This is a genomic window from Nocardiopsis halophila DSM 44494, assembly GCF_000341245.1.
Classification (GTDB): Bacteria; Actinomycetota; Actinomycetes; order Streptosporangiales; family Streptosporangiaceae; genus Nocardiopsis_A; species Nocardiopsis_A halophila.
Window position 1 is genome coordinate 1 of record NZ_ANAD01000069.1, and the last position, 54,691, is coordinate 54,691.

A 54,691-nucleotide genomic window follows, 5' to 3' on the forward strand; every position below is an offset into this window, starting at 1 on the left:
TTTCCGCTAGAGGCGGCTTTCCGCTTTGTTGTGCTCCCACTTTATCAGGGCCGCTCATTTCCGCCAAATCGGCGGGTTTCGCATTTCCCTGGGACTCTCCGCTTCTCCCGCGGACCGTTCCCCCGTCCGCGCACACGGCGCCGACACCGGATCGGATTCGGAAGACGCCCGCTCAGCGGGCAGAGTGTCCTCGGTGAGATGCGGCCCCGATCGCCCACCCGCTCTCGCGGGTGTTCGGACCTCGGTGGGCCGCTCGTCCTCCAGGATACACATCCGAGGCGGTGCCTCGAACGCCTTTCCAGAGGACGTGTCGCCTGAGCCTCCGGGAGTCTCCAGGCGCCTCTTGCGAAGCTGCCCCGAAGCCCTTCGGCGCGGCGACCCGCACAACGTTACCGGACCCCCGGGGCCTTCCCGTCCAAGACGCGCCGTGCGCCGCATCACAGCCTCCGTCCCCCGCGGGTTACGCTCCCGGAACGGGCACCCCCCTGGCCGTCCCCTTTCCCGACCCGGCTTCCCGCTGCTCACGGCACCGTTCAGGAGGCACCGATGAAGCATCTCGGCATCCTCGCCCACAGCGCCGAAGGCGCGTCCCTCTGTTTCCGGGAGTTCTGCCACGGCGCCGACGGCCGGGCCGACATGCATCCGGACGTCTCCTTGGACTGCATCGCGTTCGGCCGCACCATGCCCGCCTGGAACAGCGGCGACCACGCCGCGGTGAAGGAGGTCCTGGCGGTGAGCGTCGAGCGGCTCGCCGCCGCCGGGGCCGACTTCTTCGTCTGCCCCGACAACACCGCCCACCTCGCGCTGGAGTCCCCCGGGCCGGCGCTCCCCCTGCCCGGCCTGCACATCGCCGACGCCGTCGCCGACCGCGCCGCCCGGCAGGGCCACCGCAAGGTGGGCGTCCTCGGGACCGCGTTCACGATGGAAGGGCCGGTCTACCCGCGCGCGCTCAAGGCCAAGGGGATCGACGCCGGCATCCCGGACTCGGACGACCGGGCGTTCGTTCACGAGGCCGTCTTCGGTGAACTCGTCCACGGCGTCTTCAAGGACTCCACCCGCACCGCCTTCGGGGAGATCGTCGCGCGCCTGGCCCGGGACGGCTGTGATGCGGTCGCCCTCGTGTGCACCGAGATCCCGATCCTCCTGCCGCCGGAGGCGTCCCCGCTGCCGGTGCTGGACTCCACCCGCCTGCTGGCCCGCGCCGCACGGGAGGTGGCGGACGAAGGCCGCCCCATGCCGGTGTGGCGGGGCGGCCCTGTCTGAAGCGTCTTCCGGGTCGTCTCTCTGGAGAGCCGTCGCTCAGGAGATCCTGCGGATCTCCTCGGCCAAGGCGCGGAAGGCCTTGCCCCGGTGGCTGATGGCGTTCTTCTCCTCGGCCGCCATCTCCGCGGTGGTGCGGTCCCCGCCCTCGGGGACGAACACGGGGTCGTAGCCGAACCCGTTGGCGCCCCGCGGCTCGCGGATGATGCTCCCGCGCATGACGCCCTCGACCGCGGTCTCCTCTCCCCCGGGCACGACGAGCGCGGCGGCGGCGACGAACTCGGCCCCGCGGCGCTCGTCCGGGGTGTCGGCGAGCTGGTCGAGCACCAGGTGCAGGTTGGCCAGGTCCTTGTCTCCGGAGGCGTCGCCGAACCGGCCGGACCAGCGCGCCGAGAGCACGCCCGGCATGCCGCCCAGGGCGTCCACGCGCAGCCCGGAGTCGTCGGCGACCGCCGGCAGCCCGGTGGAGGCGGCCACCGCCCGCGCCTTGAGCAGGGCGTTGCCGGTGAACGTCGGCTCGGTCTCGGCGACCTCGGGGGCCCCGGGGTGCTCGTCGAGCCCGACGACGTGGGCGTCCACCCCGGCCTCGGCCAGGATGGCCGCCATCTCGGGGACCTTCTTGGTATTCCTGGTGGCCAGCACCAGTCGGAGCCGCCCGCTCATCCGGCCAGGGCCTTCTTCTGCAGCTCGGTCAGCTCGGCGCAGCCCCCCACCGCCAGGTCCAGCAGGCCGTCGAGCTCGGCGCGGTCGAACGGCGCCCCCTCGGCGGTGCCCTGCACCTCGACGAAGCTGCCGTCGCCGGTGACGACGACGTTCATGTCGGTCTGGGCGACCGAGTCCTCCAGGTAGTTCAGGTCCAGGCGGGGCTGGCCCTGGATCATGCCGACGCTGACCGCGGCCACCGAGCCGGACAGCGGGTTGTTCTTGAGGTTGCGCCGCTTGCGCAGGTGCTTGACGGCGTCGGCCAGGGCGACGTAGGCGCCGGTGATGGCCGCGGTGCGGGTGCCCCCGTCGGCCTGGAGCACGTCGCAGTCGAGGGTGATGGTGTTCTCGCCCATGGCCTTGAAGTCGACGACCGCGCGCAGCGACCGGCCGACCAGGCGGGAGATCTCGTGGGTGCGGCCGCCGATCTTGCCCTTGACCGACTCGCGGGCGCCGCGGGTGTCGGTGGAGCGGGGCAGCATCGCGTACTCGGCGGTCACCCAGCCCTCGCCGGTGCCGCGGCGCCAGCGCGGCACCCCCTCCTCGACGGTGGCGGCGCACAGGACGCGGGTGTCACCGAACTCGATGAGCGCGGAGCCCTCCGCGTGGCGGAGCCAGTTGCGGGTGATGTTCACGGGGCGGAGTTGGTTCGGAGCGCGTCCGTCGGGTCGAGCCATGCTCCGAAGACTATCTTCTGGCCCGGGTCCGGTCGCGCGGATCTCTGGCACCATTGGGGCCATGATCGAGCTTCCCAGGGCACTGGCCGCCGGGGCGCTGGCGCTCGCCGCTTCCGGCTGCGCGGCCGGGGAGGCGGACCCCCCGCCGGGGCCGGCCTCCGACTCGCCGGCGCGGTCCGCGGACGCGGCCCCGGCCTGGGAGGCGTTCGGCGGGGAGCCGGTGGCGCCGGAGGGCACCGCGGACGAGGCCGGGCCCCCGGCCGGGGCCGAGCCGGTGGAGGTGCCCGGCACCTGCGAGGAGGCCGGGCTGCCGGAGGACACCGAGGCGTTCGCCGAGCTGGCCCCCGAGGACGCCCAGTTCACCCAGGTGCGCGGGGAGAGCGCCCTGGAGTGCTCGTGGGCGGGGTTCGACCGCGGCGACGGCAGCGCGGTGGTGCTCGTGTCGCTGTCCCCGGAGGGCAGCCGGGTCGAGCACGCCGGCGAGGTCCCCGCGGCCGTGCAGGAGGCCGCCGCGGAGGGCTCGCAGGCCTACTTCACCACCGAGCGGCTGACCGCGCTGGGCGGGTTCGCCGAGTGGCGGCCGGGCGAGCGGTTCTCCCGGGTCCGCCTGCACCTGCCGGGCCTGCTGGTGACCGTGCAGGCGAACAGCGACACCTTGGAGCGCGACGGGGGCGCGGCCATGGAGGCCGCGGCCGCCACCGCGGAGGGCCTGCTGGACTAGGGCGCGGCCGCGGACCGGAGACGGCCCGCAGAACACCCCGTCCTCAGGTCATCCGACCGCGTCCAGCGCTCCGGCCTCCACGCCGATCCGGTAGACGGCGCCGGGCCGGGCCAGCTCCACGGGCCCCTCGTAGGCGCTGCGCGCCTCGCGGAGGGTGAGCTCGTCGTCGTTCCAGGGCACCAGGTGGGTCAGCACGAGGCGGTGGGCCCCCGACCGGTCGGCGTGCGCACCGGCCTCGGCCCCGGTCAGGTGCACCCCGTGCGGGTTGTCGTGGTGGTCGTGGAACGAGGCCTCGCACAGGAACAGGTCGGTGTCCAGGGCCAGGCCGGTGAGCTCCTCGCAGGTGGCGGTGTCACCGCTGTAGGTCAGGGTGGACCCGGCGTGCTCCAGGCGGATCCCGTAGGCGTCGACGGGGTGGTTGACGCGGGCGACGGTCGCGGAGAACGGCCCGATGTTCAGCTCCCCGGGGGCGAGTTCGACGAAGTCGAAGGTCTCGCGCATGCCGGGTTCGGGGTCCAGCCCGTAGGCCTCGGCCATCCGGTCGGCGACGCCGGGCGGGCCGTAGACGGGGATGCGGGGCTTGCGCCCGCCGTGCGGGTAGGTGCGCGCGACCCAGTAGGAGCAGAGGTCGAAGCAGTGGTCGGCATGCAGGTGGCTGAGGTAGACGGCGTCGATGCCGTAGATGTCGGTGTACTTCTGGAGCGCTCCGAGGGCGCCGTTGCCGAGGTCGAGGAGCAGGCGGTATCCGTCCGCCTCCACGAGGTAGCACGAGGCGGGGCTGGCCGGGCCGGGGAAGCTCCCCGAGGATCCGATGATGGTGAGTCGCACGTCGCTTTTGCCTTTTCGGGTGGAATGCCTCCGCGGAGACCAGCGCGGCGGCGCCGAGCCGGGCGTCTCCATGTTCTCCGTGTTACGGGTCTACCCCAATGACCGCTGCGGTGGTACCGAATGTGGCCCGCGTCTCACGCGGCCTGGATCACATGTGACCTGTTCCCAGAGCCGAACACTCCACGTTTTTCCTGCTCAAAGGCGATAAACGGGGGTCAGCGCCCGTTTCGGGCGAGTTGCCGCCCCTGCGCCACGAGCCGCCCCTTCACATCCCACAACTCCACGCTCTCGTCGAACCAGCCCCCGGCGGCGAGCCGGCTGCGGGCACGGAAGGCCAGGGGACCCGGTTCGGGGGCGGCGCGCATGTGCCAGGTGAGCTCCACGGTGGGGGCCCACCTCCAGGAGTCGAGCACGGTGACCACCGGCGGGGTGGCGTCCACCGCCACAGGCAGGAAGTCGGCCGGGTCGGCGGGCGCGCCCTCGGCCGGGGCGGGCGCCAGGTGGCCGCTGAGCTCGGGGACCGGGTCCTCGACCTTGCCGGTCAGGGCCTTCCAGGAGTCCTCGGTGTAGTACTGCTCCAGCCGGCCGATGAACCCCTCCTCGCCGGTGACGCTGCGCCGGGGGTCGAACCGGCGGCACCGCTCGGGCGGGGGCACGGCCGGGGCGGGCCCGGCGTAGTCGGGTTCGGCGCCGGGGTCCAGGCGCGCGGCGGCGATGGTGCCGGTGACCAGGTCGCGCCCGCCCTGGCGCAGGGTGGTGCGCAGCGAGGTGACGGTGCGCCCGGTCTTGAGCGCCTCGGTGACCACCTCGGCCGGCCCCGGGGAGGCGGGGTGCAGGAAGTGGTAGGAGGAGGCGACCGGGTGCGGGTGGCCGGGCGCCCGCTGCAGGGCGGCGCGCTGCATGACGGCCATCAGGTAGCCGCCGTTGAGCGCGGTGCCGATGAGGAAGCCGGGGTCGAGGTCGGCGCGGTGGCGCCCGTCGTCGCCGGCGGCGACCCGGGTGGCGCGGTCCAAGCGTGACATGCGCCCCATTGAACCGAACGATGTTCGGAACGCGCCACCCGGGTGCGGGCTCAGGCCCAGAGCTGGCCCTCCAGCCGCTCCTCGGCCTCGGCCAGGGTGCCCTCGTAGGCGCCGGTGGACAGGTACTTCCACCCGCCGTCGGCGATGACCAGGGCGATGTCGGCCCGCTCGCCGGCCTTGGCCGCCTTGTCGGCCATGGCCAGCGCGGCGTGCAGTGCCCCACCGGTGGAGATCCCGGCGAAGACGCCCTCGCGCTCCAGCAGCTGCCGGGTGCGGCGCAGGGCCGCGTCGGAGGGCACCGAGAAGCGGGTGGTGAGCACCTCGGCGTCGTAGAGCTCGGGGACGAACCCCTCGTCCAGGTTGCGCAGCCCGTAGACGAGCTCGCCGTAGCGCGGCTCGGCGGCGACGATCTTCACGTCGGGCCGGTGCTCGCGCAGGTAGCGCCCCACCCCCATGAGGGTGCCGGTGGTGCCCAGCCCCGCCACGAAGTGCGTGATCTCCGGCAGGTCCGCGAGCAGCTCGGGGCCGGTGGTCTCGTAGTGCGCGCGGGCGTTGGCGGGGTTGCCGTACTGGTAGAGCATGACCCAGTCGGGGTGGTCGGCGGCCATCCGCTTGGCCACCCGCACCGCCTCGTTGGATCCCCCCTCGGCCGGAGAGGAGTGCACCTCGGCGCCCCACATCCGCAGCAGCTGGCGCCGCTCGGCCGAGGTGTTCTCCGGCATCACGCAGACCATGCGGTAGCCGCGCAGGCGGGCGACCATGGCCAGGGAGATGCCGGTGTTGCCCGAGGTGGGCTCGAGGATGGTGCAGCCGGGCGTGAGCAGCCCGTCCTTCTCGGCCTGCTCGACCATGAAGAGGGCCGCCCGGTCCTTGACGGAGCCGGTGGGGTTGCGGTCCTCCAGCTTGGCCCACAGCCGCACGTCGGGGGCGGGCGAGAGGGCGGGCAGGCCGACCAGCGGCGTGCCGCCCAGGGAGTCCAGGAGCGAGTCGTGGCGCATGGCGGCTAGCGCATGCCGCCGGCGACCGCCGGAAGCACGGTGACGGTGTCGCCGTCGGCGACCTGCGCCTCGATCCCGCCGAGGAAGCGCACGTCCTCGTCGTTGAGGTAGATGTTGACGAACCGCCGCAGCTTGCCGTCCTGGACGAGCTTGTCGCCCAGCCCGGGGTGGCGGCGGTCCAGGTCGTCGATGAGCTCGGCGAGGGTGGCTCCGCTGCCCTCGACGGCCTTGGCGCCGTCGGTCAGGTTGCGCATGATCGTGGGGATGCGGACCTCGGTGGCCATGGTGTCTCCGTTCTCTGGTGTGGTCCCGGTCGTCGTCACCGGCGTCAACGGCGCTAGGCCCCGGCGGATTCCCCGCCCCCGGCCCGCCCTTCGACGATCTCCACGGGCTCCTCGGCGACCTCGCCGCCGGTGATCCGGAAGGAGCGGAACTCGGCGGTGTGCGGGTCGCGGGTGGAGACCAGCACGTAGTGCGCGCCGGGCTCGGAGGCGTAGGAGACGTCGGTCCGGGAGGGGTAGGCCTCGGTCGCGGTGTGCGAGTGGTAGATGACCACGGGCTCCTCGTCGCGGTCGTCCATCTCCCGCCAGACCTTCAGCTGCTCTTTGGAGTCGAAGCGGTAGAAGGTGGGCGAGCGCTCCGCGTTGGCCATCTCGACCATGCGCTCGGGCCGGTCGGACCCGAGGGGGCCGGCCACGATGCCGCACGCCTCGTCGGGGTGGTCGCGGCGGGCGTGCGCGACGATCCTGTCGCGGATCTCCCGGTTGATCCTCAGCATGGCCCTCAGGGTAGCCGAGAAATTATCCCTACCCACTCACTGGGTATGACTTTTTCGGCGGGCCGTGCCGCCGGCCGCCCCAGTCGCCCCCCCNCCCCGTCAGGGCCTGGACCAGGGTCTCCTGCAGCCCGCCGAGCCACTCGTAGACGCCGAGCGCGGCCCGGTCGGAGGCGGCCTCGGCGCGCACCCGGGTGGCGCCGCCGTCCTCCTCCACGCCCAGCCGGGTGCCCAGCGCCAGCCGGACGTCGTTGAGCGCCTTGAGCCAGGCGTGCGCGTCGCCGGTGTCCAGCACCAGCTCGCCGCCGCCGGGGCCCAGGCCCTCCAGCCCCGCCATCACCGCCTCGGCGTTCTCCCGCTTGTGCCGGCGCAGGTCGCCCTCGGTGTAGCGGCGGAAGTCCCCGGCGGCCTCGCGGTCGCCGGTGTAGGCGTCCGGCAGCAGCCGGGCCAGCACCGGGTCCTCAGGCGTGCGGGAGGCGCCCCCGATGCCCACCAGGGCCTCCAGCGGGTCGCCCCCGTCCTCGGGGGGATCCACCAGCTCCAGCACGAGCGCGGCCATCGAGCGCAGCACCGCGGCCTCGTCGCGGTCCAGGCGGATGCGCACGCCGCCGCGCACGGCACGGAATCCGTCGGTCATCCGGCCACCCTATTCGTCGTGCTGCAGTGTCGCCCACAGGCCGTACTCGTGCAGCACCGACACGTCCCGCTCCATCTCCTCGCGGGAGCCGCTGGAGACGACGGCGCGCCCCTTGTGGTGCACGTCCAGCATCAGCTTGTGCGCCTTGGCCCTGGGGTAGCCGAAGACGGTCTGGAAGACGTAGGTGACATAGGACATGAGGTTCACCGGGTCGTTCCAGACGATCGTCACCCACGGCGTGTCGGGTCGCACGTCCTCGTCGGCCTCCGGCCGTTCCTGCTCGACCGGTGCCGGGGCGGTCCCCATGGGTCGCTCACCTCTCACGCTCTACCGGCGGTACCGGCTCCATTGTCCCACTGCGCGGCCCCACCGCACGGCACCGCTATTTTGGTACCGAGAGACACAAACTAGTCTGGATGCCCATGACCGACCACGCGAGCAGCGCCCTGCTCACCGACCGGTACGAGCTGACCATGCTGCAGGGGGCCCTGCGCAGCGGCGCGGCGCACCGGCGGGCCGTCTTCGAGATGTTCGNCCGCTACGGCGTGGTCGCCGGCACCGGCCGGTTCCTGGAGGCGCTGCGCGACTTCCGCTTCGGCACCGCCGAGCTGGACTACCTCTCCGACGCCGGGGTGGTGGACGAGGCCACCCTGCAGTGGCTGGCCGACTACCGCTTCACCGGCGACGTGTGGGGCTACGGCGAGGGCGAGTGCTACTTCCCCGGCTCCCCCGTCATGGTCGTCGAGGGCACCTTCGCCGAGGCGGTGCTGCTGGAGACCCTGGCGCTGTCGGTGTTCAACCACGACACCGCGATCGCCTCGGCGGCCTCCCGGATGGCCGTGGCCGCCCAGGGGCGGCCGATGATCGAGATGGGGTCGCGGCGCACCCACGAGGGCGCCGCCGTGGCCTCGGCCCGGGCCGCCTACATCTCGGGCTTCGCCAGCACCTCCAACCTGGAGGCGGGCCGCCGCTGGGGCGTCCCGACCGCCGGGACCAGCGCGCACGCCTTCACCCTGCTGCACGACAGCGAGCGGCACGCCTTCCAGGCGCAGCTGGACGCACTGGGCCCGGGCACCACCCTGCTGGTGGACACCTACGACGTCGCCCGCGGCGTGGGCACCGCGGTGGAGCTGGCCGGGACCGGCCTGGGCGGGGTGCGGGTGGACTCGGGCGACCTGGCCGCCGAGGCGGCGCGGGTCCGCCGCCAGCTGGACGGGCTGGGCGCCTCCGACGCCCGGATCGTGGTCACCGGGGACCTGGACGAGTACGCCATCCAGGCGCTGGCGATCGCGCCGGTGGACGGCTACGGGGTGGGCACCGCGCTGGTGACCGGCTCCGGGGCGCCCACCGCCTCGCTGGTGTACAAGCTGGTGGCCCGGGCCCGCGGGACCGGGGACGGGGTGCCGCTGGAGCCGGTCGCCAAGCGGTCGGTCGGCAAGCCGAGCAAGGGCGGGCGCAAATGGGCCTCGCGCGCGGTCGGCGACGACGGCACCGCCACCGCCGAGATGGTGCACGACCACGACCCCGAGCCGCGCCCCGGGCTGCGGCCGCTGCTGCGCCGGCTGGTCGAGGGCGGCGAGGTCGTGGGCGCCGAGCCGCTGGAGGCGGCCCGCGAGCGGCACGCCCGGTCGCTGGCCGAGCTGCCGGCCGCGGCGCGCCGGATGTCGCGCGGGGAGCCCGCGCTGCCCACCGAGTTCCTGGGGAGGCCGTGATGAGCGCACCGGACGCACAGAGCACAGAGAGAACACAGCGGGCACTGATCGTCGTGGACGTGCAGAACGACTTCTGCGAGGGCGGCAGCATGGGGGTGGCCGGCGGCGCCGCCGTGGCCGGGGAGGTCTCGGCCCACATCGCCGCGCACCGGGACTCCTACGCCCACGTGGTGGCCACCCGCGACCACCACGTGGACCCGGGCGGCCACTTCTCCGCCGAGCCGGACTTCGTGGACAGCTGGCCGCCGCACTGCGTGGTGGGCACCGAGGGCGCCGAGTTCCACCGGGCCTTCGACACCGCGCCGGTGGAGGAGGTGTTCAGCAAGGGCGCCTACACCGCCGCCTACAGCGGCTTCGAGGGCACGGCCGAGGACGGCCGGCCCCTGGAGGAGTGGCTGCGCGCGCACGGGGTCACGGAGGTGGACGTCGTGGGCATCGCCACCGACCACTGCGTGCGGGCCACGGCGGCCGACGCGGCCGCGGCCGGGTTCTCCACCCGGGTGCTGCTGAACCTGACGGCGGGGGTGTCCCGCGCGACCACCGACGCCGCCCTGCGGGAGCTGTCCGCCGGGGGCGTCGTCCTGCAGGGCGAGCCGGTGGTCGCCGCCTGAGGGCGCCTCAGTCGATGCCGATGGCGGCGCGGACCTTGGCCAGGGTGGCCCGGGCGCGCCGCCGCGCGCGCTCGGCCCCGGCGGCCAGGATCGCGTCGAGGTCGCTGTCGGGCTCCATCAGCGCGTCGTAGCGCTCGCGCATGGGGCCGAAGGTGGTGTTGAGGACCTCGAACAGCTCGTTCTTGAGCTCGCCCCAGCCCATGCCGCCCTCTTCCAGGCGCTTGCGGACGGCCGCGGTGCGCTCGGCGTCGGCGAAGTGCTCCAACAGCTGGAACACGGCCGAGGTGTCGGGGTCCTTGGGGTCCTCCACCGGCGTGGAGTCGGTGGGGATGCGCCGCACCAGCTTCTTGAGCCTGTTCTCCGGCAGGAACAGCGGGATGTGGTTGTCGTAGGACTTGCTCATCTTCCGGCCGTCGATGCCGGGGAGCAGGCTGGACTCCCCCTCGGGGTAGGCGCCCTCCGGGATCGGGAAGGCGTACCCGGCACCGTAGAGGTGGTTGAAGGAGCCGGCGATGTCGGCGGTGTACTCGATGTGCTGGCGCTGGTCCCGGCCGACCGGGACCACGTCGGCCTCCATCACCAGGATGTCGGCGGCCATCAGGACGGGGTAGTTGAACAGGCCCATGTTGACGCCGGCGTCCAGGTCCTCGGCGCCGGACTCGGCGTTGCGGTCCCGGGCGGCCTTGTAGGCGTGGGCGCGGTTCATCAGGCCCTTGGCGGTCACCGCGCCGAGCACGGTGGTCAGCTCGAAGACCTCGGGCACGTCGGACTGCCGGTAGAGCACGGTGCGCTCGGGGTCCAGACCGCAGGCGAGCCACGTGGCGGCGACCGACCGGACGTCGTGGCGGAGCCTCTCGGGGTCCCGGACCGAGTTGAGCGCGTGGTAGTCGGCGAGGAAGTACATGCTGTCGTGCTCGCGCGCCGCGTCCAGGGCGGGCTTGATGGCCCCGATGTAGTTGCCGAGGTGCGGCATCCCCGACGTCTGGATGCCGGTCAGGTAGGTCTTGGTCGCTGCCATGGCCCCGAGTCTAGGACACCCCCTGAGCGCCGTGCCCGGCGCGGAAGGCGTACCAGTGGGCGGCCATCCGCTCGGCCTGGCCGTCGGTGAACTCGCTCATGCAGGCGTCGTCGCTGTAGTTCATGAAGTTGCGCACGGGGTCGGAGCCGGGACGGGCGGGGCAGGTGTCGCGGCCGTCCGGGCAGCCGGAGGCCTGCTCGCGCTCGTAGGGGGTGTCTCCGACGTAGTCCCCGGGCCAGGAGCAGCCGTTCTGGAAGGTGTGGAAGAGCCCGAGCCAGTGCCCGGCCTCGTGGGTGGCGGTGTGGCCGCGGTCGAAGTGCTCGCGGGCGCCGCCGGGGACGGTGCGGTGGTCCACGACGACGCCGTCGCCGCCTGGGTCCTCGGCGTAGTCCTGGGGGAAGGTCGAGCGGCCGAGCACCCCGCGCCCCAGGTCGGCGGTGAACAGGTTGAGCGTCTCGGGCCCGCCCCGGCGCATCTCGGCCCGCTCCCGGGCGCCCTGCCCTGCGATGGTGGAGAACAGCCGGTCGTCGACGGTGCGGACGGTCTCCTCCAGCTCGAAGTCGAAGCCGGTGTCGGCGCCGCCGTAGCCGCCCCCGAAGGCCCGGTCCAGCACCCGGACCTGCTCGCGGACGGTGTCGGCGGACAGGTCCCCGGTCCCGTCGGAGGCGCTGACCACGTGCACCACCACGGGCACGGTGCGGCGCTCCCGGTGGGCCGACTGCGGCACCCGGGCCTCGCGGAGCTCACGCTCGTACTCGGCGGCCTGCTCGGGGGTGACGTGGCCGTCGCGGCCGCCGTACCCCCCGCCGGTGCGGCAGTCCTCGGCGGCCTCCGGTGCGTCCTGGCCAGCGCTCCCCTGCCCTGTGCCCCCCTGCCCGGCGGCACCCAGCAGGGCGGCCAGGGCCGCGGCGCAGGCCGCCAGCCCGGCACCGGTGCGGCCGATCCTCTTCACACATTGCCCCATGGCGCGGAACGTATCCGTTCGACCACTTTGGGTGGTTGTGGCGCGCGGGCCCGGTTCGCCGCCCTTGCCGGGTGTTTACCGGCCGATGGGCTCAGGTGCCCCCGGTGGCCCAGGTGCGGATCTTGGCGATGCGCTGCTCGATCTGCTCGGGCGAGGCCTGGGCGATGGGCGGCCCGCCGCAGGCGCGGCGCAGCTCGTTGTGGATCATCCCGTGCGGCCGGCCGGTGCGGTGGTGCCAGGCGCCCACCAGCCCGTTGAGCTCCTTGCGCAGCGCGGCCACCCGCTCGTGCTCGGGGGCGCCGTCCGGCTGCTCCTGCTCCTGCCGGGGCGGCCTGCGCTCGCCGGCCCGCTGGTCGGCCTTGCGCTTGCGCAGCAGCTGGGCCACCTGCTCGGGCTCCAGCAGCCCGGGCAGCCCCAGGAAGTCCTCCTCCTCGGGCGAGTCGGGGGTGCCGCCGCCGAACTCCGAGCCGTCGTAGAGCACCCGGTCGAACTCGGCGGAGGCCTCCATCGTCTCGAAGGGCAGCTCCTCCCCCGCGTCGGGGGTGTCCCGCTTCTTGCGGGCCTCGTCCAGCTCCCGCCCCTCGGGGTCGAACTCCTCGCCCTCCTTCGGCGGCCGGTCCAGGGCGTGGTCGCGCTCGCGCTCCATCTCCCCGGCCAGCTCCAGCAGGGTGGGCACCGAGGGCAGGAAGACCGAGGCCACCTCTCCGCGCCGCCGGGACCGCACGAAGCGCCCCACCGCCTGGGCGAAGAACAGCGCGGTGCTGGTGGAGGTGGCGTAGACCCCCACCATCAGCCGCGGCACGTCCACGCCCTCGGAGACCATGCGCACCGCGACCATCCAGCGCTCGTCGGACTCGGCGAAGCGGGAGATCTTCTTGCTCGCGGTGGGGTCGTCGGAGAGCACGACCGTGGCGCCCTGGCCGGTGATCTTGCGCAGGATGCGCGCGTAGGCGCGGGCGTTCTCGTGGTCGGTGGCGATGACCAGGCCCCCGGCGTCGGGGCTGGAGTGGCGCACCTCGGTCAGCCGCCGGTCGGCGGCGGCCAGGACCTTCTTGATCCAGTCGCCCTTGGGGTCCAGCGCGGCCTTCCAGGCCTGGGACAGGGCGTCCTGGGTGAGCGGCTCGCCCAGGCGGGCGGCGAGCTCGTCGCCGGCCCGGGTGCGCCAGCGCATCTCCCCGGAGTAGGCCATGAACAGCACCGGCCGCACGACGCCGTCGGTCAGCGCCGGGGTGTAGCCGTAGTTGTAGTCCCAGGAGCAGCGGCGGATCCCCTGGCCGTCCTGGACGTAGTCCACGAACGGGATGGGGTTGACGTCGGACCGGAAGGGGGTGCCGGTCAGCGCCAGGCGCCGGGCGGCCGGGTCGAAGGCCTCGCGCACCGCCTCGCCCCAGGACAGGGCGTCGCCGGCGTGGTGCACCTCGTCGAAGACGACCAGCGTGCGGCGCGCCTCGGTGCGGTTGCGGTGCAGCATCGGGTGCGCCGCCACCTGGGCGTAGGTCACCGCCGCCCCGGTGTACTGCCGGCCCAGCGCCCCCTGGCCGTTCTTGAAGTCGGGGTCGATGGCGATCCCGAACCGCGCGGCGGCCTCGGCCCACTGCTTCTTCAGGTGCTCGGTCGGGCACACGATCGTCACCGAGCGCACCGCGTGCCGCGCCAGCAGCTCCGCGGCGAGCGTCAGCGCGAAGGTCGTCTTGCCCGCGCCCGGCGTGGCCACCGCCAGGAAGTCCCTGGGGTCTCTGCGGAAGTACTCCTCGAACGCCTCCCGCTGCCACTGGCGCAGCCCGGCGAGGCGCTCCCCCGTGCTCGTCTGCAGAACCGTCATTCGGCCGTTCCCCTGTTGCTCACCCGGACGAGGGTATCCGAGGCAGGGAGGTCAGCCGCCTGCCCCCGCGCCGGTGTCGACGGCACCGTCGTTGAACGGCATGTAGGGGTCGGCCCAGGGGAAGACGACGTACCAGAGCAGCCAGGCGGCTCCGGCCAGCAGCGCGAGCGCCAGGACGAGCTTGACCGGGACCGGGCCCGGGAGCAGCCGCCAGATCAGTCCGTACACCGGGTCACTCCCCCTCTTCGGCGTCGTCCGGCGCCATGTGCTCGATGGACTCGGGCATGCCCTCGTCCTTGGGCCGGGTGTCGGTCAGCTCGGCGTGCACGATCAGCCGGTGGGTGTTGTTGAGCTTGGGCGCGCAGGTGGTCAGGGTGAGCAGCGCGCGCTGGGGGTCGTCGTTGTTCTCCGGGTCGAAGGGGTCGGGGTCGACCACGTCGACCTGGTCGGGTGTGACGACCTCCTCCTCGATGACCTCGTAGGTGTAGAAGTTCTCCGCGTCCTCCAGGACGAGCGGGTCGCCGTCGGAGAGCTGGTCGAGGTCCCAGAAGATGCCCGAGGTGCGGTGCCCGGCCACGGCGTAGTTGCCCAGCTCACCGGCGGAGGCGGCGTCGCCCCCCGCGACGTCGTCGTCGGTGTAGCGGCCGGGGCTGTAGCGGATGTCCTCGGGCTGGACCCCGTTGACCACGACCCACTCCAGGTCCAGTCCGGGGATGTACAGCCGGCTGTCGGCCGAGCCGGGCAGCGGCTCGGAGTCGGGGCCCTTGGGCTCCTCCCAGGCCTGCTGCAGGTCGTTGTCGAGCCCCTGCTGCTCCCGGTCGGTCTCCATCTGCTTGCCGTAGATCTGGTACACGGCGAAGAAGAGCATGACGACCCCGGCGGTGAACAGCAGCTCGCCGAAGCCGCGCAGGATCCCCCGGGCGACATCGCCCGCGCTCACCCCGCGGCGCCTGCGGCGGCGTCCGCGCCCGCCCGAGCCGTGCGCCCCGGACCTCCGGCGGGCCCCCCGCTCACGCTCGCTCGTGGAAACCATGCGACCTACCTGACCTACCCGTCGTCACCGTCCCTGGGAGCGTATCCTGCCCCACCCGCCCCCGGGGGCGCAGATCCCCTCAGCGGCGGGCGGTCCGGGCGGCGGCGGCCGGATGCGGCCAGGTCAGGAGGTCATCTCCTCGTAGATCTCCTTGCACTCGGGGCAGACCGGGAACCTCTTGGGGTCGCGGTTGGGGACCCAGACCTTGCCGCACAGGGCGATCACCGGTGCGCCGGTCACCGCACTCTCGGTGATCTTCTCCTTCTGCACGTAGTGCGCGAAGCGCTCGCGGTCCCCGTCGTCGTGCGAGATGTCGGGCCGGGTCTCGCTCTCGGGGACGACCTTGTTCAGCACATCCGTGGCCATGGTTGCCTCACACCTCCTGCGTCTGACGTCCACCGTATCGCCGCGCGGGGGGTGTCAGTTCATTCCGGGGTCGTCGGGCAGCGTCGCGACCAGCGCCAGGTCGCCGCCCTGGCGGCGCAGCACCCGGGGCCACAGCGTGGCCGGGTCGGCCGAGAACACGTCCTCGGCCAGGGCGGGCAGCACGTACCAGGCGCCCTCGTCGATCTCGCCGGCCAGCTGGCCCCGGTCCCACCCGGCGTAGCCGGCGAAGACCCGCAGGCGGCCCAGGGCGCCGCCGAGGATCTGCGGGGGCGCGTCCAGGTCGACCACGCCCAGCCCCTCGGGGACCGGCGGCCCCTCGCCGGGGGCCTCGAGCCGGCGCCAGCCGGGCGGCTCCTCGGCCCCGCCGGGCACCCCCAGGGCCAGCCCGGCGCCCTCGCCGACCGGGCCGCCGGCGAACATCACCGGCGGGTCGGTGGCGAAGGCGCCCCAGTCGTGCAGCACCTCGGCCACCGGCAGCCGGGAGGGCCGGTTGACGACGACGCCGAGCGTGCCCTCGGCGTCGTCGTCGACGACCAGGACGACCGTGCGGCGGAAGTGGGGGTCCTCCAGCGCGGGCGCGGCCACCAGCAGCCGCCCGGTCAGGTGGTCAGGGTCCATACCCGACTGTCTACCCGGTGCCCGGCGCGCCCGCACGGGCCCGCCCCGCCCGGTCCGCTCAGTCCTCGGCCCGGCCGTGGCCGGAGCGCACCGCCACCTCGCGCACCGCGGCGGCCACGTCCTTGGACAGGTCGGTGTGGAAGACGCTGGGGATGATGTAGTGCGGGCCCAGCTCGTCGTCGGTGACGGCGTCGGCGATGGCGTCGGCCGCGGCGACCATCATGTCGGAGTCGACGTGGTGGCTCTGGGCGTCCAGCAGGCCGCGGAAGAAGCCGGGGAAGACGAGCACGTTGTTGATCTGGTTGGGGTAGTCGCTGCGGCCGGTGGCCACCACCGCGGCGTGCAGCCGGGCCACGTCCGGGTCGACCTCGGGGTCGGGGTTGGCCAGCGCGAAGATGATCGCGTCCTCGTTCATCTCGGCGACGTCCGCGCCGCCGAGCACGTTGGGCGCCGAGACCCCGATGAACACGTCGGCGCCGGACACCGCGCCCTTGAGGTCGCCCTCGTACCCCTCGGGGTTGGTGTTGGCGGCGATCCACCCCAGGTTGGCGTCGAGGTCGTCGCGGCCCTGGTGGATCGCGCCGTGCACGTCGCAGACCACCACGTGCTTGGCGCCGGCGTGCATGAGCAGCTTGAGGATGGCGGTGCCGGCGGCACCGGCGCCCGACATCGCCACCCGCACCTCGGCCAGGTCCTTGCCGACCACCCGCAGCGCGTTCTTCAGCGCCGCCAGCACCACGATGGCGGTGCCGTGCTGGTCGTCGTGGAAGACCGGGATGTCGAGCAGCTCGCGCAGGCGCGCCTCGACCTCGAAGCAGCGGGGCGCGGAGATGTCCTCCAGGTTGACGCCGCCGAAGCCGGGGGAGATGACCTGGACGGTGCGCACGATCTCGTCCACGTCCTGGGTGCCCAGGGCGATGGGCCAGGCGTCGATGTCGGCGAAGCGTTTGAACAGCGCCGCCTTGCCCTCCATCACCGGCATCGAGGCCTCGGGGCCGATGTTGCCCAGGCCGAGCACGGCCGAGCCGTCGGTGACCACCGCGACGCTGTTGCGCTTGACGGTCAGCCGGCGGGCGTCGGCGGGGTTGGCCGCGATGGCCTGGGAGACCCGGGCGACGCCGGGGGTGTAGGCCATGGACAGCTCGTCGCGGTTGCGCAGCGGCACCTTCGACTTCATCTCGATCTTGCCGCCGAGGTGCATCAGGAAGGTGCGGTCGCTGACCTTGTGGACGACGACGCCCTCCACCGCGCCGAGGGCGTCCACGATGGACTGGGCGTGGTCGGTGTCGCGGGCCGCGCACGTGACGTCGATGCGGATCCGCTCGTGGCCGGCCTGGGCCACGTCCAGCGCCGTGATGACGCCTCCCACGTGCTCGACCGCGCTGGTCAGGCCGCCGACCGCACTGCCGTGCCCGTCGACCTCCAGGCGGACGGTTATGGAATAGGAGACGCTGGGAAGGGTGGCCACGTACAACTCCTCTGTGTCACAAGTGGTCTGCGCCACGGCCCGCCGGGGCTCATCCGGCGCGCCGGCGGCACCGCCGGGCGGCCTGGCTGGGTGGACCACCCGGTGGCTCCCGGTGCCCGGGCGCACCCTTCATGGTGCCACCGCCGCAGATCAAACGGTGCACCGCACTACATTTGCGGTGCCCGCTCCCGGGCCAGGCGGTCGATCACCTCGACGCAGGCGGGCAGCGGCAGCGCCGTGGCGTCCAGCACGAGGTGGTACAGGGCGGCGTCGGCCGGGTCGACCCGGTAGAAGCGGCGCACGTAGGCGCTGCGCGCGCGGTCGTTGGCCTCCAGGTCGCGCATCCGCGGCGGCCCCCCGCCCTCCTCGCGGCCCTCGCCGGAGGCGCGGGCCTGGGCGAGGCGCCGGTCCTTGGGGCCGTCCAGGCGCACGTGCAGGGCGCCGGGCCGGTCGGCGAGCACCACCGCGCCGGCGCGCCCCAGGACCACTCCCCCGGTGTCGGCGACCCGGCCCAGGACCTCCTCGGTGCGGTCGACGAACTCCTGGTCGTAGAGGATGCGCCCCTCGGCGTCGGAGGGCGTGACGTAGGCCGGGTCGACGCTGCCCAGGGTGACGGTGGGCAGCCGCGCGGCGCTGGCCAGCAGCCGTTCGAAGCCGGTGGGGGCGCGGTCGTCGTGGCGCAGCGCGTCCTCCAGGGAGCAGCCGATCTCCTCGGCGACCGCGCCCGGGACGGCCCGGTCCACGAAGGGCACGCCGAGGCGCTCGGCGACGGCCGGTCCCACCGTGCCGCCGCCGGCGCCGAAGGTCGCCGAGATCGTCACCAGATACGGCATGACCTGGTTCTACCCGCGCCGGGGCGGGCCGGAACGGCTCAGAACAGCGCCGCGGTGAGCTGCCGCCGCGCCTTGGAGACCACCGGGTCGGCGGCCGGCAGCACCTCGAACAGCGACAGCAGGTGCTTGCGCACCCGGTCGCGGTCCTCGTCGCGGGTGTTCTTGACCAGGGTGATGAGCCGGTTGAAGGCGTCCTCCACCTTCTGGCCGTACATGTCGATGTCGGCGACCCGGATCTGGGCGTCGACGTCGCCGGGGTCGTCGGCGGCGGCCTTGCGGGCCGCGGCGGCGTCCACCCCGCGCAGCCGGCGGATCAGCCGCACCTGGGCCAGCCGCTGCCGGGCGTGCTCGTTCTTGGGGTCGGACTCCAGCGCCTTGGCGTAGACCTGCTCGGCGGCGTCGAAGTCGTCGCGCTGCAGCGCCTCCTGGGCCTCGGCGTCGACCGGGTCGACCTGCTCGGCCCCGGCGGCCTCCTCGCCGGGCTCGCCCTCCGGGCCGAGCCCGGTGTACTCGGGGGGCAGCACGTTCTGGTTGCGCAGCTCCTCGAAGACCTGGGAGAGCCAGTCGCGCAGCTGGGCCTCGGTGGCCGGCCCCGTCGGACCGGGCACCACCTGGCCGCCGATGACCAGGGCGACCATCGGGGCGGCGGGCACCCGCAGGGCCTGGGCGAGCTGCGGGCTGGCCTGCACGTCGACCTTGGCCACGGCCCACTGGCCGCCCGCGGCCACGGCCAGCCGGTCGACGGCCGACTCGACCTGGGCGGACTGCTCGGAGGAGGACTGCAGCACGGCCAGCACGACCGGCGCGCTCATCGAGCGCTGCAGGACCTCATCCTGGAAGTTGTTCTCGTCGACGTCGATCGCGTACGGGTTGGCGGTTCCCGAGGAGCGCTCGGCCTCCCGCTTGGCCTCGCGTTCCATGGCGGCCTTGCGCGCCCCGAGGTCGACCGCGCCCTGCATGGAGTAGTCCGATGGCTGCATGCCTCCATCCTGCCCCATCTAGAAGCGCGGATCCTCCACATAGGTGCCGAACTCCCGGCCCATCGTGCCGCAGATCTCCCCGAGAGTGGCCTCGGCCCGGGCGGCGTCCAGGATGAGCGGGACGAGGTTGGGGGCGTCCGGGTCGCGCACCGCCTCCAGCAGCCGGTCCAGGGCGGCCCGGACGGCGTCGCCGTCCCGGCGCTCCCGGCGCTCGGTGAGCGCGCGCACCTGGTCGCGCTCGACCTCGTGGCTGATCCGCAGGATGTCGACCTCGCCCGAGACGGTGGAGGTGGCGGTGTTCACGCCCACGATGCGCTTGTCGCCCTTCTCCAGGGCCTGCTGGTAGCGGAACGCGGACTCGGCGATCTCGGCGCTGAACCAGCCGCTGTGGATCCCGGCCAGGATGCCGGAGGTGACCGGCCCGACGGCGTGCTCGGCGTCCTCGCCGCCGCCCATCTCGATGATCTTGGCGAAGACCCGCTCGGCCTCGGCCTCCATCCGGTCGGTGAGGGCCTCGACGTAGTAGGAGCCGCCGAGCGGGTCGGCGACGTTGGCCACGCCGGTCTCCTCCATGAGCACCTGCTGGGTGCGCAGGGCGATCTCGGCGGACTGCTCGGTGGGCAGGGCCAGGGTCTCGTCCAGGGCGTTGGTGTGCAGCGAGTTGGTGCCGCCCAGCACGGCCGAGAGCGCCTCGGTGGCGGTGCGCACCACGTTGTTGTAGGGCTGCTGCGCGGTGAGCGAGACCCCGGCGGTCTGGGTGTGGAACCGCAGCCACTGCGCCTTGGGCGAGGCGGCGCCGAAGCGGTCGCGCATCCAGCGCGCCCAGATGCGGCGGGCGGCGCGGAACTTGGCGACCTCCTCGAAGAAGTCGATGTGGGCGTCGAAGAAGAAGGACAGCCCGGGGGCGAAGACGTCCACGTCCAGGCCGCGGGACAGGCCCAGCTCGACGTAGCCGAACCCGTCGGCCAGGGTGAAGGCCAGCTCCTGGGCGGCCGTGGCCCCGGCCTCGCGGATGTGGTAGCCCGAGACCGACAGGGGCTTGAAGGCGGGGATGTTCTCCGCGCAGTACTCCATCAGGTCGCCGATGAGGCGCAGGTGGGGCTCGGGCGGGTACAGCCACTCCTTCTGGGCGATGTACTCCTTGAAGATGTCGGTCTGCAGGGTGCCGTTGAGCGCGGACAGGTCGGCGCCCTGGCGCTCGGCCGCGGCCAGGTACATGCAGAAGGCGGGCACGGCGGGGCCGCTGATGGTCATCGAGGTGGTGATGTCCTGCAGCGGGATGCCGTCGAACAGCGCGTCCATGTCACAGGTGGAGTCCACGGCGACGCCGCAGTGGCCCACCTCGCCCAGGGCGAAGGGGGCGTCGGAGTCGTACCCCATCAGGGTGGGCATGTCGAAGGCCACCGAGAGCCCGCCGCCGCCGGCGTCCAGGATCATCTTGTAGCGCTCGTTGGTCTGGCGCGCGTTGCCGAACCCGGCGAACTGGCGGATGGTCCAGGAGCGGCCGCGGTAGCCGGTGGGGTGCAGCCCGCGGGTGTAGGGGAACTCCCCGGGCCAGCCGATCCGCTCGAAGCCGGGCACGCTCGCCCCTTCGGGCGGGCCGTAGACCGGCTCGACCTCCTGCCCGGACAGGGTGGTGAAGTCGGCGTCGCGCTTGCGGGCGGAGTCGTAGCGGCGCTGCCAGCGCTCCCGCCCGGCCTCGATCTGGTCACTGGTCGCCATACCGACGATAGTAGGACTTCCAACTAATTTTCGATAGGGGTGCGCCGGGAACGGGCGCGCCGGGGCCGCCCGGGCGTCACTCCCCGGGGTCGGGGAAGTCGCCGAAGCCCACCCGCAGCTTGACGAAGGAGCGGTGCATCTCCTCCAGCTCCTCGCCGGTGTAGCCCTCCAGCCCGAAGTCCATGTCCAGCAGGTCGCGGGTGGCGTGCTCGACGACCTCGCGCCCGGCGGCGGTGATCTCGGCCAGGGTGCCGCGCCCGTCGCTGGGGTTGGGCAGGCGGCGGACCAGCCCCTGGCGCTCCAGCCGGTCGATGGTGTTGGTGACGCTGGTCGGGTGCACCATGAGGCGCTCGCCGATCTTGCCCAGGGGCAGGGCGCCGGTGTGGCTGAAGGTCAGCAGCACCAGGGCCTCGTAGCGGGCGAAGGTGAGCTCGTAGGGCTTGAGCGCGGCGTCCAGGCGCCCGATGAGGATCTGCTGGGCGCGCATGACCGAGGTGACCGCGGCCATGGCGGGCGAGGCGCCCCAGCGGCGCGTCCAGTTCTCGTGCGCGCGCTCGATCGGGTCGAACGGCAGATTAAGCGGGTTTCCCACCCGGCCACTGTAGCGACCCGCCCCTGGGAGCACGCCCGGACGGCCTTGTCCAGGGGGGCTGTGCGGCCGGATCCGGCCCACGGGGGCCGGTCCAGTACACAGGCGCCCGCGGGCCGGGACCGCAAGCGGCCCGGTCCACCCGTGAACCGCCCCACCGCCCCCCGCGGCGCGAATTTCCCGGCGCGGACTCCTTGTCCCGGCGAAAACTAATAGTTAACTTTCCTAAAAATTAGCCCCGACAGTGAGGACACCCCCATGTCCGCGAGACCCCCCGCACGGGGGCGGATCCGGCCCCGCGGCTGGATCGCGGCGGCCGCCGCCGCGCTGACCGCCCTTCCGCTCGCCCTGTCGACCGCCCCCGCCTCGGCCGACGCTCCCGCGGCCGCCCCCGAGGGCGTCACGGTCGTCTACACCGAGGGCTCCTCCTGGGAGACCGGCTACAGCGGCCAGTTCACCATCGACAACGCCTCCTCCACCGACCTGTCCGACTGGACGATCGATGTCACGCTGCCCGACGGCGCCGAGATCACCAGCCTGTGGAACGCCGAGATGAGCAGGTCCGGCGCCGACTACACGCTCACCCCGCCGAGCTGGGGGGCGACCGTCCCGGCCGGCGGCACCTACCAGATCGGCTTCAACGGCTCCCTGTCCGCCGGCGCCACCGAGACCGCGCCGGTCTCCTGCACCGTCAACGGCTCGCCGTGCGCGGGCGGGCCCGGCGAGGACGACACCGAGGCGCCGACCGCGCCCGAGGGGCTGTCGGTCTCCGGGACCACCTCCAGCAGCGTCGGGCTGTCCTGGGACGCCTCCTCCGACAACGTGGGCGTGGCCGGGTACGAGGTGGTCTCCGGCGGCGAGGTCGTGCGCACCGTCATCGGTGACACCCCCTCGGCCACGGTCTCGGGCCTGGACGCCGACACCGAGTACACGTTCGCCGTGCGCGCCTTCGACGCCGCGGGCAACACCTCGGCCGAGAGCGCCGCGGTGACCGCCCGCACCGACACCGGCGGCGACCCCGGCGGCCCGGGCGGCGGCAAGCGGGTCGGCTACTTCACCCAGTGGGGCATCTACGACCGCGGCTACCTGGTGAAGGACGTCGACACCAGCGGCACGGCCGAGCGCCTGACCCACATCAACTACGCCTTCGCCAACATCAACGCCAACGGCCAGTGCTTCCAGGCCAACCAGCTGGGCGAGGGCGACGCCTGGGCCGACTACGGCCGCTCCTTCCGCGCCGACGAGAGCGTGGACGGGGTGGGCGACACCTGGGACCAGGACCTGCGCGGCAACTTCAACCAGCTGCGCGAGCTCAAGGAGAAGCACCCGCACCTGAAGGTGAACCTGTCGATCGGCGGGTGGACCTGGTCCAAGAACATCTCGGACGCGGCGAGCACGCCGGAGTCGCGGGAGCGGATGGCCTCCTCGTGCATCGACATGTTCCTGCGCGGCAACCTGCCGGCGTTCGACGGCGCGGGCGGCCCCGGGTCGGCCTACGGCGTGTTCGACGGCATCGACCTGGACTGGGAGTGGCCGGCCTCGGAGGGCCACCCGGACAACGTGTGGAAGCCCGAGGACAAGCAGAACTTCACCGCGCTGGTCGGCGAGTTCCGCTCCCAGCTCGACGCCCTGGAGACCGAGACCGGGCGCTCCTTCGAGCTGACCTCCTTCATGCCGGCCGACCCGGCGAAGGTGGAGGCCGGGTTCGAGGTCGACAAGATCATGCCGGACTTCGACTTCATCACCCTGCAGGGGTACGACTACCACGGGGCCTGGGAGGAGACCACCGCCCACCAGTCGAACCTGGTGGTCTCCCCTGACGACCCGAGCGAGCCGGAGCGGCTGTTCAGCGGGGAGGTGGCGCTGGACGCCTGGACCTCGCGCGGGGCGGCCCCCGAGGACATCGTGATGGGCGTGCCCTTCTACAGCCGCGGATGGACCGGTGTGGAGCCGGGCCCGAACGGCGACGGGATGTTCCAGTCCTCGACCGGCGCGGCCCCCGGGACCTATGAGGACGGCATCGAGGACTGGAAGCGGCTGAAGGACCTGCCGGGCCAGGGGTACACCCTGCACCGCGACGAGCAGGCCGGCGCCGCCTGGATCTACGACGGCACCACCCTGTGGACCTTCGACGACGAGACCGAGATGCGCCGCAAGGCCGACTGGATCAACGGCCAGGGCCTGGGCGGGGCCATGGTGTGGTCGCTCGACGGCGACGACTCCCAGGGAACGCTGATGCGGTCGCTGGACGGCTCGCTGGCCTGAGCGGTTGTGCAGGGCGGAACCTCCGTTGACCGGCGCCGAATCAAATAGTTAAGTTTCCTAAAAATTCGGCACGAGAAGTGGAGAACCCCCCGCATGCGCTCTGCTCGACTCGCCCCGGCGGCAGGGGCGGCCGCGGCCGCCCTGCTGCTGGTGCCCCTGTCCCCCGGGACGGCGCACGCCGCCCCGGGGGAGGGGGCCTCCCCCACCGCCGTGCACACCGAGAACGCCCGGTGGCCCGGCGGTTACCAGGCCCAGATCACCATCACCAACCCCGGCGCCGAACCGCTGGAGGACTGGAGCCTGGAGTTCGAACTCCCCGAGGGCGCCGAGGTCCACCAGATGTGGAACGCGGAACTGGCCGAACCGGAGGGCTCCGGCGGCTACACCGCCGCCCCGCCGCACTGGGGCGCCGACGTCCCGCCCGGCGGCAGCTACACCTTCGGCTACAACGGCCGCTACGACGGGGACGGCCCCACCGACCCGGTCTCCTGCACCCTCGACGGCGCCCCCTGCACCGACGGCGGGAACGGCGGGGAGGACCCCGAGTACCGCCAGGTCGGCTACTTCACCCAATGGGGCGCCGACGACAAGGACTTCCACGTCAAGTCGCTGGAGACCACCGGCCAGGCCGACAAGCTCACCCACGTCAACTACGCCTTCGCCAACCTCGACGAGGACGGCCGCTGCTTCGCCAGCGACACCGAGGGCGAGGGCGAGGCGCTCTCCGACTACGGCCGCGCCTACACCGCCGAGAACAGCGTCGACGGCGTCGCCGACGACCCGGACCAGCCGCTGCGGGGCAGCTTCAACCAGCTGCGCAAGCTCAAGGAGCGCCACCCCGGGCTGAAGGTGTCGATCGCCCTGGGCGGCTGGGAGTGGTCCACCCACTTCTCCAACGCCGCGCTCCCGGAGAACCGCGAGGAGGCGGTGGCCTCCTGCGTCGACATGTTCCTGCGCGGGAACCTGCCCGAGCGCAACGGCGCCGGCGGCGAGGGCGCCGCGGCGGGCCTGTTCGACGGCATCGACCTGGACTGGGAGTGGCCGGCCACGCCGGGGGCGCCCGGCAACGTCGTCCGCCCCGAGGACAAGGAGAACTTCACCGCCCTGGTCGCCGAGTTCCGCGAGCAGATGGACGGGCTCGGGGAGGAGACCGGGCAGGACTACCTGCTGACCTCGTTCATGCCGGCCGACACCGGCGCGATCGACGCCGGCTACGAGGTGCCCGCCCTGATGGAGGACCTGGACTTCATCAACGTCCAGGGCTACGACCTGACCGGCGCATGGAACCCCTCCACCGGGCACCAGTCCAACGTGCGGACGGCCGAGGGCGACCCGGCCGCCGAACCGCGCTCCTACGAGACCGTGGTCGGCCAGTGGGTGGACCGCGGGGCCGACCCCGAGGACATCGTGATGGGCGTGCCCTTCTACGGGCGCGGCTGGCAGGGCGTGGAACCGGGCCCCGACGGCGACGGGCTCTGGCAGCCGGCCGACGGCGCCGCCCCCGGGCCGCGCGACCCCGGCTACAACGACTACAACGTGCTCAAGGAGATGGCCGCCTCCGAGGAGTTCACCGTGTACCGGGACGACCACGCCGGCACGGCCTGGATCTACGACGGCGACCAGTGGTGGAACTACGACGACGCCGCGGCGATCTCCCAGAAGGCCTCCTGGGCCCGCGAGTACGGGCTGGGCGGCGCCATGGTGTGGTCGCTGGACGGCGACGGCGCCGAGGGCGAGCTGATGTCGGCCCTCGACGGCGAGCTCAACGGCCGCTGAGGCGGGCCGCGGGACCCGGGGCGCCGCCGACGGGAGACGGCGGCGCCCCGCCTATCATCGGGCCCATGACCGCGATCACCGTGCGGGCCTCGGACTTCCCCGGGTTGGACGCCGCCGACCTCTACGCCCTGCTGCGGCTGCGCGTCGACGTGTTCGTCGTCGAGCAGAAGTGCCCCTACCCCGAGCTCGACGGCCGCGACACCGAGCCCGGCACGCTCCACCTGTGGGCGTGCCGGGAGGACGACCCCTCGGCCGTCCTGGGGTACCTGCGGGTGCTGGAGGAGGACGGCGGGGCCGCGCGCATCGGGCGCGTCGCAACGGCGGAGCAGGCGCGCGGCCGCGGGGTGGCCGGCCGGCTGATGGAGGCCGCCCTGGAGCGCATCGGGCCGCGCGAGGCGCTGCTGGACGCGCAGGCCTACGCCGCCGGCCTCTACACGCGCTACGGCTTCGCGCAGGAGGGCCCCGAGTTCCTGGAGGACGGCATCCCCCACGTTCCTATGCGCCGTTCAGCGCCTTGAGGAGATCGTCGGCCGCCGCATAGGGGTCGGCCCCGCCGACGACGTCGTCGGCCAGGCGGTCCAGCGCGCCGTGGCCGTGGACGTCGGCCAGCCGCTCGCGCAGCGCCTTCATCGCGATCGCCTCGACCTCCTCGCGCGCGCGGGCGCGCCGCCGCCGGGCCAGCTCCCCCGAGGCGTGCAGGTACTCGGCGTGCTTGTCCAGGTGCTCCAGCAGCTCATCGAGGCCCTCGCCCTTGGCGGCCGCGGTACTGGCCACGGGCGGCTTCCACTGCCCGGTCTCCCGCTCGGCCATGGCCACCATCTGGCGCAGGTCGCGCACGGTGGCCCGGGCGCCCTCCCGGTCGGACTTGTTGACCGCGAACACGTCGGCGATCTCCAGCACCCCGGCCTTGGCGGCCTGCACCCCGTCGCCCATGCCCGGGGCGGCCAGCACCACGGTGGTGTCGGCGTGCGCGGCGATGTCCACCTCGGCCTGCCCGACGCCGACCGTCTCCACCAGGACGGTGTCGAAGCCGGCGGCGTCCAGCACCCGCAGCGCGTGCGGGGTGGCCCAGGAGAGCCCGCCCAGGTGCCCGCGGCTGGCCATGGAGCGGATGAACACCCCCGGGTCGGTGGCGTGCTCCTGCATGCGCACCCGGTCGCCCAGCAGCGCCCCGCCGCTGAACGGGGAGGAGGGGTCGACCGCGAGCACCGCCACGGTGCGGCCGCGCTTGCGCAGCTCGCCGGTGAGGGCGCTGGTGGTGGTGGACTTGCCCACGCCGGGCGGACCGGTCAGGCCGATGATGCGGGCCCTCCCCCCGTGGGGGGCCAGGCCCGCCATGACCTCCCGCAGCTGCGGGGCGCCGTTCTCCACCAGGGACACGGCGCGCGCCACCGCGCGCCGCTCGCCGCGCCGCACGCGCTCGACGAGACCGGGGACGTCCACCTGCCACTCCTCACGACGCCGGAGACCGACCACACCGGCGAGTATGTCAGGGTGCCCCGGTGAACCGCCCGGTGGCTCCGTCGGTCTGCTCGCGCAGGATGTCGGCGTGCCCGGCGTGCCGCGCGGTCTCCTCCACCATGTGCACGTAGATCCAGCGCAGGGTGACCCGCCCCAGCTCGGGGTGGGGCACCGCGTCGTCCAGGGCGAACCCGGCCGCCGTGCGCCGCGACTCGGCGCAGGCGGCGCGGTAGGCCTCGGACAGCGAGGCGACGGTGTCCCCCGGCTCCAGGCGCCAGGTGGCGCCCTCCTCGGCCAGGCCCTCCAGCCCCAGCTCCTCGGCGGGGCGCCCGCCCAGCAGGTGCTGGAACCAGTTGACCTCGACCAGGGCCAGGTGCCGCAGCAGTCCGGCCAGGGTGGTGCGGGAGGGCACCAGCCGCCTCCGGGCGTCCTGCTCGGACAGCCCGGCGGCCTTGTCCAGCACCGCCTGGCGCATGGCGTCCAGGAATGCCTCCAGCACCTCGCGCTCGCCGCCCGCGGCGGAAACGGCCGCGGCGCGTGCCACGGCCCCGTCCTCGCCGGCCACGGCTCAGGCCCCCGGGACCTGGAACAGCAGCGCATCGCCCTGGCCGCCGCCCCCGCACAGGGCGGCCGCGCCCAGCCCGCCGCCGCGGCGGCGCAGCTCGTGCACCAGGTGCAGGGCCAGCCGGGCGCCGGAGGCGCCGATGGGGTGGCCCAGGGCGATGGCGCCGCCGTCGACGTTGACCCTGTCCTCGGTGACGCCCAGGTCGCGCATGGACTGCACGGCGACCGCGGCGAAGGCCTCGTTGATCTCGATGAGGTCGAGGTCGGCGACGTCCCGCCCGGCCCTGCCCAGCGCGCGCCGGATCGCGTTGGAGGGCTGGGACTGCAGGGAGTTGTCGGGGCCGGCGACGTTGCCGTGCGCGCCGATCTCGGCGAGCACCTCGCAGCCGAGCTCCTCGGCCTTGGCGCGGCTCATGACCACCACCGCGCAGGCGCCGTCGGAGATCTGGGAGGCCGAGCCGGCGGTGATGGTGCCGCCCTCGGCGAAGGCGGGGCGCAGCCGGGCCAGGCCCTCGGCGGTGGTGTCCGGGCGCACGCCCTCGTCGGCGTCGACCACCTTGGCCTCGCCCTTGCGCTGGGGGATGCTCACCGGGGCGATCTCGGCGTCGAACCGGCCGTCCTTCTGGGCGGCGGCGGCGCGCTGGTGGGACAGGGCGGCGAAGGCGTCCTGCTCCTCGCGGGTCAGGCCCAGGCGGGCGTTGTGCCGCTCGGTGGAGGCGCCCATGGAGTCGCCGTCGAAGGCGTCGGTCAGGCCGTCGTGGTCGGTGGCGTCGAGCACCTCGATCGCCCCGTACTTGTAGCCCTTGCGCGCCTTGGGCAGCAGGTGCGGGGCGTTGGTCATGGACTCCATGCCGCCGGCGACCACCACGTCGAACTCGCCGGCCGCGATGAGCTGGTCGGCCAGGGCGATGGCGTCCAGCCCGGACAGGCAGACCTTGTTGATCGTCAGCGAGGGCACGTCCATCGGCACGCCGGCCTTGACCGCGGCCTGGCGGGAGGGGATCTGGCCCTGGCCGGCCTGCAGCACCTGGCCCATGACGACGTAGCCGACCTGGTCGCCGGCGAGGCCGGCGCGCTCCAGCGCGGCGCCGATGGCGGCGGCGCCCAGGTCGGCCGCCTCCAGCGGGGCCAGGGAGCCGAGCAGCCGGCCGATCGGCGTCCGGGCGCCGCTGACGATGACGGATCCGGGCATGAGGGGCCTCCTGGTGGGTCGGGGTCGGCGGTGTCACGGCCGCACGTGTTCTGTCACCATACTCACGTCCGCTCGACCGCCTCCGGGGAGGACCGGCACCGTGTTCACGCGCATCGACCATGTCGGCATCGCCTGCCGCGACCTGGACGCGGCCGTCGCGTTCTACCGCTCGACCTACGGCTTCGAGGTGGCCCACGAGGAGGTCAACGAGGAGCAGGGGGTGCGCGAGGCGATGCTGCGCATCAACGGCACCGACGACGGCGGCGCCAGCTACCTGCAGCTGCTGGAGCCGATCCGGGACGACTCCCCGGTCGCCCGGTTCCTGGACCGCAACGGCGAGGGGGTGCACCACGTCGCCTTCGGCACCGACGACGTCGCCGGCGCCTCGGCCGCGGTGGCCGGGAGCGGGGTGCGGGTGCTCGACGCCGAGCCGCGCCCCGGGTCGATGGGGTCGCGGATCGCGTTCCTGCACCCCAAGGACTGCGGCGGGGTCCTCACCGAGCTGGTGCAGGCGGCCGATCAGGCGGCCGATACGGAAGGTTCGTGACGCAACCGTCACACAGGGCGCGCCCTCCCTTGGTAAAGTCTGCTGACCGCCAGGATCCTGGCGCCCGCCCCTGTCGTCACACGCGGCCGGCGAGCCCGTCCGACGCCGACGGCGTCCCCCAGGCGCTAATGGTGTCCGCAACGGCCGACCAAGACTCCGTATCAATGGGGAGAACTTCGGTACGCCTGAGGTCGGCGCGCAGTACCCTCCCTCAGGAGGGCGTGCGCTGGAGGGCGACTCGCCACCCGTCCGTCCGCTAGCCGTCTCGTCACCGTTCAGGATTCCGCCACATGTCGTCCGATATTGAAGCCCAGCTCACCAACTTCTTCGAAGAAGAGCCCCAGACCACCGAGTTCGACGTGGTCCTGCGCGGTTTCGACCGGCAGCAGGTCCAGGAGTACATCGCCCAGAAGCACACCGACCTGAACCAGGCGCGTGAAGAGGCCGAGAAGGCGCGCACCGAGCTCACCGACGTCAAGCGCCAGCTCCAGGAGCAGGAGCGCCCGACCTACGCGGGGCTGGGCGCGCGCATCGAGCAGCTGCTGCGGCTGGCCGAGGAGCAGGCCGCCGAGCTGGTCCAGGGCGCCCGCGCCGAGGCCGACGACATCCGCGGCGAGGCCAAGATCGAGGCCGCCGACATGCGCGCGGCCGCCGAGAACGAGGCCACCGAGCTGCGCACCACCGCCCAGCGCGAGGCGGACGAGATGCGCACCTCGGCCGAGAACGAGGCCGAGGAGGTGCGCACCGCCGCCCGGCGCGAGGCCGATGAGCTGACCGCCACCACCGAGCGCGAGGTCCAGAAGAAGATCTCGCAGGTCGAGCACGAGATGGCCGAGCGCCAGGCCACGCACGAGGCCGAGATCTCCAAGATCCGGATGACCACCGAGCGCGAGTGCACCCAGGCCCGCGCGGCCATGAAGCGCGAGCGCGACGAGACCATCCAGGCCGCCAAGCGCCAGGCCGAGGAGCTGCGCGCCCAGGCCCAGCGCAACATGGAGGAGAGCGAGGCCCGGCGCGCCCAGGAAGAGGCCGAGTTCGAGATCCAGCTGGCCAGCCGCCGCGAGGAGGCCGAGCGCCAGGACGCCGAGCGGCTCGCCGCCGCCCAGGCCGCCACCCAGAAGCTGGTGGCCGAGGCCGAGGAGCGCGCCGCCAGCGCCGAGCAGCGCGCCACCAAGGCCAGCAGCCAGGCCGAGCAGACCCGCAAGGAGGCCGAGCAGCACGCCAAGCAGGTCGTCGGCAACGCCAAGAAGCAGGCCGACCAGATCGGCCAGGAGGCCCGGTCCAAGGCCGACCACCTGGTCAGCGACGCCAAGTCCGAGGCGGACCGGATCCTGACCGCCGCCCGCCAGCAGGTCGACGAGCTGACCAAGCAGCGCGACAGCATCCAGTCGCACCTGCAGCAGCTGCGCCAGCTGCTCGGCGGCGGGGAGGCCCCCGCCCCGGCGGCGCCGGCCGCCGCCGAGGCCCCGGCCATCGAGCAGAAGTCCTCCGCCAACGGGCAGGGCTCCAACGGCCAGTCGGCCAACGGCCAGGCCAAGCAGAAGGAGACCGTCAGCGCCTCCGGCGAGGAGAACGAGGACTGGTGGCAGGAGTGACGGCGGCGTACTGAGCACCGTCGGCCGGACACCGCCGAACCACGGCGAAGGCCCGGTCCCTCCGAGGGGCCGGGCCTTCGCCGTGCCGGTGCGCGCATCTCGCCGGGTACTGCGACGACAGGCCGGCCGAGGACCCGGCGGACACCCCCGACTTCCCCGAGATCAATAACGGAGCGGGGTACCTGCTACTCCGTACTAGTAGTACTTCGTTAGGTTCCTGGTTTCTCTTTTCCCTGCCCGGTTCCGCCGTCCACGCGGCGTGCCCCACAGCGCTGCCGTCCGCCAAGCCCCTCGCGGTCCGCCGGCAGCGGCAACGACCACGCGGCCGGCACCCCGCTCACCGGCCCCGGCCGGCCCGCAGGCCGCCGGGCGCTCCGCGTTGATCTCGGGAAAAACGACCCTAAAAACGGGCGGGAAGGGTCGTTTTTCCCGAGATCAACGAGAGAACCAGGCAAACCGGGCGGACGGCGGAACCGGGCAGGGAAAAGAGAAACCAGGAACCTAACGAAGTACTACTAGAGGCCGGTGTCCTTGGCGGCCGGGCCGTCCCACTCGGTGGGCAGGGGGTGGGCCTTGGGCGCCACGCGCTCGACGACGGCGTCCAGGACCGTGCGCACGTAGGGCTCGCCCACCCACAGGTGCTTGGCGCCCGGTACGCCGATCACCTCGGCCTGGGGCACCCGGGCGAAGCGCTCGCGGGCCTGCTCCGGGCGCAGGAAGTCGTCGAACTCGGGCACCAGCGCCACCAGGGGGCGGCCGAACTCCGCCCAGCCGTCCAGGTCGGCGCCGGTGGCGCGGTGCAGCGGCGGGGAGAGCAGCACCGCACCCTCCACCTCGGGGTCGCGCCCCCACTTCAGGGCCAGCTCGGTGCCGAAGGACCAGCCCAGCAGCCACGGCCGGGGCAGCCCCTCGAACTCGGCGTACTCGATGGCCGCGGCCACGTCGTAGCGCTCGGTCTCGCCTTCGCCGAACTCGCCCTGGCTGGTGCCGTGCCGCGAGGAGGTGCCGCGGGTGTTGAACCGCAGCACCGCGACGCCGGCCAGCGCCGGCAGCCGGAAGGAGGCCTTGCGCAGCACGTGGCTGTCCATCATGCCCTCGGCGGTGGGCAGCGGGTGCAGGCACACCAGGGTGGCGGCGGGGGCGCCGCCCTCGGGCAGCGCCAGCTCGCCGACCAGCTCCAGGCCGTCGGCGGTGTGCAGGGTGATCGGACGGCGCTCGGCGGGGAGCACCGTGGTGGCGCGGATCTCCATGGGGTCCTCTCAGCGCAGGTCTCGGCGCGGGTCTCAGCGCAGGTGCGTGCGCCGCTGCCAGCAGGAGGAGTGCCAGTGCCGGCGGTCCTCCCCGTCGCCGTAGGGCCGCCAGGCGACCACGTGCGGCATGCCCGGGGGGATCTCCTGGTGGCAGCCGGGGCAGCGGTAGGCCTTGGCGGCCGCGGCGCCGCTGATCCTCCGGGTGACCCACTCCCCGTCCGGCCCGGTCTCCCGGCGCTGTCCTCCGGTGACGCGCAGCATCAGGGCGTCGGGGTCGGCGTCGCGGGCGGGCGCCCCTCTGCGGCGGGGTGTGTTTCGGCGCGGGCTCACCCTTCCAGGGTAGGGGCCCCCGGAGTCCCGGGGGCCCCTGGGCCTGCGGTTCCGGTCACGTCCGGCCGCTCTCCCGCGCCGCCTTGGCCGTCAGCGGGGAGGGGGCGTAGGACGCGAGCCCGGCGTCGGCCGCGGCGCGCAGCACCCGGTCCACATCGGCGGCGCCGCGCTCCTCGGCCAGCTCGACCGGGCCCTTGGGGTAGCCGCACCCGAAGCGCATGGCGGTGTCGACGTCAACGGCGGTGGCGTAGCCGTCGCCCACCATGCGCAGCGCATCGTCCATGTGCGGGGCCAGCAGCAGGTCGGCCAGGCCGAAGCCGAGCCCTCCCCCGCGCAGCTCGGCGGCGATGGGGCCCTGCGGCGGCTCCTCGGCCCGGCCGGCCTCGCCCTCGCGCTGGTCGCCGTAGGCGTAGAAGCCGCGGCCGGTCTTGCGGCCGAGCAGGCCGGCGGCGACCATCCGGCGCAGCAGCGGTGCGGCCGCGTAGCGCGGGGTGCGGAACTCCTCCCAGAGCACGTCCATGACGGCCAGGCACACGTCCAGGCCGACCAGGTCGGCCAGGGTGAGCGGGCCCATGGGCAGCCCGGCGGCGCCGGTCATGGCCGCGTCGATCTCCTCGCGGGAGGCCAGGCGGCGCTCGTAGGCGGCGACGGCGTCGTTGATGTAGGGAACGAGCAGGGCGTTGGCGGCGAACCCGGCGCGGTCGCCCACGCAGACCGGGGTCTTGCCGATGCGCTTGGCGACCTCCTCGGCCACCGCCGCGGTCTGCGCGTCGGTGGTGGGGGTGGTCACCACCTCGACCAGCTTCATCACCGGCGCGGGGTTGAAGAAGTGCAGCCCCACCACCAGGGAGGGGCGGTCGGTGAGCGCGGCGATCTCGGTGACCGACAGCGAGGAGGTGTTGGTGGCCAAGATCGTGCCGGGCGGGCAGATCCGGTCCAGGTCGGTGAAGACGTCGCGCTTGATCTCCAGGCGCTCGGGGACGGCCTCCACCGCGAAGTCGGCGTCGGCGAGCCGCTCTCGGTCGGTGGTCAGCGCGATGCGCCCCAGGATGGTGTCGTGCTCCTCCTGGCTGATCTTGCCCTTGTCCCGCGCCCGGCCCAGCGAACCGGTGATGTGGGCGCGCCCGCGTTCGACGGCGGCGTCGTCGATCTCGACTCCGGTGACGGCGAACCCGGCACGGGCGAAGACCTCGACGATCCCCGCGCCCATCGTGCCGAGCCCGACCACTCCGACCTTGTTGAATTCCTGCACCATGGGGCCAACACTAAACGGTGGTCCTGTGGTTCCGCCCCCGCGGGGCCCGGCGGCGCACCACAATGGCCCCATGCGCATCGGAGCCTTCCTTCCCGCGGCCGGGTTCCCCGGCCGGGACCACACCGCGACCCTGGAGGCGGCGGCCCGGGCGGCCGAGGCCGCAGAGCGGGCGGGGTTCGACGAGGTGTGGTTCGCCGAACACCACTTCATGTCCTACGGGGTGTGCCCCTCGGCGGTGGCGATGGCCGCCTTCGTGCTGGGGCGCACCCGCACGGTCCGGGTGGGCACCGCGGTGAGCGTGCTGAGCACCGCCCACCCGGTGGCCCTGGCCGAGCAGGCCAACCTGCTGGACCAGGTCTCCGGCGGCCGGTTCGTGCTGGGGGTGGGGCGCGGCGGCCCCTGGGTCGACCTGGAGGTGTTCGGCACCGGCCTGGACCGCTACGAGCGGGGGTTCGGCGAGTCCCTGGAGGTGCTGCTGCGGGCGCTGCGCGGCGGGCCGATGCGCGCCGACGGGGCGGTGTTCGGCTTCCGCGAGGTGGAGATCGTGCCGGGCCCGCGGACCGCGCCGCACCCGGAGGCGGTGGTGGCGGCGACCTCGGAGGCGACGCTGGGCCTGGCCGCCGAGGCGGGACTGCCGGTGATGCTCGGCATGCACCAGGACGCCGGGGAGCAGGCCCGGATGCTGGCCGAGTACGCCCGCCTGCGCGAGCGGGCGGGCGGGGCGCCGGTGCGCGGGCACGTTGCGGCCTCGGTGGCGCACGTGGAGGACACCCGGGAGCGGGCCCACAAGGTGATGCTGGAGTCGCTGCCGCGGTGGCTGGGGCCGGGGCTGGCGGGCTACACCACGGTGGACGGGCGGCCCCGGGCCGAGCGGGACCCCGACGCCTATGCGGCGTTCCTGTGCGACGCCCACGCCGTGGGGTCCCCGGAGGAGTGCGCGCGCCGGCTGCGCGAGCAGGCCGAGGCGACCGGCGCCGACGCGCTCATGCTGCTGGTGGAGGGCGCCGGCGAGGAGGAGGCGGTGCTGCGCAACATCGCACGGCTGGGCGAGGAGGTGCTGCCGGCGGTGCGCGGCGGGGCCTGAGCCGCGCCGCGCACCGCCGGACCGCAGGCGCGGCCGCTAGCAGTCGACCAGTTCGGGCGACTGGTTCAGCAGCTGGGCGCGGGGGGTGGTGAAGCGGTCGTAGGCCGCGTCGGCCCCGGGGGCGAACAGGGCCAGGCGGTGGCAGTTCTGGAAGGCCAGCCGCATGCCGAAGTGGCGCTCGACGGCGGCGCGCATGGCGTCGCTGGCCACCATCCGCAGAAGCTGCCCGCGCTCGGCCTCACCGGGCGGCGGGGTCTCGTTGGCCGCGAAGCCCTCGCCGTCCACGCGGGCGGCGAGGCCGCTCACCAGGGACCAGGCGTAGGGCAGGGATTCGCGGATGCAGGCGATGAAGTCCGCGTCCTCGACGTCGCCCTGCTCGGCCTTGGCCAGAAGTTCCTGAGGAACCGTCAGCGACATGGATGTCCCATCTTCTCGTCAGGCAGGTCGTTGCGACGGTAAGCCCCGTGCCACGGTGCGTCACGGGGCCCGGGGGCCACACATGGCTTCCCCGGCCGCCATATGAAAATAGTTTTCATTGTCGTTCGGCGCCACCGGATTCCGGGAATCCGGTGCCGCGGCGCCGCTAGGATCGGGACCCGTGAGACTCGTGATCGCCCGGTGCAGCGTCGACTACGTCGGCCGGCTCACCGCCCACCTGCCCATGGCCCCCCGGCTCGTGCTGTTCAAGGCCGACGGCTCGGTCTCGGTGCACGCCGACGACCGCGCCTTCAAGCCGCTGAACTGGATGAACCCGCCGTGCACGGTGCGCGAGGGCACGGACGAGGACGGCACGGACGTCTGGACGGTCACGCACGGCAAGTCCGGCGAGAAGCTGGTGCTGCGCATCGCCGAGGTGCTGCACGACAGCTCGCACGAGCTGGGCCCCGACCCGGGACTGCAGAAGGACGGCGTGGAGGCGCACCTGCAGGAGCTGCTCGCCGAGCACATCACCACCCTGGGCGAGGGCTACACGCTGATCCGCCGGGAGTACCCCACCGCGATCGGGCCGGTGGACATCCTGTGCCGGGACGGCGACGGCGGGACCGTGGCCGTGGAGCTCAAGCGGCGCGGCGACATCGACGGCGTGGAGCAGCTCACCCGGTACCTGGAGCTGCTCAACCGGGACCCGGCGCTCAAGCCGGTGCGGGGCGTCTTCGCGGCCCAGGAGATCAAGCCCCAGGCCCGGGTGCTGGCCACCGACCGCGGGATCGGCTGCCTGACCCTGGACTACGACGCGCTGCGCGGGATCGAGCCGGACACCCCCCGCCTGTTCTGAGCCGGTTCCGCCCCCGCGCGCGCACGTTCATGACCGGGGACGGCCGGTCCTCCATCGCCCGCGGGCTGATAGAGGACCGCCCCCTTGCCTGGGCTCTCGTCACGCCGAACCTGTTCAGGAAGGCCGCGGGCTCAGATGAGGCCCTGGGCCAGCATCGCCTCGGCCACCCGCTCGAAGCCGGCGATGTTGGCGCCGGCCACGTAGTCGCCGGGCCGGCCGTAGCGCTCGGCGGTGGCGTGGCAGGAGTCGTGCACCGAGCGCATCACCGCGGTCAACCGCTCCTCCGCCCGTGCGAACGTCCACTCCTCCCGGGCGGCGTTCTGCTGCATCTCCAGGGCACTGGTGGCCACCCCGCCGGCGTTGGCCGCCTTGCCCGGGCCGAAGGCCACCCCGGCCTCCTGGAAGACGGCGACGCCCTCCGGTGTGGTCGGCATGTTGGCGCCCTCGGCCACCGCCCGCACCCCGCCCGCGACCAGGGTGCGCGCGTCGGCCGCGGTGAGCTCGTTCTGGGTGGCGCACGGCAGCGCCACGTCGCAGGGCACCTCCCAGACCCGGCCGCCGGGCACGTGCCGGGCCTCGCCGCCGCGCCGCTCGGCGTACTCGGACAGGCGGCCGCGCTCGACCAGCTTGACCTGCTTGAGCAGGTCGAGGTCGATGCCCTTGTCGTCCACGACATAGCCGCCCGAGTCGGAGGCGGTGACCACCGTCGCCCCGAGCTGCTGGGCCTTCTCCGCGGCGTAGACCGCGACATTGCCCGACCCGGAGACCGCCACCCGCATCCCCTCCAGGTCCGCGCCGCGCATGCGCAGCATCTCCTTGGTGAAGAGCACGCAGCCGTACCCGGTGGCCTCGGTGCGCACCTGCGACCCGCCCCAGTCCAGGCCCTTGCCGGTCAGTACGCCCGCCTCGAAGCGGTTGGTGATCCGCCGGTACTGCCCGAACAGGTAGCCGATCTCCCGGCCGCCCACGCCGATGTCGCCCGCGGGGACGTCGGTCCGGTCGCCCAGGTGGCGGTAGAGCTCGGTCATGAAGGACTGGCAGAACCGCATGACCTCGGCGTCGGACCGCCCCTTGGGGTCGAAGTCGCTGCCGCCCTTGCCGCCCCCGATGGCCATGCCGGTCAGGGCGTTCTTGAAGATCTGCTCGAAGCCGAGGAACTTGACGATCCCCAGGTTCACCGACGGGTGGAACCGCAGGCCGCCCTTGTAGGGGCCCAGAGCGCTGTTGAACTCCACCCGGAAGCCGCGGTTCACCTGCACCCGCCCGGCGTCGTCGGTCCAGGGGACGCGGAAGATCACCTGCCGCTCGGGCTCGGCGATCCGCTCCACCAGCCGGGCCTCGGCGAACTCCGGGCGCCGGGCCAGCACCGGGCCGAGGGTCTCCAACACCTCGTGCACGGCCTGGTGGAACTCCCCCTCACCAGGGTTGCGCCGCAGGATCTCCTGGTAGAGGGGTTCGATGTCGCGGTCGAGGGTCGCCGCCATGCGTGCCTCCGCATACGTTCGCCGTCTGGCAGTCCCGGGAGGCGCCCGACGGCTCCGACGACACCGGCGGAACGGGCGCACCCTCGGTCGATGGTAGGCCCCGCCGCCCCGCCCCCGCCGGGCGTCCCCCCGGCCGCCCCGGAGTGAGACGAAACCGACCATCACAGCACGGATCGGGGCGCATCTGTAACCCCTGTGGCTGAATGTGGCAACGGGCCGTCCGATTTCTTGCCCCTCGGGCGGCCCGGTGACAGGCTGCACGCGAGCTCGCACCGTTCGCGCCCGCCCCTCCATCCCCGGGGCGGGACCGACAGGAGGACGTTCCGTGCGCAGAACCCATTCATCCCCATCCCCCCGCCGCGTCCCCGCGCTGCGCCGTGCGGCCGCCGGAGGCGTCGGCCTCGCGGCCGCCGTCGCGCTGGGCCTGGCCCCGGCCTCCCCCGCCGCGGCCGGAGAGGCCGGCCTGGACGAGCTGGTGACCACCGACGCGGTCCGCGGCCACCTGGAGAACCTCCAGACCATCGCGGACTACAACGGCGGCAACCGCGCCACCAGCACCCCGGGCTACGACGTGGCCGCGAGCTACGTCATCGACCAGCTGGAGCAGGCGGGCTACAAGCCCAAGAAGAACGAGTACGAGTACTCGCTGTGGCAGCAGCACTCCGACGCCGAGTTCGCCCGCACCGCGCCGGACTCCTACACCTACACCGAGGACACCGAGTACGCGCCGATGACGTACTCCGCGGGCGGGGACGTGACCGCCCCGGGCGTCCCGGTCGCCCCCGACGCCGCGAACAGCGGGTGCGAGGCCGGCCAGTTCGACGGCTTCCCCGAGGGCGCCGTGGCGGTGATCCGGCGCGGGGAGTGCAGCTTCGCGCAGAAGACGCAGAACGCCGCCGACGCGGGCGCGGCGGCGACCGTGGTCTTCAACAGCGGCAGCGACCCCGACGACCCGGAGACCACCGAGCTGTTCTACGGCACGCTCGGCTCCGAGAGCGAGATCCCCGCGCTGAGCACCAGCCTGGAGGTCGGCGAGGAGCTCGTCGCGACCGACGGCCTGGAGCTGCGGGTCGTCGTGGACGCCAGCGTGGTGACCGAGACCTCCTACAACATCATCGCCGACGCCAAGGGCGGGGCGAAGGACAACACGGTGGTCGCCGGCGCCCACCTGGACAGCGTCCCCGAGGGCGCCGGGATCAACGACAACGGCAGCGGCTCGGCCGCGCTGCTGGAGACCGCCCTGCGGTTCCCCGAGCTGGAGGACAAGCCCAAGAACAACGTGCGCTTCGCCTGGTGGGGCACCGAGGAGCAGGGCCTGATCGGCTCCACCGAGTACGTGGCGGGGCTGTCGGAGAAGAAGCTCGACCACATCGGGCTGTACCTCAACTTCGACATGATCGGCTCGCCCAACTACGGCCTGCTCGTCTACGACGGCCGCGGCGAGCTGCCGGACTCGCTGCCCGCCCCCTCGGGCTCGGGCGCGATCCAGAAGACCTTCGAGGACTACTTCGCCGACCAGGGCCACCACACCGAGCCCACGGTGCTGGGGCGCCGCTCGGACCACGCGCCGTTCCTCGACGCCGGCGTCCCGGTCGGCGGCCTGTTCAGCGGCGGCGACGCGGTCAAGACCGAGGAGCAGGCCGGGCACTGGGGCGGCACCGCCGGTGAGACGTTCGACCCGAACTACCACACCGAGGCCGACGACATCACCAACATCGACTGGGACGCGGTCGACATCCTCTCCGGGGGACTGGCGCACTCGGTGCAGACCTTCTCCGAGTCGACCCTGCCGGTCAACGGCAAGATCCGCTCCTTCTCGGCCACGCAGAGCCAGGAGCGGCACCGCGTGGGCGACATGTGGGTCCAGTAGGGACCGCGCCGACCGGAACGGCACGACGGTAACGGAGCCCGCCGGGGACTTCCCCTCGGCGGGCTCCGCCGCGTCCGCGGCACGGGGCTCTCGGGCGGCCGGGGCCCACCGGCCGAGGATCCGGGCGGGCGGCGGGCCCCCCGACCCGCGCCGCCCGCCCGAACCGCTCCGGCCGCCCCTCCCGGGCACGTCCCCTCCGTGCCGGCGCGGCCTCTACCGGATGGCCCCCGGAGCCTCACCCGGTCGACGGTGTCCCCCTCGGCACCGATCGACTACGCTCCGTGCGTTGCGTGTTTCACACGGTATCAGCGCCGCCCCGGGCCCATAACCCCCCGTTGCCGAACGGTTACCCGAGGCGATGCCCTCTAGGGTGGGGCCATGACCAAGAAGGACACCGACAAACCGGTCGTGCTCTCCACGATCTACACGCGCGGCGGCGACGGCGGCCAGACCCGCCTGGGCGACATGAGCCGCGCCCCGAAGACGGACCTGCGCATCGCGGCCTACGCCGACGTCGAGGAGGCCAACGCGGCCATCGGGACCGCGCTGGCGTTCGGGGAGGTCCCCGACGACGTGCGCGCCCTGCTCGGGCACGTACAGAACGAGATGTTCGACCTGGGGGCGGACCTGTCCGCGCCCCTGGTGGAGAACCCGGAGTTCCCCCCGCTCCGGATCGAGGAGGCCTCCATCACCCGCCTGGAGGAGGCCTGCGACGCCTACAACGCCGAGCTGCCGACCCTGCGCAGCTTCATCCTGCCCGGGGGCGCCCCCGGGGTCGCCCTGATGCACACGGCGCGTGTGGTGGCCCGCCGGGCCGAGCGGTCGGCCTGGGCGGCGATCGAGGAGCACGGGACCGGTGAGGGCGGCGTCAACCCGCTCACCGCGCGCTACCTCAACCGCCTGTCCGACCTGCTGTTCGTGCTGTGCCGGTACCTGGGCCGCGACGGCGGCGAGGTGCTCTGGAAGCCCGGAGGCGAGCGCTAGTCCCCCAGCTCGCGCTCGACGGCCGCGATCTTCTCGGTCAGGCCGTCGGTGACGCCGTCGCGGATGTCGGCCTTGAGGGTCATGCTCACCCGGGACGCCCCCTCGCCGGCGGCCTCCACCGCCCGTTTGACGACGTCCATGACCTCGTCCCACTCGCCTTCGACGGTGGTGAACATGGCATCGGTGCGGTTGGGCAGCCCGCTCTCGCGGACCACGCGCACGGCGCGGGCGACCGCGGGAGCCACCGACTCCCCCTCGCCCATCGGGCTCACTGAGAATGCGACGATCATGCCCCAACCCTAACCGGGCGGGCGCCGCTCAACCGTGACCCTACTCCTGCCAGTGCGTCCCGGGGGGCATCGACTCCAGCCAGGACAGGAAGCCGGTCAGCGCCGCCCTGCCCATGGCCAGCTCGTAGCCGGGCTCCTCGGGGTCGGCGCCGTCCGGGCCGGTCCAGCCGAGCTGGACCACGGCCATGTCGGAGGTGATCTCGGCCAGGTCGCCGGTGTCGGGCGAACGGCGGCCCACAACGACGAGGCCGCGGCGCGGCAGCGTCGCTGCCGGCCGCGGCCACAGGGACAGGACCCGGTACCAGTGGAGCGCTCCGCTCCCGTACCGCCCCAGTCCGATACGCCAGGGGCCGCCCCCGTAGGGGCGCAGGTAGCACTCGACGGCGCCGCCCCGCCGCTCCAGGGCGTAGCGGCGCACGGCCACCGCCGCCACGGCGGCCAGGGCCGCGGCCAGCAGGACGAACAACGACCACTCGGCGATCTGCACCCCGGTCACCGCTCCCCCACTGCGCGCGCCCCGTCCGCCGTCAGGCCGCGTCCGTGCCGGCCGCCGCCAGGCGGCTGCGCGCCCGCGCGGCCCGCTCCTGGGCCTCGGTGTCCTCCGGGGACACCCCGCCGGACTCGGTCTCCTCCAGCGCCCGCTTGGCCCGGTCGACGTCGACCTCTTCGGCCAGCTCGGCGACCTCGGCGAGGATGGAGACCCGGCTGTCGTCGGTGACCGACAGGAAGCCGCCGTGCACCGCGGCCCGCACCTCGCCGGTCTCCCGGCCGCCGACCACCCGGACCACCGACCCGGCGGCCAGCAGCGCCAGCACCGGGGTGTGCCCGGGCTGCACACCGAACTCGCCGTCGACCGTCTTGGCGATGACCATGTCGCCCTCGCCCGCCCACAGCTCGCGCTCCGGGGAGACGATCTCGACGAAAAGCCTCTTCGACACTGCCACAAACTCCTTCGTCCGCGGGCGGATCCGCGCCGGGCGGGCCCAAGCGGGCCCGCCCGGCGCGGACGCCTCAGCCCTGCAGCGTCTAGCCCTGCAGCGCCTTGGCCTTCTCGACGGCCATCTCGATGTTGCCGACGTCCAGGAAGGCCTGCTCGGGCAGGTGGTCGTACTCGCCGTCGCACAGGGCCTTGAAGGAGGCGATGGTCTCCTCCAGCGGCACGAACACGCCCGGGTTGCCGGTGAACTTCTCGGCGACGAACATGTTCTGCGACAGGAAGCGCTCCAGGCGCCGCGCCCGGTTCACGATGATCTTGTCCTCTTCGGACAGCTCGTCGATACCGAGGATGGCGATCTGGTCCTGCAGGTCGTTGTTGCGCTGCAGGATCTCCTTGACGCGCTGGGCCACGTCGTAGTGCTCCTGCCCCACGTACTGCGGGTCGAGGATGCGCGAGGTGGAGGCCAGCGGGTCCACCGCCGGGTAGATGCCCTTCTGCGAGATCGGGCGGGAGAGCTCGGTCGTCGCGTCCAGGTGGGCGAACGTGGTGGCCGGCGCCGGGTCGGTGTAGTCGTCCGCGGGCACGTAGATCGCCTGCATCGAGGTGATCGAGTGGCCGCGGGTGGAGGTGATGCGCTCCTGCAGCTGGCCCATCTCGTCGGCCAGGTTGGGCTGGTAGCCCACGGCCGAGGGCATGCGGCCCAGCAGGGTCGAGACCTCCTGGCCGGCCTGGGTGAAGCGGAAGATGTTGTCGATGAACAGCAGCACGTCCTGCTTCTGCACATCGCGGAAGTACTCCGCCATGGTCAGCGCCGACAGGGCGACCCGCAGACGGGTGCCCGGGGGCTCGTCCATCTGGCCGAAGACGAGCGCGGTGTCCTGGAGGACCTCCATCTCGTCCATCTCCAGGAACAGGTCGGTGCCCTCACGGGTGCGCTCGCCGACGCCGGCGAACACCGACACACCGCCGAAGTTGCGGGCGATACGGGTGATCATCTCCTGGATGAGCACCGTCTTGCCCACACCGGCGCCGCCGAACAGGCCGATCTTGCCGCCGCGCACGTAGGGCGTCAGCAGGTCGATGACCTTGATGCCGGTGACCATCATCTCGGTCTTGGACTCGAGCTGGTCGAAGTCGGGCGCCTTGCGGTGGATCGGCCAGCGCTCGGAGACCTTCAGCTCCGAGGTCGGCACGTCCAGGGACTCGCCCAGGGTGTTGAAGACGTGGCCCTTGACCACGTCCCCGACGGGGACGCTGATCGGCTCGCCGGTGTCGCGCACCTCCGCGCCGCGGACCATGCCGTCCTGCGGGGCCAGGCTGACGCAGCGCACCAGGTTGTCCCCCAGGTGCTGGGCGACCTCCAGGGTGACGGTGCGCTCCTCGCCGCCGACGACGACGTCGGTCTTCAGGGCGTTGTAGATCTCCGGCAGGGAGCCGACGGGGAACTCCACGTCGACGACCGGGCCGGTGACGCGGGCGATGCGCCCCGTGGCCTGCCCCGCCTCGGCGGCGGTCCCTTCAACTGTCGCAGTCACTTTCCTTACTCACTCCCCGCTGGATGCGGCGAGGGCGTCGGCACCGCCGACGATCTCGCTGATCTCGTTCGTGATCTCCGCCTGGCGGGCCTGGTTGGCCTGGCGGGTCAAGGTCTTGACAAGCTCTTCGGCGTTGTCGGTGGCCGCCTTCATGGCGTTGCGGCGCGAGGCCCACTGGGAGGCCGCCGACTCAAGGAGGGCGAAGTAGATCCGGTTCGTCACGTACTGCGGAAGCAGCTGGTCGAGGGCCTCCTCGGCGGAGGGCTCGAACTCGTAGAGCGGGAGCGGACCCCCGTAGTGCTCCTCGATCTCCTCGGGCCCGGCCTCCTCCAGCTCCAGCGGCAGCGCCCGGCGCGCGGACGCCTTCTGGGTCAGCATGGAGACGAACTCGGTCGAGACGATGTGGATCTCGTCCACGCCGCCCTCGGAGGTGTCCTGGGTGAACCGCTCCATGAGGGCGTCGCCGATCTCCTTGGCCTGCAGGTAGGAGGGGCGCTCGGTGATGCCCTCCCACTCGCGCTCCAAGGGGCGCTCCCGGAACCGGAAGTAGCCCACGCCCTTGCGGCCGACCATGTAGGTGACGACCTCCTTGCCCTGCTCCTGGAGCAGGGCGGTGAGGGCCTCGGCCTCCTTGATGGCGTTGGCCGTGTAGGCACCGGCCAGCCCCTTGTCGCTGGTGACCACCAGCACCGCCGCCCGGGTCGGGTTCTCCGACTCGGTGAGCAGGGGGTGGTCGCTGACGCGCCCGGCCACCGCGGCGACCGCCCGCGTGATCTCCTTGGCGTAGGGGCGGGCCGCCTCGACGGCCCGCTGCGCCTTGGAGATGCGGGTGGTGGCGATCAGCTCCATCGCCTGGGTGATCTTCGCCGTCGACTTGGTGGCGCGGATCCTCCGGCGGTAGATGCGAAGCTGTGCTCCCATTCGGCTACTTCCCGGAGCTCTTGGCGACCTTGACGGACTCCTGGCCGACCTCGTCCTCGCCCAGCGCCTCGGCGTCCTCCGAGCCCAGGATGGAGCCGGCGGAGGTCTGGAAGGTCTGCTTGAAGGCGGTGACCGCCTCCTTGAGCGTGGCCTCGGTCTCGTCCTCGAACTTGCCGCTCTCACGGATGGTGTCCAGCACCCCGGCGTGCTCGCGGGCCAGGTAGTCGTGGAAGTCCGCCTCGAAGCGGCGCACGTCCTCGACCGGGACGTCGTCGATCTGGCCGGTGGTGCCCGCCCAGATGGAGACGACCTCCTTCTCCATGGCCAGCGGCTCGTACTGGCCCTGGCGCAGCAGCTCCATGAGCCGCTGGCCGCGCTCCAGCTGCTGCTTGGAGACGGCGTCCAGGTCCGAGCCGAACGCGGCGAAGGCCTCCAGCTCGCGGTACTGGGCCAGGCCCAGCCGCAGCGAACCGCTGACCTTCTTCATCGCCTTGGTCTGCGCGGAGCCGCCCACACGGGAGACGGACACACCGACGTTGATGGCGGGGCGCTGGCCCTGGTTGAACAGGTCCGACTCCAGGAAGACCTGGCCGTCGGTGATCGAGATGACGTTGGTCGGGATGTAGGCCGACACGTCGTTGGCCTTGGTCTCGATGATCGGCAGGCCGGTCATCGAGCCCGCGCCCATCTCGTCGGAGAGCTTGGCGCACCGCTCCAGCAGGCGGGAGTGCAGGTAGAACACGTCGCCCGGGTAGGCCTCACGGCCCGGCGGACGGCGCAGCAGCAGGGACACGGCGCGGTAGGCCTCGGCCTGCTTGGTCAGGTCGTCGAAGACGATCAGGACGTGCTTGCCCTCGTACATCCAGTGCTGGCCGATGGCCGATCCGGTGTAAGGGGCGATGTACTTGAAGCCGGCCGGGTCGGAGGCGGGGGCGGCGACGATGGTGGTGTACTCCATCGCCCCGGCCTCCTCCAGGGCGCCCTTCACGCCGGCGATGGTCGAGCCCTTCTGCCCCACCGCGACGTAGATGCAGCGCACCTGCTTGTCCGGGTCCCCGGACTCCCAGTTGGCCTTCTGGTTGATGATCGTGTCGATGCAGACCGCGGTCTTGCCGGTCTGCCGGTCGCCGATGACCAGCTGGCGCTGGCCGCGGCCGACCGGGGTCATCGAGTCGATGGCCTTGATCCCGGTCTGCATCGGCTCGCCGACCGGCTGCCGCTGCATCACGGAGGGGGCCTGCAGTTCAAGCTCACGGCGCTCGGTCGTCTCGATCTCGCCCTGGCCGTCGATCGGGCGGCCCATCGGGTCGACGACGCGGCCCAGGAAGCCGTCGCCCACCGGCACCGACAGGACCCGGCCGGTGCGGCGCACCGTCTGGCCCTCCTCGATGCCGGTGAAGTCGCCCAGGACGATGGCGCCGATCTCGCCGATCTCCAGGTTCAGGGCAAGGCCCAGCGTGCCGTCCTCGAATTCGAGCAGCTCGTTCGCCATCGCCGAGGGAAGGCCACCGATACGGGCGGTGCCGTCACCAGCGCTGGTGACGGTACCGACCTCCTCGCGCGCGGCGGCGTCGGGCTCGTACGACTGGACGAAGCGCTGCAGCGCGTTCCGGATCTCCTCCGGCCGGATCGTCAGCTCCGCCATCTCAGGTATGTCCTTGCTCTCGAAGTGGCGCCGCTTAGCCCGGCGCCGTGCGTCTTGCGTTGCGTGTATCCGTCGTTTCAGCCGGCCAGGCGGCGGCGGACCTCCGCGAGCCGCCCGGCGACGCTGCCGTCGATGACCTCGTCGCCCACCCGGATGGACAGGCCTCCGACGAGCTCGGGGACGACCTCGATGTTGAGGTGGATGTCCCGGCCGTAGGTGCGGGTGAGCACCGCGGCCAGCCGGTCCTGCTGGGCCTGGCTGAGCGGCGCCGCGGTGCGCACCACGGCGATGAACCGCCGGGCGCGCTCGGCGACGACCTGTCCGAAGTGCTGCAGTCCCTGTTCCAGGGTACGGCCGCGCGGCCGGGTGACGGCCTCGGTGATCAGAGTCAGCGAGGGGGCGCTGACCTTGCCCGAGAGCAGGTTCTCCACCAGGGTCCGCTTGTGCTCGGCGGCCACGCCCTCGCGGGTGAGCGCCGCGCGCAGGTCCGGCTGGGCTTCGACGATCCGCTCGAACCGGAAGAGCTCGTCCTCCAGCTCGTCGAGCCGGGACCCCTCGGCGCCGGCGGCGACGGCGTAGACCGCCATCCGCTCGGTGGCGTCGACCAGGTCGCGCGGACGGGACCACTTGGCCCGGACGATGTCGCCGACCACGAGGACCGTGGACGGCGACACCTTGGACTCCAGCAGCCCGCCGATCAGCTCCGACTTGGCGTCGGCGTCGGTGGCCTGGTCGGCCAGCGACCGGCGGAGCGAACGCTGGTCCTCGAAGAGGGACACGACCTCGAAGAGCTCGTGCCCCAGCGTGGCGGCGTTCGCCGAGGGGAGGATGGCGTCCAGGCGCCGGGTCACCTCTTCCAGGGAGGTGCGGCTGATCCCACGCATCAGCGCACCTCGGCCCGGTCAGCGCCCTCGGCCTGCTCCAGCTCCTCCAGGAACCGGTCGACCACCCGGCTCTGCACCCCGCTGTCGTTCAGCGACTCACCGACGATGCGGGAGGCCAGGTCCGTGGACAGGGTCCCGATCTCGGTGCGCAGCTGCGCCAGGGCGTGCTGCCGGTCGGCCTCGATCTGCTGGTGCGCCGCCTCGATGATGCGGCGGGACTCGGCCTGGGCCTCGTCCCGCGCCTCGGCGATGATGGCGGCGCGCTGCTCCTTGGCCTTCTCCAGCTCTGCGGCGTACTGGCGGTGCGCCTCGTCGAGCTTCTCCCGGTACTGCTGGCGGATCTCCTCCGCCTCCGCCTCGGCCTTCTTCGCACGCTCGATGCCACCCTCGATCTGGTTGGCACGCTCGTCCAGAGCCGAGGTCAGCTTGGGCCACATCTTGTAGACGACGCCCAAGATGATGAGGAAGGCGATGGAGCCGAAGACGAACTCATCCCAGTGGATGCGCAGGATGTTCTCTTCCGCAGCCAATTCGATCATGGCTGGCATCTCCTTCGAAGTCGCGTTTGAGTCAGCTGGCCGCTACATGCCCGACTGGATGAACGCGAGAACGAAACCGAGGATGGCCAGCGCCTCGACGACCGCGAAACCGAAGATCATCTGGCCCTGCAGGATGCCGCGGGCCTCGGGCTGGCGGGCGATGGCCTGCACGCCCATGCCGAAGATGATGCCGACGCCGATGCCGGGGCCGATGGCGGCGAGGCCGTAACCGATGGTCGCGAGGCTACCGGTGATTTCCATTCTGATTCCTCTTTACTCAGACACGCCGACGGGAATTTCGTGCCGTCGAACTGACGTTGATTACCGGACTGGGGTCGTAAAGCGCGCGCACTGCGCGGACCGCGGGAGCGGGCCTAGTGCGCACCCTCCATGGCCTCACCGAGGTAAATGGAGGACAGCAGGACGAACACATAGGCCTGGACGGCCATGATGAAGAGCTCGAAGGCGGTGAACACCAGGAACCCGATCAGCGCGATCCCGGAGAAGCCCGCGGACAGCAGCCCGAGGCCGGCGTTGGGGGCGCCGAAGAGGTTGAACATGTACCAGCCGCCGGCGGCGAAGACCGCGAGCAGGAGGTGCCCGGCGAACATGGTCGCGAACAGACGGATCATGTGCGTGGCCGGGCGGATGACGAAGTTCGAGAGGGCCTCGATCGGCACCACCACCGGCAGGATCCACACGGGGACGCCGCCGGGGACCAGGCGGGCCTTGATGTGGCCGCCGACGCCGTGCCTGCGGATGCCCACGGCGTTCCACAGGATGAACACGAAGATCGCCAGGACCGCGGGGAAGGCCAGGTTGGAGGTGACCGGCAGCTGGAGGCCGGGGATGAGCCCCATGATGTTCATCGAGAAGATGAACAGGAACAGGGTCAGCAGCAGGGGGATGAACTTGTCCCCCTCCTTGCCCATGGTGGTGCGGGTGATCTGGTCCCGGATGAAGGAGACCAGCATCTCGGCCATGCTCTGCCCGCGGCCCGGGACCACCTTGGCGTTGCGGGTGGTGAAGTACCAGAACCCGGCGGCGACCAGCAGGGCGACCACCAGCACGAGGGTGTACTTGGTGATGCCGGAGGTGGCGGGCAGACCGAAGTCCAGCCACGGGTTGGGGAAGAACAGGCTCGTGCCGGGAGCTTCGAACTTACAGCCGGGGTCGAAGAGGTGGCAGCCCTCCTCGGAGGCGGCGCTGTACATAACGTCAGCACTCACGGCGAACCCTTTCGTCGTGACGCAACTCAATCCTCGATGTATAGGGCCCTGCCGCGCCGCTCTCGGGGAGCCGCCGGCTACCGGGCTGGACGTTCAGGACCGGACGTACTGGGTGATGATCAGGTAGATCCCCCCGACCAGTCCCAGTAGCAGGCCGATGGGCAGGAACAGCGTGTCGAACCCGAGGGCCCGATCCGCCCCCCAGCCGATGAGGCCCCAGAAGGCCAGGCCCCCCAGCAGATACGAGAGGACCGCGCCGGCGCTCGCGCGGGGCGGCTCTTCGCCGACCACCGCGTCTGTACGCTCGTTCATCTCGTCGCTCCGGAAGATAGCAGGAGGTGATAACCGTTCGCACATCCCCCTGCCGGAGGGGGGTCACCGACGCCCCTCGGCCGGATCGGGCTCGGACCCCGGTTCGGATTCGGCCTCGGAGGCGGGGACCACGGTCAGTTGCTTGACCCGCTTGGACGCCACCGCCTGTCCGCCCAGCCAGCACACGATGCAGGCCAGGGCGGTGAAGGCGAAGGCGGTGTGGTCGAAGGCCGTGGACCCGCCGAAGAGCACCAGCACGACCGCGAGCACGCCGACCTTGGTGGTGTAGACCACGAAGGCCACCGGCAGCATCAGCTGCGGGTTGCGCTCGCCGGTCCAGGCGATGACGTAGGCCGACACCGCGAAGGCGCCCAGGACGAGCAGCGCCCCGTAGAGGGCGCCCAGGAGCCCGTGGACACCTGCGGCAGCGGTGGCTGCGGCCATCGCGACCAGGCCGGCAGCGGCCGTGGGAATCGCGGCGCCGCGGAGGATCCGGGCGTCGTGTTCCTGCATGTGCACAGCTCCGGGATGTTCAGTGGGGTGCTTGCTCGTGAAAGCTATCACAAGGATTTCGGACCCCGTTCCCAGGGACCTTTACCGCGAGCTTACCCGTGCCCGAGTTGTCCTGATGCGGGGTGCTTCTCCAGAGTAAGTGCTGGTCTCGGATGCTCGACACTGCCCCCCCCGGGCACGGCCGGGACCCGTGCGATCCCAGGAGTTCACAGAACCGATCACCGCACGTCGGCCCGTGTTGGTCAGGAGGCGGAGCCGCCGCCGCCGGCGGAGCGCCGGGCGGCCGCGGCGCGGGCCGCGCGGCGGCGGCGCAGCCGCGGGAGGGTGATCAGTCCCACGGCACAGGCCGCTACCAATGTGGTCACGGCCAGGACGGTGTACGGCGAGTCCAGCACCGACAGCGAGACCGACGCGAAGGCGATGATCGCCGCCCACAGGTACATCAGCAGCACCGCCCGCTGGTGCGAGTGGCCCAGCTCCAGCAGCCGGTGGTGCAGGTGCTTCTTGTCCGGGGCGAACGGCGACTTGCCGGCCAGGGTGCGCCGCACCACCGCCAGCACCAGGTCGGCCAGCGGCAGCGCCAGCACCAGCAGCGGCAGCAGCACCGGGAGGAAGGCGGCCAGCGAGTGGATCCCGCCCAGGCCGCCGGCCTGGGGGGCGGCCTGGCTCTCGGGCAGGAACAGCCCGGTCACCGAGATGGTGATCGAGGCCAGCAGCAGTCCGAGCAGCATCGAGCCGGTGTCGCCCATGAACACCCGGGCCGGGTTGAAGTTGTGCAGCAGGAACCCCACGCACACCCCGACCAGGATGATGGCGATCATCGCCGGGTAGGACTGGCGCTCGAAGCCGCGGTCGACGGCGGCCACGTAGTAGTAGGCGAAGAACGCCATCGAGGAGATGGCGACGATGCCGGCGGCCAGGCCGTCCAGCCCGTCGGCGAAGTTGACCGCGTTGATGGTGACCAGCACCAGCAGCACCGACAGCACCGCCCCCAGCCACGGGCCCAGCGACAGCTGCATGCCCGGCAGCGGCAGCCACAGCAGCTGCACGCCCTGGGAGACGAGGATGCCGGCGGCGGCGGTCTGCCCGGCCAGCTTGGGCACCGGGCCCATCCCCCACCGGTCGTCGATGATCCCGATCACCGTGATCAGCCCGCCGCTGAGCAGCAGCCCGGCCCAGATCTTGGCGGTGTCGGTGCGGAAGACCTCCTGCAGGTGCGGCAGCTGCGCCGAGATCAGCAGCGCCGCGGCGAACCCCCCGTAGATCGCCACCCCGCCCATCCGCGGGATCGGCTCGGTGTGCACGTCGCGGTCGCGCACCGGCGGGACGGCCCCGACCGCGATCGCCGCCCTGCGCACGAAGGGGGTCAGCAGGTAGGTGACCGCCAGGGCGATGACGAAAGTGAGCGCGTACTCACGCACGGCGTGACCGGTGGCCTTTCACGGACGGACGGCACGGAACAGACGGCACGGGACGGACGGCGAGGGGCGGCACGGGAACGGGCCGCGGGTGGCCACGAACCTAGCACCTTCGGGGGTCAGTCCGCGGAACCGTCGTCCGGGGAACCGTTGTCCGCGGGCTCCTCCGCCGGCGTGCGGCGCGGCCGCGCCTCGCCGATCACGGTCCCGCACACCGCGCGCAGCCGCTCCATGGAGACCGCGCCCAGCCGCAGCACCCGGGGCACCGCGTAGGTCAGGTCGACGATGGTGGAGGGGACGTCGTCGGCACAGGGGCCGCCGTCCAGGTAGACCGACACGCTCTCGCCCAGCTGGGCCTCGGCCTCGGCGGCGGTCGTCGCGGCCGGCTCGCCCGAGGTGTTGGCGCTGCTGACCGCCATCGGGCCGGTCTCCTTGAGCAGCTCCAGGGCGACCGGGTGCATGGGCATGCGCACCGCGACCGTGCCCTTGGTGTCGCCCAGGTCCCAGGACAGGCTCGGGGTGGCCTGGCAGACGAGGGTCAGCGGTCCCGGCCAGAACTCGTCGATGAGGTCCTGGCCGTGCCCGCCCAGGTCCTCCACCAGCGCGTGGGCGGCGCGCACCGACCCCACCAGGACCGGCGGCGGCATGTCCCGCCCGCGCCCCTTGGCCTGCAGCAGCGAGGCCACCGCGGCGGGGCCGAAGGCGTCGGCGCCGATCCCGTAGACGGTGTCGGTCGGCAGCACCACCAGCTCGCCCCGGCGCACGGTCGAGGCGGCGTCGGCGATCCCGTCCTTGCGCTCGGACTCCTGCGCGCAGTCGTAGCGGCGGCTCATCGGTCCCCTTCTCCCAGGCCTGCTCGGATCACGCGGATCCCTCGGATCAGTCGTCGGCGCGGCGCATGACCACGAACCGGTCCCGGTGGGCCAGGTCCTTGCGGTTGCGCACGTCGCGCCAGCCCCGCTCCTCGGGGAAGAGCGGGGGGATGTCGATGCCCTGCCCGTCGCCGTGCTCGATGGCCATGGCGCCGCCCGGCCGCAGCAGCCGGCGGCCCACCGCCTCCAGGTCGCGGATCAGGTCCAGCCCGTCGGCGCCGGCCCACAGGGCGGGGGCGGGGTCGTGGTCGCGCACCTCCGGGGGGATGGCGCCGGCCTGGCCGGTGGGCACGTAGGGGGGGTTGCTCACCACCATGTCGGCCCGGCCGTCCAGCTCGCCGAGCGCGGTGCGCATGTCGCCCCGGTGGGCGGTGACGCGCTCGCCGTGGCCGCTGGCGTCGATGTTGCGCTGGGCCCAGGCCAGCGCCTCGGGGTCGAGTTCGACGGTGTGCACCCGCGAGCGGGGCACCTCCTGGGCGATGGAGATGGCGATCGCGCCGGAGCCGGTGCCCAGGTCGACCACGACCGGGTCGGCCACGTCCATGGCGCGCAGCGTGTCGATCGCCCAGTCGACCAGCAGCTCGGTCTCGGGGCGGGGGGTGAACACCCCGGGGCCCACCCGCAGCTCCAGGTAGCGGAAGTAGGCGCGGCCGGTGATGTGCTGCAGCGGCTCGCGGGCGGCGCGGCGGGCGACGCACTCCCAGTACAGGGCGTCGAAGTCGGAGTCGGCCACCTGGTGGAGCTCTCCTCGACGAACGCCGTGCACGAACGCCGCCAGCTCCTCGGCGTCGGTGCGGGGCGAGTCGACGCCCGCCTCGGCCAGCCTCAGCGTGGCGCGCGCGACTTCGTCGAGCAGGAAGTTCATGACTGGGCCTGCTCCAGCCTTTCCTTGGTGTCGGCGTCGATGAGGGCCTGCAGCACGCCGTTCAGGTCGCCGTCGAGGACCTGGTCGAGATTGTAGGCCTTGTAGCCGACCCGGTGGTCGGAGATGCGGTTCTCCGGGAAATTGTAGGTGCGGACCCGCTCGGAGCGGTCCACCGTGCGCACCTGGCTCTTGCGCTCGGCGGCCGCCTCGGCGTCGGCGCTGGCCTGGGCCTCGGCGTAGAGCCGGGCGCGCAGGATGCGCATCGCCTGCTCCTTGTTCTGCAGCTGGCTCTTCTCGTTCTGGCAGGAGACGACGATGCCGGTGGGCAGGTGGGTGATGCGCACCGCGGAGTCGGTGGTGTTGACGCTCTGCCCGCCGGGGCCGGAGGAGCGGTAGACGTCGATGCGCAGGTCGTTGTCGTGCACCTCGACCTCGATGTCCTCGGCCTCGGGCACCACCAGCACCCCGGCGGCCGAGGTGTGGATGCGGCCCTGGGACTCGGTGACCGGGACGCGCTGCACCCGGTGCACGCCGCCCTCGAACTTGAGCCGGGGCCACACGCCCTCGCCGGGCTCGGAGGCGCCCTTGTTCTTGAAGGCGATGGTGATGTCCTTGTACCCGCCCAGGTCGGACTCGGTGGCGTCGATGACCTCGGTCTTCCAGCCCCGCTGCTCGGCGTAGCGCAGGTACATGCGGACCAGGTCGCCGGCGAACAGGGCGGACTCCTCGCCGCCCTCGCCGGCCTTGACCTCCATGATGACGTTCTTGTCGTCGGCGGGGTCGCGCGGGATCAGCAGCACCCGCAGCCGCTCGGTGAGGCGCTCGCGCTCGGCCTCCAGGCGCTCGGCCTCCTCGGCGAAGGAGCGGTCCTCGGCGGCCAGCTCGCGCGCCGCCTCCAGGTCGCTCTCCACCTGCTGGAGCTCGCGGTAGGCGGCGATGACGGGGGTGAGCTGGGAGTACCGCTTGCCCAGGGAGCGCGCGCGGCCCGGGTCGGCGTGCACGTCGGGGTCGGCGAGCTGCTGCTCCAGCTCGTAGTACTCGCCGAGGAGGTCGTCCAGCTTCACGTGTCGTCAATCCCCATCGATGGCGCGGTGTGCGGTCCCTGTCGTGCGGCCCCTGTCGTGCGATCGCGGCGCCGGGACGCCCCCAGGGCGTCCCGGCGCCGCGGCGGGCAGGCGCTACTTGCGCTTGCCGAAGCGCTTCTCGAAGCGGGCGACCCGGCCGCCGGTGTCCATGATCTTCTGCTTGCCCGTGTAGAACGGGTGGCAGGCGGAGCAGACGTCCGCGCGGATGGCGCCCTCGCGCTTGGTGCTGCGGGTGGTGAAGCTGTTCCCGCAGGTGCAGGTCACCTGGGTGACGACGTACTCGGGGTGGATGTCGGCCTTCACTGGATCTCCTCGCTGTGTGCGGTCGCCGGACGCGCGCCGCGGAAGGAACGCGGACACGGATGGGTGGTCCTCGGCGCGCGCGAACCGGTACCGCCGGTCGCTGTCGACCTGGCGTGCCCCTGCGCTGGGCAGAGGGGTTCCTTCCCCTACCAGTCTGCCAGACGGCGCAACAAGAACCGACCGGCGCCCGCTCCCGCCCGGGCGGCGCTCCCGCGCCTCACTTCCCGCCGTCCCGGCCCCGCCCGGTGCCCTCGACGTCCTCGCTGGGGTAGGAGGTCGGGACGGGCGAAGGCTCGGTGGAGTCGGGCGAGGGCGCGCCCGGCTCGCGCTCGGGGCACATCGCGGTCTCGATCATGGCCCAGGCGGGCGGGTCGGGGTCCTCGGCGTAGCGGGCCTGGAACAGGGTCAGGTCGCGGTCCTTCGCGTGCACGGTCCAGGTGCGGTGGCCGGGGATGTTGCCCGGGTGCATCCACACCTGGACGCCGCAGTCCAGGGTGTAGGAGCGCGGGCCGAGCGCGTAGCCGTAGTCGCCGCCGTTGTAGGCCTGGACGGTGAGCATCTCCTGGAGCATCTCCTCGCCGAGGACCTCGCCGTCCAGCAGCGCGCGCCAGTAGGTGTTGATGTCGCTCACCGTCGAGACGACCTGCGCGGTGCCGTACCAGCGGCTGGTGTCGAACTCGGTGACGTCCTCGGCGGTGCGCCCGCCGGCGCCGTCGGAGACCCAGGCGTAGCCGTGCATCGCCGGCTCGGGGACCCCGGGCCCGTCCGGGATGGAGGTCCCGGTGAGCTCCAGTGGCTCCAGGATGCGCTCGCGGACCTCCTCGGCGTAGGGGCGCCCGGTGGCCTCCTCGATGACCAGGGCGGCCAGGACGTAGTTGGTGTTGGAGTACTCCACGTCGGTGCCGGGGGCGAACACCGGGTCGTGCGCGCCGGCGATCCCCACCAGCTCCTCGGGGCGCCAGGTGCGCCCGGGGTCGCTGCGCACGCTGGGCATGTCCTTGTTGTAGCTGTACAGCCCGCTGGTGTGGCTGAG

Annotated in this window: 60 protein-coding genes (1 of these 60 cut by a window edge); 13 read left to right on the forward strand and 47 right to left on the reverse strand. The window is 72.7% G+C overall.

Translation table 11 applies throughout. The features are described from left to right. The first annotated feature begins 546 nt into the window (after nt 1–546). Nucleotides 547–1,263, forward strand: coding sequence for an aspartate/glutamate racemase family protein (locus D450_RS0108780; protein ID WP_017538293.1), 717 nt, complete (start codon nt 547–549; stop codon nt 1,261–1,263). Between the two features lie 36 nt (nt 1,264–1,299). Here the strand turns inward: D450_RS0108780 and rdgB are convergent, their stop codons facing one another. Continuing rightward, nucleotides 1,300–1,923, reverse strand: a complete 624-nt coding sequence (gene rdgB / locus D450_RS0108785) for an RdgB/HAM1 family non-canonical purine NTP pyrophosphatase (RefSeq protein ID WP_017538294.1) — start codon at nt 1,921–1,923, stop codon at nt 1,300–1,302. Next, nucleotides 1,920–2,597, reverse strand: a complete 678-nt coding sequence (gene rph / locus D450_RS0108790; protein ID WP_017538295.1) for a ribonuclease PH — start codon at nt 2,595–2,597, stop codon at nt 1,920–1,922. The genes rdgB and rph overlap by 4 nt, the downstream gene beginning before the upstream one ends. A gap of 103 nt (nt 2,598–2,700) precedes the next feature. Here rph and D450_RS0108795 point away from each other — a divergent pair, with 103 nt between their 5' ends. Continuing rightward, entirely contained in the window at nt 2,701–3,360 is a 660-nt protein-coding gene (locus D450_RS0108795; RefSeq protein WP_017538296.1) for a hypothetical protein, read from the forward strand. Between the two features lie 48 nt (nt 3,361–3,408). Here the strand turns inward: D450_RS0108795 and D450_RS0108800 are convergent, their stop codons facing one another. The 7 genes from D450_RS0108800 to clpS all read right to left on the reverse strand — a co-directional run bounded on the left by D450_RS0108800 (nt 3,409) and on the right by clpS (nt 7,926). Further along, entirely contained in the window at nt 3,409–4,188 is a 780-nt protein-coding gene (locus tag D450_RS0108800) for an MBL fold metallo-hydrolase (protein ID WP_017538297.1), read from the reverse strand. A gap of 215 nt (nt 4,189–4,403) precedes the next feature. Further along, nucleotides 4,404–5,210 carry a thioesterase family protein gene (locus D450_RS0108805; RefSeq protein ID WP_026128451.1) on the reverse strand — a complete coding sequence of 269 codons (807 nt, stop codon included), beginning with the start codon at nt 5,208–5,210 and terminating at the stop codon, nt 4,404–4,406. A 50-nt stretch (nt 5,211–5,260) separates the two neighbouring features. Further along, nucleotides 5,261–6,208 (reverse strand): PLP-dependent cysteine synthase family protein, encoded by a 948-nt coding sequence (locus D450_RS0108810; protein WP_017538299.1) that lies wholly within the window; start codon nt 6,206–6,208, stop codon nt 5,261–5,263. 5 nt (nt 6,209–6,213) lie between these two features. Then, nucleotides 6,214–6,492, reverse strand: a complete 279-nt coding sequence (locus tag D450_RS0108815; protein WP_017538300.1) for a MoaD/ThiS family protein — start codon at nt 6,490–6,492, stop codon at nt 6,214–6,216. Between the two features lie 53 nt (nt 6,493–6,545). Next, nucleotides 6,546–6,986: a Mov34/MPN/PAD-1 family protein gene (locus tag D450_RS0108820; protein WP_017538301.1), complete on the reverse strand. Its 441-nt coding sequence runs from the start codon at nt 6,984–6,986 to the stop codon at nt 6,546–6,548. A gap of 28 nt (nt 6,987–7,014) precedes the next feature. After that, on the reverse strand, nt 7,015–7,620 hold the full coding sequence (locus D450_RS0108825; protein ID WP_017538302.1) for a DUF2017 domain-containing protein: 606 nt from the start codon (nt 7,618–7,620) through the stop codon (nt 7,015–7,017). Nucleotides 7,621–7,629: 9 nt separating this feature from the next. Continuing rightward, nucleotides 7,630–7,926, reverse strand: a complete 297-nt coding sequence (gene clpS / locus D450_RS0108830; protein WP_017538303.1) for an ATP-dependent Clp protease adapter ClpS — start codon at nt 7,924–7,926, stop codon at nt 7,630–7,632. Nucleotides 7,927–8,042: 116 nt separating this feature from the next. On the opposite strand from clpS, the gene D450_RS0108835 reads away from it, so the two are divergent. Further along, nucleotides 8,043–9,332 (forward strand): nicotinate phosphoribosyltransferase, encoded by a 1,290-nt coding sequence (locus D450_RS0108835; protein ID WP_017538304.1) that lies wholly within the window; start codon nt 8,043–8,045, stop codon nt 9,330–9,332. Further along, a complete protein-coding gene (locus tag D450_RS0108840; protein ID WP_161631142.1) occupies nt 9,332–9,943 on the forward strand; it encodes an isochorismatase family protein in 612 nt (203 codons plus the stop codon). The genes D450_RS0108835 and D450_RS0108840 overlap by 1 nt, the downstream gene beginning before the upstream one ends. Nucleotides 9,944–9,950: 7 nt before the next feature. Here D450_RS0108840 and D450_RS0108845 read toward each other — a convergent pair whose 3' ends face one another. From D450_RS0108845 to D450_RS0108900, 12 genes are all read right to left on the reverse strand, one after another. Continuing rightward, complete coding sequence (locus tag D450_RS0108845; RefSeq protein WP_017538306.1) at nt 9,951–10,961, reverse strand: tryptophan--tRNA ligase; 1,011 nt, start codon at nt 10,959–10,961, stop codon at nt 9,951–9,953. A gap of 10 nt (nt 10,962–10,971) precedes the next feature. Continuing rightward, nucleotides 10,972–11,913, reverse strand: a complete 942-nt coding sequence (locus D450_RS0108850) for a zinc metalloprotease (RefSeq protein WP_017538307.1) — start codon at nt 11,911–11,913, stop codon at nt 10,972–10,974. A 103-nt stretch (nt 11,914–12,016) separates the two neighbouring features. Continuing rightward, nucleotides 12,017–13,747, reverse strand: a complete 1,731-nt coding sequence (locus tag D450_RS0108855; protein WP_017538308.1) for a DEAD/DEAH box helicase — start codon at nt 13,745–13,747, stop codon at nt 12,017–12,019. 51 nt (nt 13,748–13,798) lie between these two features. Beyond that, nucleotides 13,799–13,975, reverse strand: coding sequence for a hypothetical protein (locus D450_RS33960; RefSeq protein ID WP_017538309.1), 177 nt, complete (start codon nt 13,973–13,975; stop codon nt 13,799–13,801). A gap of 4 nt (nt 13,976–13,979) precedes the next feature. After that, nucleotides 13,980–14,780, reverse strand: a complete 801-nt coding sequence (locus tag D450_RS0108865; RefSeq protein ID WP_026124470.1) for a class E sortase — start codon at nt 14,778–14,780, stop codon at nt 13,980–13,982. Between the two features lie 123 nt (nt 14,781–14,903). After that, on the reverse strand, nt 14,904–15,146 hold the full coding sequence (locus tag D450_RS0108870) for a DUF3039 domain-containing protein (RefSeq protein ID WP_017538311.1): 243 nt from the start codon (nt 15,144–15,146) through the stop codon (nt 14,904–14,906). Between the two features lie 54 nt (nt 15,147–15,200). After that, entirely contained in the window at nt 15,201–15,785 is a 585-nt protein-coding gene (locus tag D450_RS0108875) for a YqgE/AlgH family protein (protein ID WP_017538312.1), read from the reverse strand. Between the two features lie 58 nt (nt 15,786–15,843). Then, the gene (locus tag D450_RS0108880) at nt 15,844–17,253 is read right to left on the reverse strand and encodes an NAD-dependent malic enzyme (protein WP_017538313.1); all 1,410 of its coding nucleotides are present in this window, start codon (nt 17,251–17,253) and stop codon (nt 15,844–15,846) included. Between the two features lie 167 nt (nt 17,254–17,420). Beyond that, the gene (locus tag D450_RS0108885) at nt 17,421–18,086 is read right to left on the reverse strand and encodes a cytidylate kinase-like family protein (protein WP_017538314.1); all 666 of its coding nucleotides are present in this window, start codon (nt 18,084–18,086) and stop codon (nt 17,421–17,423) included. Nucleotides 18,087–18,124: 38 nt separating this feature from the next. After that, nucleotides 18,125–19,066, reverse strand: coding sequence for a tetratricopeptide repeat protein (locus D450_RS0108890; protein ID WP_017538315.1), 942 nt, complete (start codon nt 19,064–19,066; stop codon nt 18,125–18,127). A gap of 18 nt (nt 19,067–19,084) precedes the next feature. Next, on the reverse strand, nt 19,085–20,788 hold the full coding sequence (locus tag D450_RS0108895) for an acyl-CoA mutase large subunit family protein (protein ID WP_017538316.1): 1,704 nt from the start codon (nt 20,786–20,788) through the stop codon (nt 19,085–19,087). A gap of 76 nt (nt 20,789–20,864) precedes the next feature. Continuing rightward, nucleotides 20,865–21,380 (reverse strand): MarR family winged helix-turn-helix transcriptional regulator, encoded by a 516-nt coding sequence (locus tag D450_RS0108900; protein ID WP_026124472.1) that lies wholly within the window; start codon nt 21,378–21,380, stop codon nt 20,865–20,867. A gap of 255 nt (nt 21,381–21,635) precedes the next feature. Here D450_RS0108900 and D450_RS0108905 point away from each other — a divergent pair, with 255 nt between their 5' ends. The 3 genes from D450_RS0108905 (at nt 21,636) to D450_RS0108915 (ending at nt 25,936) form a co-directional block, all read left to right on the forward strand. Further along, nucleotides 21,636–23,642, forward strand: coding sequence for a glycoside hydrolase family 18 chitinase (locus D450_RS0108905; protein ID WP_017538318.1), 2,007 nt, complete (start codon nt 21,636–21,638; stop codon nt 23,640–23,642). A 93-nt stretch (nt 23,643–23,735) separates the two neighbouring features. Then, nucleotides 23,736–25,418, forward strand: coding sequence for a glycosyl hydrolase family 18 protein (locus tag D450_RS0108910; protein ID WP_017538319.1), 1,683 nt, complete (start codon nt 23,736–23,738; stop codon nt 25,416–25,418). Between the two features lie 65 nt (nt 25,419–25,483). After that, nucleotides 25,484–25,936 carry a GNAT family N-acetyltransferase gene (locus D450_RS0108915; RefSeq protein WP_017538320.1) on the forward strand — a complete coding sequence of 151 codons (453 nt, stop codon included), beginning with the start codon at nt 25,484–25,486 and terminating at the stop codon, nt 25,934–25,936. Here the strand turns inward: D450_RS0108915 and meaB are convergent. Genes meaB through D450_RS0108930 form a run of 3 tightly spaced genes read right to left on the reverse strand, consistent with a single transcriptional unit; the run spans nt 25,914 to nt 28,635 of the window. Next, on the reverse strand, nt 25,914–26,861 hold the full coding sequence (meaB, locus tag D450_RS0108920) for a methylmalonyl Co-A mutase-associated GTPase MeaB (RefSeq protein ID WP_017538321.1): 948 nt from the start codon (nt 26,859–26,861) through the stop codon (nt 25,914–25,916). The genes D450_RS0108915 and meaB overlap by 23 nt on opposite strands. Before the next feature lie 46 nt (nt 26,862–26,907). Further along, on the reverse strand, nt 26,908–27,444 hold the full coding sequence (locus D450_RS0108925) for a DinB family protein (protein WP_017538322.1): 537 nt from the start codon (nt 27,442–27,444) through the stop codon (nt 26,908–26,910). 3 nt (nt 27,445–27,447) lie between these two features. Further along, nucleotides 27,448–28,635: an acetyl-CoA C-acetyltransferase gene (locus D450_RS0108930; RefSeq protein WP_017538323.1), complete on the reverse strand. Its 1,188-nt coding sequence runs from the start codon at nt 28,633–28,635 to the stop codon at nt 27,448–27,450. 100 nt (nt 28,636–28,735) lie between these two features. Here D450_RS0108930 and mce point away from each other — a divergent pair, with 100 nt between their 5' ends. Both mce and D450_RS0108940 read left to right on the forward strand, forming a co-directional pair. Beyond that, nucleotides 28,736–29,182, forward strand: a complete 447-nt coding sequence (gene mce / locus D450_RS0108935; RefSeq protein ID WP_017538324.1) for a methylmalonyl-CoA epimerase — start codon at nt 28,736–28,738, stop codon at nt 29,180–29,182. A 290-nt stretch (nt 29,183–29,472) separates the two neighbouring features. Next, the gene (locus D450_RS0108940; RefSeq protein WP_017538325.1) at nt 29,473–30,777 is read left to right on the forward strand and encodes a DivIVA domain-containing protein; all 1,305 of its coding nucleotides are present in this window, start codon (nt 29,473–29,475) and stop codon (nt 30,775–30,777) included. Nucleotides 30,778–31,292: 515 nt separating this feature from the next. Here D450_RS0108940 and D450_RS0108945 read toward each other — a convergent pair. The 3 genes from D450_RS0108945 to D450_RS0108955 are packed head-to-tail and all read right to left on the reverse strand — an operon-like array spanning nt 31,293 to nt 33,612. Beyond that, complete coding sequence (locus D450_RS0108945; protein ID WP_017538326.1) at nt 31,293–32,027, reverse strand: alpha/beta hydrolase; 735 nt, start codon at nt 32,025–32,027, stop codon at nt 31,293–31,295. 33 nt (nt 32,028–32,060) lie between these two features. Further along, nucleotides 32,061–32,357, reverse strand: a complete 297-nt coding sequence (locus tag D450_RS0108950; RefSeq protein ID WP_017538327.1) for a hypothetical protein — start codon at nt 32,355–32,357, stop codon at nt 32,061–32,063. A 55-nt stretch (nt 32,358–32,412) separates the two neighbouring features. After that, nucleotides 32,413–33,612, reverse strand: a complete 1,200-nt coding sequence (locus D450_RS0108955; protein WP_017538328.1) for a 3-hydroxyacyl-CoA dehydrogenase — start codon at nt 33,610–33,612, stop codon at nt 32,413–32,415. 70 nt (nt 33,613–33,682) lie between these two features. Here D450_RS0108955 and D450_RS0108960 point away from each other — a divergent pair, with 70 nt between their 5' ends. Next, on the forward strand, nt 33,683–34,696 hold the full coding sequence (locus D450_RS0108960; protein ID WP_017538329.1) for an LLM class flavin-dependent oxidoreductase: 1,014 nt from the start codon (nt 33,683–33,685) through the stop codon (nt 34,694–34,696). 36 nt (nt 34,697–34,732) lie between these two features. On the opposite strand, the gene D450_RS0108965 is transcribed toward D450_RS0108960, so the two are convergent. Next, the gene (locus tag D450_RS0108965; RefSeq protein ID WP_017538330.1) at nt 34,733–35,113 is read right to left on the reverse strand and encodes an SCO5389 family protein; all 381 of its coding nucleotides are present in this window, start codon (nt 35,111–35,113) and stop codon (nt 34,733–34,735) included. 181 nt (nt 35,114–35,294) lie between these two features. Between D450_RS0108965 and nucS the strand changes: the two genes are divergently transcribed. After that, nucleotides 35,295–35,972 carry an endonuclease NucS gene (nucS, locus tag D450_RS0108970; protein WP_026124475.1) on the forward strand — a complete coding sequence of 226 codons (678 nt, stop codon included), beginning with the start codon at nt 35,295–35,297 and terminating at the stop codon, nt 35,970–35,972. 131 nt (nt 35,973–36,103) lie between these two features. On the opposite strand, the gene gdhA is transcribed toward nucS, so the two are convergent. Then, nucleotides 36,104–37,456 (reverse strand): NADP-specific glutamate dehydrogenase, encoded by a 1,353-nt coding sequence (gdhA, locus tag D450_RS0108975; protein ID WP_017538332.1) that lies wholly within the window; start codon nt 37,454–37,456, stop codon nt 36,104–36,106. A gap of 325 nt (nt 37,457–37,781) precedes the next feature. Here gdhA and D450_RS0108980 point away from each other — a divergent pair, with 325 nt between their 5' ends. Next, nucleotides 37,782–39,326: a M28 family peptidase gene (locus D450_RS0108980; protein WP_017538333.1), complete on the forward strand. Its 1,545-nt coding sequence runs from the start codon at nt 37,782–37,784 to the stop codon at nt 39,324–39,326. Nucleotides 39,327–39,704: 378 nt separating this feature from the next. Further along, nucleotides 39,705–40,310: a cob(I)yrinic acid a,c-diamide adenosyltransferase gene (locus tag D450_RS0108985; RefSeq protein ID WP_017538334.1), complete on the forward strand. Its 606-nt coding sequence runs from the start codon at nt 39,705–39,707 to the stop codon at nt 40,308–40,310. Here D450_RS0108985 and D450_RS0108990 read toward each other — a convergent pair. From D450_RS0108990 to D450_RS0109075, 18 genes are all read right to left on the reverse strand, one after another. After that, nucleotides 40,307–40,600 carry an MTH1187 family thiamine-binding protein gene (locus D450_RS0108990; protein ID WP_083932588.1) on the reverse strand — a complete coding sequence of 98 codons (294 nt, stop codon included), beginning with the start codon at nt 40,598–40,600 and terminating at the stop codon, nt 40,307–40,309. The two genes, D450_RS0108985 and D450_RS0108990, sit on opposite strands and share 4 nt — an antisense overlap. 40 nt (nt 40,601–40,640) lie before the next feature. Next, on the reverse strand, nt 40,641–41,096 hold the full coding sequence (locus D450_RS0108995; RefSeq protein ID WP_017538336.1) for a DUF2550 domain-containing protein: 456 nt from the start codon (nt 41,094–41,096) through the stop codon (nt 40,641–40,643). 31 nt (nt 41,097–41,127) lie between these two features. Continuing rightward, nucleotides 41,128–41,538, reverse strand: coding sequence for a F0F1 ATP synthase subunit epsilon (locus tag D450_RS0109000; protein ID WP_017538337.1), 411 nt, complete (start codon nt 41,536–41,538; stop codon nt 41,128–41,130). An 88-nt stretch (nt 41,539–41,626) separates the two neighbouring features. Next, a complete protein-coding gene (atpD, locus tag D450_RS0109005) occupies nt 41,627–43,072 on the reverse strand; it encodes a F0F1 ATP synthase subunit beta (RefSeq protein ID WP_017538338.1) in 1,446 nt (481 codons plus the stop codon). Nucleotides 43,073–43,081: 9 nt separating this feature from the next. Continuing rightward, nucleotides 43,082–43,993, reverse strand: coding sequence for a F0F1 ATP synthase subunit gamma (locus D450_RS0109010; protein WP_017538339.1), 912 nt, complete (start codon nt 43,991–43,993; stop codon nt 43,082–43,084). A gap of 4 nt (nt 43,994–43,997) precedes the next feature. Then, nucleotides 43,998–45,638 (reverse strand): F0F1 ATP synthase subunit alpha, encoded by a 1,641-nt coding sequence (atpA, locus tag D450_RS0109015; protein ID WP_017538340.1) that lies wholly within the window; start codon nt 45,636–45,638, stop codon nt 43,998–44,000. Between the two features lie 77 nt (nt 45,639–45,715). After that, complete coding sequence (locus D450_RS0109020; RefSeq protein ID WP_017538341.1) at nt 45,716–46,522, reverse strand: F0F1 ATP synthase subunit delta; 807 nt, start codon at nt 46,520–46,522, stop codon at nt 45,716–45,718. Continuing rightward, nucleotides 46,522–47,061 carry a F0F1 ATP synthase subunit B gene (locus tag D450_RS0109025; protein ID WP_017538342.1) on the reverse strand — a complete coding sequence of 180 codons (540 nt, stop codon included), beginning with the start codon at nt 47,059–47,061 and terminating at the stop codon, nt 46,522–46,524. Before D450_RS0109025 ends, D450_RS0109020 begins: the two co-directional genes overlap by 1 nt. Nucleotides 47,062–47,103: 42 nt before the next feature. Beyond that, a complete protein-coding gene (gene atpE / locus D450_RS0109030; protein WP_017538343.1) occupies nt 47,104–47,322 on the reverse strand; it encodes an ATP synthase F0 subunit C in 219 nt (72 codons plus the stop codon). A 113-nt stretch (nt 47,323–47,435) separates the two neighbouring features. Then, nucleotides 47,436–48,275 carry a F0F1 ATP synthase subunit A gene (gene atpB / locus D450_RS0109035; protein ID WP_017538344.1) on the reverse strand — a complete coding sequence of 280 codons (840 nt, stop codon included), beginning with the start codon at nt 48,273–48,275 and terminating at the stop codon, nt 47,436–47,438. Nucleotides 48,276–48,383: 108 nt separating this feature from the next. Next, complete coding sequence (locus tag D450_RS0109040; RefSeq protein WP_017538345.1) at nt 48,384–48,602, reverse strand: hypothetical protein; 219 nt, start codon at nt 48,600–48,602, stop codon at nt 48,384–48,386. A 63-nt stretch (nt 48,603–48,665) separates the two neighbouring features. Next, nucleotides 48,666–49,115 carry a hypothetical protein gene (locus tag D450_RS0109045; RefSeq protein ID WP_017538346.1) on the reverse strand — a complete coding sequence of 150 codons (450 nt, stop codon included), beginning with the start codon at nt 49,113–49,115 and terminating at the stop codon, nt 48,666–48,668. Nucleotides 49,116–49,357: 242 nt separating this feature from the next. Further along, nucleotides 49,358–50,536, reverse strand: a complete 1,179-nt coding sequence (locus D450_RS0109050) for a glycosyltransferase family 4 protein (RefSeq protein WP_017538347.1) — start codon at nt 50,534–50,536, stop codon at nt 49,358–49,360. Between the two features lie 116 nt (nt 50,537–50,652). After that, nucleotides 50,653–51,366 (reverse strand): L-threonylcarbamoyladenylate synthase, encoded by a 714-nt coding sequence (locus D450_RS0109055; protein ID WP_017538348.1) that lies wholly within the window; start codon nt 51,364–51,366, stop codon nt 50,653–50,655. A 46-nt stretch (nt 51,367–51,412) separates the two neighbouring features. After that, on the reverse strand, nt 51,413–52,270 hold the full coding sequence (gene prmC / locus D450_RS0109060) for a peptide chain release factor N(5)-glutamine methyltransferase (protein ID WP_017538349.1): 858 nt from the start codon (nt 52,268–52,270) through the stop codon (nt 51,413–51,415). Beyond that, a complete protein-coding gene (prfA, locus tag D450_RS0109065) occupies nt 52,267–53,334 on the reverse strand; it encodes a peptide chain release factor 1 (RefSeq protein WP_017538350.1) in 1,068 nt (355 codons plus the stop codon). The genes prmC and prfA overlap by 4 nt, the downstream gene beginning before the upstream one ends. A gap of 114 nt (nt 53,335–53,448) precedes the next feature. Beyond that, nucleotides 53,449–53,658, reverse strand: a complete 210-nt coding sequence (gene rpmE, locus D450_RS0109070; RefSeq protein WP_017538351.1) for a 50S ribosomal protein L31 — start codon at nt 53,656–53,658, stop codon at nt 53,449–53,451. Nucleotides 53,659–53,875: 217 nt separating this feature from the next. Continuing rightward, nucleotides 53,876–54,691 carry the 3' portion of a serine hydrolase domain-containing protein gene (locus tag D450_RS0109075; RefSeq protein ID WP_017538352.1) on the reverse strand. Its footprint extends 471 nt past the window's final position, so 816 of the gene's 1,287 nt are visible here — the last part of the coding sequence; its start codon lies beyond the right edge, outside the window; the stop codon is at nt 53,876–53,878.

Bases quoted from the DNA above. Each gene is read 5' to 3' on its own strand.
- D450_RS0108780 (WP_017538293.1), top strand. From the start codon at position 547: ATGAAGCATCTCGGCATCCTCGCCCACAGCGCCGAAGGCGCGTCCCTC.
- rdgB (WP_017538294.1), bottom strand. From the start codon at position 1,923: ATGAGCGGGCGGCTCCGACTGGTGCTGGCCACCAGGAATACCAAGAAG.
- D450_RS0108795 (WP_017538296.1), top strand. From the start codon at position 2,701: ATGATCGAGCTTCCCAGGGCACTGGCCGCCGGGGCGCTGGCGCTCGCC.
- D450_RS0108805 (WP_026128451.1), bottom strand. From the start codon at position 5,210: ATGTCACGCTTGGACCGCGCCACCCGGGTCGCCGCCGGCGACGACGGG.
- D450_RS0108810 (WP_017538299.1), bottom strand. From the start codon at position 6,208: ATGCGCCACGACTCGCTCCTGGACTCCCTGGGCGGCACGCCGCTGGTC.
- D450_RS0108815 (WP_017538300.1), bottom strand. From the start codon at position 6,492: ATGGCCACCGAGGTCCGCATCCCCACGATCATGCGCAACCTGACCGAC.
- D450_RS0108820 (WP_017538301.1), bottom strand. From the start codon at position 6,986: ATGCTGAGGATCAACCGGGAGATCCGCGACAGGATCGTCGCGCACGCC.
- clpS (WP_017538303.1), bottom strand. From the start codon at position 7,926: ATGGGGACCGCCCCGGCACCGGTCGAGCAGGAACGGCCGGAGGCCGAC.
- D450_RS0108840 (WP_161631142.1), top strand. From the start codon at position 9,332: ATGAGCGCACCGGACGCACAGAGCACAGAGAGAACACAGCGGGCACTG.
- D450_RS0108845 (WP_017538306.1), bottom strand. From the start codon at position 10,961: ATGGCAGCGACCAAGACCTACCTGACCGGCATCCAGACGTCGGGGATG.
- D450_RS0108855 (WP_017538308.1), bottom strand. From the start codon at position 13,747: ATGACGGTTCTGCAGACGAGCACGGGGGAGCGCCTCGCCGGGCTGCGC.
- D450_RS0108865 (WP_026124470.1), bottom strand. From the start codon at position 14,780: ATGGTTTCCACGAGCGAGCGTGAGCGGGGGGCCCGCCGGAGGTCCGGG.
- D450_RS0108870 (WP_017538311.1), bottom strand. From the start codon at position 15,146: ATGGCCACGGATGTGCTGAACAAGGTCGTCCCCGAGAGCGAGACCCGG.
- D450_RS0108875 (WP_017538312.1), bottom strand. From the start codon at position 15,785: ATGGACCCTGACCACCTGACCGGGCGGCTGCTGGTGGCCGCGCCCGCG.
- D450_RS0108885 (WP_017538314.1), bottom strand. From the start codon at position 18,086: ATGCCGTATCTGGTGACGATCTCGGCGACCTTCGGCGCCGGCGGCGGC.
- D450_RS0108890 (WP_017538315.1), bottom strand. From the start codon at position 19,066: ATGCAGCCATCGGACTACTCCATGCAGGGCGCGGTCGACCTCGGGGCG.
- D450_RS0108895 (WP_017538316.1), bottom strand. From the start codon at position 20,788: ATGGCGACCAGTGACCAGATCGAGGCCGGGCGGGAGCGCTGGCAGCGC.
- D450_RS0108905 (WP_017538318.1), top strand. From the start codon at position 21,636: ATGTCCGCGAGACCCCCCGCACGGGGGCGGATCCGGCCCCGCGGCTGG.
- D450_RS0108910 (WP_017538319.1), top strand. From the start codon at position 23,736: ATGCGCTCTGCTCGACTCGCCCCGGCGGCAGGGGCGGCCGCGGCCGCC.
- D450_RS0108915 (WP_017538320.1), top strand. From the start codon at position 25,484: ATGACCGCGATCACCGTGCGGGCCTCGGACTTCCCCGGGTTGGACGCC.
- D450_RS0108930 (WP_017538323.1), bottom strand. From the start codon at position 28,635: ATGCCCGGATCCGTCATCGTCAGCGGCGCCCGGACGCCGATCGGCCGG.
- D450_RS0108940 (WP_017538325.1), top strand. From the start codon at position 29,473: ATGTCGTCCGATATTGAAGCCCAGCTCACCAACTTCTTCGAAGAAGAG.
- D450_RS0108945 (WP_017538326.1), bottom strand. From the start codon at position 32,027: ATGGAGATCCGCGCCACCACGGTGCTCCCCGCCGAGCGCCGTCCGATC.
- D450_RS0108955 (WP_017538328.1), bottom strand. From the start codon at position 33,612: ATGGTGCAGGAATTCAACAAGGTCGGAGTGGTCGGGCTCGGCACGATG.
- D450_RS0108960 (WP_017538329.1), top strand. From the start codon at position 33,683: ATGCGCATCGGAGCCTTCCTTCCCGCGGCCGGGTTCCCCGGCCGGGAC.
- D450_RS0108965 (WP_017538330.1), bottom strand. From the start codon at position 35,113: ATGTCGCTGACGGTTCCTCAGGAACTTCTGGCCAAGGCCGAGCAGGGC.
- gdhA (WP_017538332.1), bottom strand. From the start codon at position 37,456: ATGGCGGCGACCCTCGACCGCGACATCGAACCCCTCTACCAGGAGATC.
- D450_RS0108985 (WP_017538334.1), top strand. From the start codon at position 39,705: ATGACCAAGAAGGACACCGACAAACCGGTCGTGCTCTCCACGATCTAC.
- D450_RS0108990 (WP_083932588.1), bottom strand. From the start codon at position 40,600: ATGATCGTCGCATTCTCAGTGAGCCCGATGGGCGAGGGGGAGTCGGTG.
- D450_RS0109010 (WP_017538339.1), bottom strand. From the start codon at position 43,993: ATGGGAGCACAGCTTCGCATCTACCGCCGGAGGATCCGCGCCACCAAG.
- atpA (WP_017538340.1), bottom strand. From the start codon at position 45,638: ATGGCGGAGCTGACGATCCGGCCGGAGGAGATCCGGAACGCGCTGCAG.
- D450_RS0109020 (WP_017538341.1), bottom strand. From the start codon at position 46,522: ATGCGTGGGATCAGCCGCACCTCCCTGGAAGAGGTGACCCGGCGCCTG.
- D450_RS0109025 (WP_017538342.1), bottom strand. From the start codon at position 47,061: ATGATCGAATTGGCTGCGGAAGAGAACATCCTGCGCATCCACTGGGAT.
- atpE (WP_017538343.1), bottom strand. From the start codon at position 47,322: ATGGAAATCACCGGTAGCCTCGCGACCATCGGTTACGGCCTCGCCGCC.
- atpB (WP_017538344.1), bottom strand. From the start codon at position 48,275: ATGTACAGCGCCGCCTCCGAGGAGGGCTGCCACCTCTTCGACCCCGGC.
- D450_RS0109040 (WP_017538345.1), bottom strand. From the start codon at position 48,602: ATGAACGAGCGTACAGACGCGGTGGTCGGCGAAGAGCCGCCCCGCGCG.
- D450_RS0109045 (WP_017538346.1), bottom strand. From the start codon at position 49,115: ATGCAGGAACACGACGCCCGGATCCTCCGCGGCGCCGCGATTCCCACG.
- D450_RS0109055 (WP_017538348.1), bottom strand. From the start codon at position 51,366: ATGAGCCGCCGCTACGACTGCGCGCAGGAGTCCGAGCGCAAGGACGGG.
- prmC (WP_017538349.1), bottom strand. From the start codon at position 52,270: ATGAACTTCCTGCTCGACGAAGTCGCGCGCGCCACGCTGAGGCTGGCC.